Origin of the sequence: Asticcacaulis sp. AC466, from assembly GCF_000495815.1 — a bacterium.
Lineage (GTDB): Bacteria > Pseudomonadota > Alphaproteobacteria > Caulobacterales > Caulobacteraceae > Asticcacaulis.
This window is the reverse complement of record NZ_AWGE01000023.1, coordinates 1-57132: the sequence shown is the minus strand read 5'-3', so window position 1 is coordinate 57132 and position 57132 is coordinate 1. Positions and strand designations below refer to the sequence as shown.

The window sequence follows — 57132 nt, the reverse complement described above, 5'->3', positions numbered from 1 at the left end:
GAAGGATGTCGTGGCTCTGATCACCCCGGACATTGCCCTGTCGCGCCGCGTGGCCGCCCGCCTGTCGCGCTGGGGCCTGCAACCGGACAACTCGGCCGGTGAGCCGCTGCCCAACACCCTGACCGGCCGGTTCCTGCTCGATATTATGGGCTTGATGGAGACGCCGCACGATCCGGTTTTGCTGCTGTCCCTGTTCAATCACCCCTATTGCCGTTTGGCGGGTCGTCCCGGCCTGTTCGCCCTGGAGACGCGGGCCTTGCGCGGCGCCACGCCTACGGGGCTGGACATGATTTCCACCGCAATTGCGTCGGAGCCATCGGCGGTTGATCTGTGGACGGATTATCTGGACGTCATCAGGCCGGCCCTAGCCACGCCTGTAACCGACCTGGGTCAGGCGATTGCCGGAATCGTCGGCCTGGCTGAGAGCCTGGCGCTGGAAGACGGCGCCGTTCTGTGGCAAGGGGCGCCGGGCGCGCAGGCCTCGGAAATGCTGGCAGAGCTGATCCGCGAAAGCGCCGGTTTCCCGGTGTCGGGTGCGCGGGAGGTGCGTGACATTCTGTCCCATCTCATCGCCCTGTCCAAGGTCCGGACCGGCGGCAACACGCACCCGCGCCTGCTTATTCTCGGTGCCATCGAAGCGCGTCTTGTCAAGGCAGACAGGCTGATCCTCGCGGGCCTTGAAGAAGGCGTATGGCCCCAGGCGCCTGATCTCGACCCGTTCCTGTCCCGTCCGATGCGTGAGCGTCTGGGCCTGCCCAGCCCGGAGCGGCGCACCGGCTTGTCGGCCCATGATTTCGTTCAGGCAGCCGCGGCGCCGGAAGTGTATCTTGTCACCCGCCACCGTCGCGAAGGTGAACCACAGGTGCAGTCGCGCTGGCTGTGGCGGTTGCAGACCCTGTGCGATGGCGCCGAGGTCAAAATTCCGGAGCGCCCGCAGGTGCTGGATTGGGCACGCGCCATAGACTGCGGCCTGAAGGCCAAGCCGCCCACCCTGAAGCCTGCCACCCGTCCCGCGCCCAAACCGCCCGTAGCGGTTCGCCCGATGCAGATGCCGGTGACCCAGGTAGAGGTCTTCGTGCGCGACCCCTATGCCATCTATGCGCGCCGTATCCTGAACCTGCGGCCCATGGACCGGCCGAATGAGCCGGTCGAGGCGCGTCAGCGCGGGACGGCGATCCACAAGAGCCTGGAACGGTTCGGCAAGCAGGACCTGTTGGGCGAAGCTGGCGTGAAGCTGCTGACAACCCTGCTTGAAGATGAACTGCTGGCCACGAATCTCTCCCCGGCCCAGATGGCCTTGCAAAGGCCGCTGCTGGAGGGCATGGCGCGGGAGTTTGTCACGTTCGAGACCGAGCGCAGGGCCGGGCGGCCGAGCCTGCTGATCGAACAGTCCGGTGAGCTGAGGCTGGATACATCGCGCGGCGATTTTATCCTGACCGCCAAGTCCGACCGCATAGAGGTGCGCGACGACGCGGTCGACATTCTCGATTTCAAGACCGGCTTGCCTCCGTCGGCAAAGCAGGTTGCCGCCGGCTTTTATCCGCAATTGACCCTCACGGCGGCCATACTGAGGCACGGCGGCTTTTCCGGCATCGGCGACAAGCTGATCGGCGACTTGATCTATGTCCGGGTCGCGCCCGACGGCACAACGCAACGGTCGGCTATCCAGAAGGGCGAAACGGCGTTTGACCTGGCGGAAAAGGCTCTGGCCGGGTTTCGCCGCCGCCTGGATGACTATGCCGATCCCGACAAGCCCTATCTGTCGTGGACCGCGCCGCAATTCCTCAAGATTCGCGGCGGTGACTACGATCAACTGGCGCGCCTGTATGAATGGAATGTTCTGGGTGACGACGAAGCGGCCGAAGAGGAGGTCGAGGCATGACTGCGCAAAATATCGCCGCCGATCCGCGCGCCTCGTCCTTTCTGACCGCCAATGCCGGGTCGGGCAAGACCTCGACCCTCGTCAACCGGGTGGCGCGACTGTTGCTCAACGGCGCCAAGCCGGAACGCATTCTGTGTGTCACCTATACCAAGGCGGCGGCGGCGGAAATGCAGGGGCGGTTGTTCGAACGGCTGGGCGGATGGGCCATCGCGCCCGATGACGACCTGCGCCGCGATCTGGCCAGTATCGACGAGGCCGTCCACGACCTGCCGCAGGCCCGCGCCCTGTTCGCCAAGGCGCTGGAAACGCCCGGCGGCCTCAAAATCCAGACCCTGCATGCCTTTTGCGAAAAACTGCTGCGTCGCTTTCCGCTCGAAGCCGGCCTGTCACCGGCTTTTCAGGTGCTGGATGATTTAATTGGCGGCGATCTGGCCGAAACGGCACGGACCGGTTTGCTTACGCTCGACGCGCCCGAATTGGCGGGTCTGACCCAGGCGCGCGATCGCTTGATCCGTAAACTGAAGGTTGGCGGCTTCGAACGCTTGCTGGCGCAGTTTATTCACCAGCATGACGACATAAAGGCGGCGTTCGAACGATTGGAAGTACGCGGTGATTGGCAGACCGCGCTGTTCCACAGCCTCGGTCTGGACGGCATCTGCACAAGCGTGGAATGCCTGGACGCTTACGAGGCGCGGCTGGAATGGGAAATCATACGCGATCTCGCCGCCGTATTGAGTACCGGTGCGTCAAAGACCAACCAGGAAGCGGGGCAAGCCTTCCTGACGCTTTACGAAGGCTATCAGGCCGGTCAGGGTCTGGATTTCGACCGCCTGAAATCCATCTTCATCACCAAGACGGGAACGCCACGCAAGGCGACCTACACCAAAGAAACCCCGCCGGGTGACGCCGTCGTCATGGACCGCCTCGGGCGTGAAGTCGGCCGGCTGGTTGAGCAACTGAAGGCGGCAGAGATCGCGGAAAACACGCTGGACGCCCTGCGCCTGTTTGCCATCTTTAGCACGATTTATCAGACCGAGAAACGTCAGCACGGCGCACTGGATTTCCAGGACCTGATCAACAAGACCAAATCCCTGCTGTCCGACCGCATGATGTCGATTTGGGTGTTGTTCAAACTCGATGGCGGGCTGGAACATGTTCTGGTCGATGAAGCGCAGGATACGTCCGGGGACCAGTGGGCCATCGTCAAGGCGCTGACCGAAGAATTCTTTGCCGGCGCCAGCCAGACGTCGGTACAACGCACCGTCTTTGCCGTCGGCGATGAAAAACAGTCCATCTACGGCTTTCAGGGCGCCAAGCCCGACCTGTTTCTCGGCAATGGCGCCTATTTCGAAGCGCGGGCGCGTGAGGCGTCCTTGCGCTTTGTCGCCCCCGATCTGGTCGAAAGCTGGCGTACCCTGCCCGAACTGTTGGGCTTTGTTGACGCTGTCTTTGCGGAATCGGACCTGTCTCGCGCGCTCAACTTCACCGGCCATCCCATTGTTCACATGCCGCAACGCCGGCGTCATAATGGGCTGGTCGAACTATGGCCTCTGGTTCAGCCGATAGAGGTGCCAGAGGCGACAGCGGATGATGACGATATCGCACCCGTCGATGCGCCGTCGCGGGAACCGCCGTCAAAACGCCTCGCCAAGCAACTGGCCATGACGATCCGGGCGGAAATCGACACCGGTCGCGCTGTGTATATCAAGGGCAAGGAAGAACCGCGCCCCATGCACGCCGGCGATGTGCTGATCCTGGTGCGTAAACGCGATCATCTGTTCGAACATATCATCCGTGAACTGAAGATTGCCGGTGTCCCGGTGTCCGGCGCAGATCGGCTCAAGCTCGGCGACCATATCGCCTTCCAGGATCTGCGCGCCCTGATGCGCTTTTGCTTGCAACCCAATGACAGCCTGTCCCTGGCCTGTGTGTTGCGAAGCCCCCTGTGCGATCTGAGCGAAAACGATCTCTACAGGTTGGCGCAGGGGCGCGAAGGCGCGCTGTGGGGGCGCCTGCTTGACTACGAGGGCGTCGAGGACCGGTTTGTCGAAGCCCGCGTCTTTCTGTTGTGGGCGCACCGCACAGCGCATCACCTGACGGCATTCGACTTCCTGGCGCGTGTGCTCAATCGCCGGGATGGCGCGGGTCGGTCGACCAAGCAGCGTTTCCTGACACGGCTCGGTGATGAGTGTGAGGACGTGCTGGATGAAACCCTGGCGCTGGCGCTGAAAGGCGAGGGGGTCGGCGATACCGGCCTGGCGGCCTGTCTCGACCTGTTTGAATTTCGCGCGGCGCAGATCAAGCGTGAGCAGGAGGAAGGCGGCCGCAGCGTCCGCGTTATGACGGTCCACGGGTCCAAGGGGCTGGAAGCGCCATGGGTCATCCTGCCTATCGGGCCGCAGCATAGCTCCGCGACCAAGGACGACCTTTTGATGCGCAGCGATGACGGTGATCTGTACCTGTGCGCGACCGGTCGCAAGGGGGATACGGACCGCATCACCGCGATCCGTGACGCCAAGGCCCTGAAGGACGAGCAGGAGGGGTTGCGCCTCCTTTATGTTGCCCTGACCCGGGCACGCGATCGCCTTACCCTGTGCGGCTATGCTGGCCGGAAGGCGACCGGCAAAAACAATGCCTTCGCGCCCTGGTATGATTTGCTGAAGGACGCGTTCGACCGGCTTCCGGCGACACTGGAGCCGATGCCCCTGAAGGCGCCGTTCGACGATATGGAACAGGCGAAGGAGGTCATTGTGCAACTCCACGGCGTCCGGTCACCAGCCCTGACCGCCGAAGCGGCAATCCTGGCGCCGCAGGTAAAATTACCGGACTTCGTCACCACCATCGTGGCGCAGGCCGATGTCGATCTGGAACGTGGCGCCGAACGCTGGGCGGCGATTTCGCAAATGGGTGATGAAGATCGTGAGGCGGAGGAGCGCGCGCCGTCGCCTCTGGAATCGCAAAACGGTTTGGGCCGCTATCGCAGGGGCATATTGATCCATAAGCTGTTTGAAATCCTGCCCGATATCCCCGCCGCCAAGCGCGAAGAGGTGGCGATACGCTATCTCGGCCGTCAGGCGGACCTTACGGACAGCCAGCGAATCGAAATGGCCGGTGCCGTGCTGGCCGTTTTGACCGATGACCGTTTTGCCGAGGCGTTCGGGCCGCAAAGCCGTCCGGAAGTGGCGCTGGCCGGCGGCATCGGCCGTACCGCCCGCGGCGAAGACATCATGTTGTCCGGGCGGATCGACCGTCTGGTCGTTACCGACGACCGGGTGGTGATTATCGACTATAAATCCAATCGGCCGGCCCCTGACACGGCGGAGGGCGCATCGGTTACCTATCAGCGCCAGATGGCAGGCTATGTGGCGTTGCTGCGGCAGATCTATCCGCAAAAGACGGTTGAGGCGGCGCTATTGTGGACGGACGGTCCGAAACTGACCCCCTTAAGCGAGACTTTAGTAAATCTCCGCCTGGCGGAAATTCTGGCGCGTTGATTTCCGTCACCAATGCTCTTACATATTGGCCAACAGTTGAAAGGAGCCGATTATGGCTACGCATAAGATCACCGACGAATCCTTTGAAAACGATGTCCTGAAGTCCGACACCCCTGTGCTGGTTGACTTCTGGGCGGAGTGGTGCGGCCCGTGCAAGCAGATCGCGCCGATTCTGGAAGAACTGGCTGATGGCCTCGGCGACAAGGTCAAGATCGCCAAGCTCAACATCGAAGACAGCCCGATGACGCCATCGCGCTTTGGCGTGCGCGGTATCCCGACCATGATGTTGTTCAAGAATGGCCAGATGACCTCGATGAAGGTCGGCGCCATGCCGAAGGCGAAGCTGCTGGAATGGTTGGGCGAGAATTCAATCGCTTGAAATTGGCGATAGGCGTCGCAGTCGTCGCTTGCGGGTATTGAAAGATACCCGCGTCGCTAGCCGGCTAGCCTCTCATCCTATTTGAAGCGATTGCCGCCTGAGAATTAGGTCTGGGAATTAGGTTGGCCATGTTTCTTGCGACAGGGCCAGGCAGTCACCGACGAGATACAGCGATCCGCAGATGAGGACCCGCAAGGGGGTTTGAGGCAGACCTTTAATCGCATCCAGAGGGCTTGAAGCAACATCCGCTTCAAGCCCTTTGCTTTGGGCGGCGGCGGCCAGGTCGGCTGGGGGAATGGCGGCGTCGCTGCTGAACGTGACGCAATGGACATGGGCTTCCAATCCGGCAAAATGCGCAAAGAACTCTGCCGCATCCTTGGTGTTGATCAGGCCGCAGATCAGATGCAGCGGCTTTGCATCCCGCGCCTGCTGCCGGTCGATAAAGTCACGCAAGGCCCGGGCGGCATGCGGATTGTGACCGCCGTCGAGCCACAGTTCCGAGGCGCGGTCTTTCAGGGCGGTATACAGGGGCCCGCTCCTGAGTGCCTGTAGACGGCCGGGCCATTGGGCGGTGAGCAGCCCTTTTTCGATGGCCTCGACGCTCAGGCCGAGCATCAGGCCCGCCTTGACGGCGAGACCCGCATTTTCAATCTGATGTTCACCGGCCAACCGCGGCAGCGGCAGGTCGTAAAGTGCATCTTCATCCTGGAAGATCAGCCGGTCGCCTTCGCGCCACGCGTCTATGCCCTGGCCCATGCTGGTCAGGGTGACGTTCAGCTTAAGCGCCTGACGCTCCAGCGCCTGGGCGGCCTCGTCTGGCTGGCGGGCGCTGAGCGCGGGAACGCCGGATTTGAAAATCCCGGCTTTTTGGCGGGCAATAGTGCTGAGATCGTTACCGAGAAAGGACTGGTGATCATAGTCGATGGGCGTGATGACGGTCGCATAAGGCTTGGCGATGATATTGGTGGCGTCGAGCAGTCCGCCCAAACCCGTTTCCAGCAGCAACAGATCGGCGGGTGTTTCGCTGAAGGCAACAAAGGCCGCCGCCGTGGTCGATTCGAAAAAGGTCAGGGGCGCCCCGGCATTGGCGGCTTCGACCCGGCTGAGGACGTCTGCCAGATAGGTTTCGTCGATAAGCGTGCCGGCCAGACGGATGCGTTCGGCGAACCGGACCAGATGCGGCGAGGTATAGACATGGACCTTAAGCCCTTGCGCCTCGGCCATGGCCCGCAGCAGGGCGATGGTCGATCCCTTGCCATTGGTGCCCGCCACATGCACGATTCGTGGCAGGTGGTCCTGCGGGCGGCCCAGCGCTTCGCAGACGCGCAACATCCGGTCGAGGTTGAGGTCGATCAGCTTGGGGTGCAGGGCTTTCAGCCGTTCAAGCGGCGCATCAAAAGGCAACAGGCGGTCGGTCATGCCCGTATTTATCGCGTTTCACCACGGCCTGTCTATCCTCGCAGAGGTGCAGGAAAGCAAAGTCTTCCCAGCCGTACCTGCGCGTTTGTTTAGGCCGCCTTGCGCTTACCGCCCATCAGCATGGACATCAGGGCGCCAAGCACTTCCGGCAATTCTGAGCGTGACACGACGCGATCGACCATGCCCTTTTCGACCAGATATTCCGCACGTTGGAAGCCTTCCGGCAGCTTTTCGCGGATGGTGCTTTCGATAACGCGCGGGCCGGCAAAGCCGATGAGCGCGCCCGGCTCGGCCAGATGAATGTCGCCCAGCATGGCGTAGGACGCCGTAACGCCGCCGGTCGTCGGGTCGGTCAGGACGACGATATAGGGCAGTTGCACCTTTTTCAGTTCCTGAATGGCCAGAGTGGTGCGCGCCATCTGCATCAATGACAAAGCGCCTTCCTGCATCCGCGCGCCGCCGGCGGCGGTGAAGACGACCATGGGACACTTGCGAGCGACGGCGGCCTCTGCGGCGGCGATGAAGCCTTCGCCGGCGGCCATGCCGAGCGATCCGCCCATAAAAGCGAAGTCCTGAACCAGCACGACGCAATTCACGCCCTGGACCTGACCATAGCCGATCGCCATGACGTCACGTGCACCTGTCGCGGCGCGGGCGGCCTTCAGGCGCTCCTTGTAGGGCTTGCCATCGGAAAAGTGCAGCGGGTCTTCGACCACTTCGGGTGTGGGCAGAGACTCGTATTGACCATCGTCGAAGGTAAATTTCAGGCGCAGTGTGGCGCCGATACGCATGTGGCGGCCGGACGGCGTCACCCACAGCGCGGCTTCCAGGTCCGAGCGATAGATCATATCGCCGGTGTCCGGGTCCTTGACCCAGAGATTTTCGGGCGTTTCGCGCTTGTTACCGACAAAGTTGGAAATGCCTGGCGCGATCTTGCTCAGCCATCCGCCGCGCTCACGGCGCGGGGCAGGGGTCGGGGCTTGCGGCAATTTAGGGCCTTTGTTGGACTTGTCAGGTGTCGCCATAGGTTAAGATACTCCGATTAGCCCTTGGCCGCCAAACGTGCAGAATGAACAGCCTGTGCCAAAACTGTGGCCTTTTCCAGCACTTTCGCGCTGGCCGTGCCATTTTCCAGTAAACTTTCTGTTTGCTCTGTCGCGTCGCGGTTTGAGAGCCAGTGTTTGATTTCATCCACCAGCGCCGATCCCACGACCGCCGCATCGGCGATGCGGGCAATACTGGCCGCGCTGTCCGCGCTGCGGATTCCGAAACCAACCGCCACGGGCAGGTTGGCGGCTTCGCGAACCCGTGCGACCGCTTCGGCGATCGCATCGGCATTGGCTTCCTTTACCCCGGTGACGCCTGCCACCGAGACATAGTAGATAAAGCCGCGAGTCCGTTTCACAACCGTTAACAGGCGATCGGCGTCGGTGGTGGGCGTCGCCAGCCGGATCAGGGCGATATCGTTGGCGTCGAGTGCGTCGCTCAGCGCGTCGGCTTCTTCCGGCGGGCAATCGACCACGATCAGACCGTCAGCGCCCGCTTCGGAGGCGGTTTGTGCAAAGCGGTCGTAGCCGAGATATTCGACAGGGTTCATGTAGCCCATCAGGATGATGGGCGTGTCCTGATCGATTTCGCGGAAGCGCTTCACCAGGGCGAAGACATCGCGCAGCTTTGTTCCGGCGGCCAGCGACCGTTCAGCGGCGCGCTGAATGGTCGGCCCTTCGGCCATCGGGTCGGAGAAGGGGAAGCCCAGTTCGATGATGTCGGCTCCGGCGGCGGGCAGGCCTTTGAGGATGTCAAAGGTCGTTTCCAGATCAGGATCACCGGCCATAACATAGGCGATGAAGGCTGATTTGTTCTCGGCCTTCAACTCGGCGAAGCGCTTGTCTATACGGGCGACACTCACGACAGGGCACTCCCATTTTGTTCGCCCATATGCTTGGCGACGGTGGCGATGTCCTTGTCGCCGCGACCCGACAGGTTCAGCACCACGATGCCACCCTTGCCGACTTCGCGCGCCAGATCGCCGACCTTGGCGATGGCGTGCGACGATTCCAGCGCCGGAATGATGCCTTCCAGCTTGCAGGTCAGTTGGAAGGCTTCGAGGGCTTCCAAGTCGGTGCAGGTGACGTATTTCGCACGGCCGGTATCGAACAGGTGGGCGTGTTCGGGCCCGATGCCGGGATAGTCGAGGCCGGCGGAAATCGAATGGCCTTCCAGAATTTGGCCGTCCTCGTCCTGGAGCAGATAGGTGCGGTTACCGTGCAGCACGCCCGGCCGTCCGCCATTCAGCGACGAGGCGTGGCCGTTATAGACATCCAGCCCATGTCCGGAGGCTTCGACGCCGACCAACTTGACCGTATCGTAGTCGATAAAGGGGTGGAACATGCCGATGGCATTTGAGCCGCCGCCGACGCAAGCGATGAGGGCGTCAGGCAAGCGGCCTTCCATCTCCAGGATCTGTTCGCGCGTTTCCTTGCCGATGACGGATTGGAAATCACGCACCATTTCGGGATAAGGGTGCATGCCGGCAGCGGTGCCGATCATGTAGTAAGTGTCGTGAACATTGGTGACCCAGTCGCGCAGGGCCTCGTTCATGGCGTCTTTCAACGTGCCCTGACCATTGGTCACCGGCGAAACCTTGGCGCCGAGCAGGCCCATGCGGAAGACGTTGGGCTTTTGGCGTTCCACGTCGGTGGCGCCCATATAGACGATGCAGGGCAGGTCGAAACGCGCACACACCGTGGCCGAGGCGACGCCGTGCTGGCCTGCGCCGGTTTCGGCGATAATGCGCTTGCGGCCCATGCGTTTGGCTAGAAGGATCTGACCGATGCAGTTATTGATCTTGTGCGCGCCGGTGTGGTTCAGCTCCTCGCGCTTGAAATAGATCTTCGCGCCGCCGTGGTGCGCCGTCAGGCGCTCAGCGAAATAGAGCGGGCTCGGCCGACCGACGAAATGGGTCATCAGGCTGTTGAACTCGGCCCAGAAGGCGGGATCGTTTTTGGCGTCATGCCACGCGGCGTTCAGTTCCAGAACCAGCGGCATCAGGGTTTCGGGGACATACTGGCCACCGAACTGACCAAACCGGCCCTTGGCGTCCGGTTGGTTATAGCTGTTTCGCAGAACGGGATCGCTCACCGTGGGTATTCCTTTGTGTAAAGAGAAGGAGAAGGGGCTTATATAGCTTTTGCCGTGCGAAGAAAGCCCGAAATGAGTCCTGCGTCCTTCTCGCCCGGCGTCGATTCCACGCCGGACGAGACATCGAGCAGGGCGGCACCCGACAATTCAATCGCTTCACGCGCATTGGTGGCATCGAGACCGCCGGCCAGGAACCAGGGCTTCGTTCCCAGGTATCCCTGCATGAGTGTCCAGTCGAACCGCAGGCCCAATCCGCCGGGCAAGGCCGCGTCCTTGGGCGGTTTGGCATCGAACATCAGGTAGCTGATATACGGTTCATAGGCCTCGGCGGCATAAAGATCGGCAGCCTCACCAACACTTAAGGCCTTGATCAGGGGCAGGCCGGTCAGGGCGGCAATCTCGGCTACCCGCTCCGGCGTTTCCTTGCCGTGCAGCTGAATGAAGTCTGGTCTTACCCGATCTCTGAGAGCGTCCAATAAAGTATCGTCCGGATCGACAACCACAGAGACCAGGGGAAGCTGGGCGCCGGTGCCACGAATCACTTTCATAAGCGCCGCCATGTCATCGAGGGAGAGGTGACGCGGGCTTTTGGCGAAATGGATGAAGCCCAAAAAGTCAGCGCTGTCATTTATAGCCGCCTGAGCGGCCGCTAAAGTCCGAATTCCGCATATTTTTATCTTGGGACGCATAAAACACCTCGACTTCATGTGTCTTTGGGGAGAGCTTTAGCAAAAATCAAGATTTGAGATTTAAATTTCAAATTAAATAAATCGGCGCGTCACAAATAAGAAACTGCCGAAACTATATTAGGGTACGGAAAAACATGGCTGAATATGTGTTGTTATGCGACATAAGCAACGGAACTTATCTGAAACTGGCGCTTGCGCGCCGTGGGGGCCGTCCCCACGAAAATACACATTATGCTTGCAATAGTCTTGATGAATTCAAGACAGCGATTACCGATTTTCTGGAAGCTCAGGGTCAACCGACATTGGCCGGTGCCGCGATTTCGGCGGCCGGCTGGGAGCGCGGTGGCATTATTCACTTACCCAATCACGGCTTTTCCATTGATCGTGCCGACATGCGGCAATTTCTCGGTATTCAGCGTATCAATTTGGTGAACGATTTCGTCGCCAAGGCATTGGCTATACCCCGACTGGAGGCGAACGAACGCGAACAGATCTGCGGCGGAGAGGCCATGGACGAGCAGGTCATTGCCGTGATCGGCCCGCATAACGGGCTGGGCATGTCTGCCCTGGCACCCGACGGCATGGGCAACTGGACAGCTATGCCGACCGAAGGGGGCCATTCCGATCTGGCGGCCACCAGCGATCTCGAAGACGCGGTCCTGAGCATTCTTATTGAAAAGTACGGTCACGTATCCCGCGAGCGGGTCATTTCTATTCCGGGCATTAGCGACCTGTGGTCCGCGCTGGCTCATCTCGAAGGCGATACAGCAATGGCGCCTGGCATCGAAGAAGTGATTGCCATGGCATCGACAGGCGACGCGCGGTCTAAACAGGCGATCGACCTCAGCATGGGCTGGTTCGCTGCCATGGCGTCCGATGTCGCACTCATTCTGGGCGCACGTGGCGGGGTATATCTGGCTGGCGATCTGCTTGATATGATCGGCGATCTTTTCGACGTGCCGGCCTTCGTCAAGCGCTACGGAAATAAGGGACGCCTCAGCACTTACGTCAATGAGGTTCCGGTATTCAAGGCGACGGCGCGCGATATGGAGCTTATCGGCCTGGCAACACTGTTTGACTAAGCGGAATACACCCTAGAATCTATATACCTGAATCAAAAAACCCCCAGCGTAAACCGGGGGTTTTTCGATAGTCCGAGCCGGAACCCCGTGGAGAGGTGCCGACTCTTGATTACCTGCTCGGGCTAGGCCCGAGTAGTGGATTACGAGCCTTGCTTATCGCGCAGGGCGGCGCCGAGGATATCACCGAGCGAAGCGCCCGAATCCTGCGAACCGTACTGTTCGATGGCTTGCTTTTCGTCGGCCATTTCCAGGGCCTTGATCGAGACGGAGACCTTGCGGGCTGCCTTATCGATGTTAGTGACCTGGGCGTCGATGCGGTCGCCGACGGCGAAACGCTCAACGCGTTGTTCGTTGCGGTCGCGCGACAGGTCGGACTTGCGCACGAAAGCCGTCATCGGGGCGTCGTCTTCACCGAACTTGACTTCGATGCCACCGGAGGTGACTTCGGTGACGGTCACGGTGATCGTCTGACCCTTCTTGTAGGTGTCGCCGGTCATCGGATCGTTGCCGAGTTGCTTGATACCCAGCGAGATACGTTCCTTTTCGACGTCGACGTCCAGAACCTTGGTCTTGACGACATCGCCCTTCTTGTACTTGGCGATGGCTTCTTCGCCCGGAAGGTTCCAGTCGAGGTCGGACAGGTGAACCATGCCGTCGATGTCGTTTTCGAAGCCGATGAACAGACCGAATTCGGTCGCGTTCTTGACTTCGCCTTCGATGGTCGAACCGACCGGATGCTCACGCAGGAACTGATCCCACGGATTTTCCTGGGCTTGCTTCAGGCCGAGCGAGACGCGGCGCTTGGAGGCGTCGACTTCCAGCACGACAACTTCGACTTCTTGCGAGGTCGAAACGATCTTGCCCGGATGGACGTTCTTCTTGGTCCACGACATTTCCGAAACGTGCACCAGGCCTTCGACGCCCGATTCCAGCTCCACGAAGGCGCCGTAGTCAGTGATGTTGGTGATGCGACCGGAGAACTTGCCGCCGACCGGATACTTCTGGTCGACACCGTCCCACGGATCGGATTGCAGTTGCTTCATGCCGAGGCTGATGCGTTGCGTGTCCGGATTGATCTTGATGATCTGGACGCGGACGGCGTCGCCGACGTTGAGAACTTGCGACGGATGCGATACACGCTTCCACGACATGTCGGTAACGTGCAGCAGGCCATCGATGCCGCCGAGGTCAACGAACGCACCATAATCGGTGATGTTCTTGACGACGCCGTCACGGATTTCGCCTTCGGCCAACTGGCCAACCAGCTCGGTACGTTGTTCGGCGCGGGCTTCTTCCAGGATGGCGCGGCGCGAAACGACGATGTTGCCGCGCGGGCGGTCCATCTTCAGAATGGCGAACGGCTGTTCCTTGTTCATCAGCGGAGCGACGTCGCGGACCGGACGGATATCGACCTGGCTGCCCGGCAGGAAGCCCGAAGCGCCGTCCATATCGACGGTGAAGCCACCCTTGACGCGGCCGACGATGGTGCCCATGACAGGCTCGCCCTTGTTGAAGATAACTTCCAGGCGGGTCCAGGCTTCTTCGCGACGGGCCTTCTCGCGGCTGATGACCGCTTCGCCCATGGCGTTTTCAACACGTTCCAGATAGACTTCGACTGTGTCGCCAACCTTCAGGTTGCCGCCTTCGGCGCCAAATTCCTTCAGGGAGATACGGCCTTCGGTCTTCAGACCGACGTCGACCATGACGTATTCTTTTTCGACGCCGACGACGAGGCCGTGAATGACCTGGCCTTCCAGCATGTCGCGACCGTGCATCGATTCATCAAGCAGGGCGGCGAAATCGTCGCGCGACGGATTGTAATCGCTCATTTAGACTCTTTGTTTGTGGGCGCGTGTCCCGGTCTTCCGGATCCCGAAAACGACATGAGGCCGTAACGCTGACGGGGAAAGGGCGCGGGGGTGCGGCTTTGGATTGACTGATATTATGAGGTTTGGGAGGCAGCCTGGCGGCGGGCCCCAAGACATGAACCGCAGGCCTTTCGGCCCCGTGGCGTCCCTAAATGTATCCTCAAACGGCCTCTGGTGGATTTAACACGGCGGGCGTGTCACAGACGGCTTTTCACAAGGGATCGCGCAGTCGCGATGGCCGTGTCTATACCTAAGTCGGAGGTATCTAGCAAGAGCGCATCTTTCGCCATTTCCAGCGGCGCATCGGACCGGCCGGAATCGCGGGCATCACGGATGCGGATATCCGACAGAACCTCTTCCAGAGTCAGGGCCGGATTGATCTGGACAAGCTGTTTCCAGCGACGCTCTGCGCGCACCTCCGGCCGGGCGGTGACGAACAGTTTCACCCGTGCGTTCGGCGCGATCACCGTGCCGATATCGCGGCCGTCGAGCACGGCGCCAGCGGATTGATTGGCGAAATCCTGCTGATACTTGAACAGGGCGGCGCGCACCTCAGGAAGGGCGGCGACCTGCGAGGCGCGCTCACCGGCTTCGCGGCCGCGCAGCGCCTCATCGGCCAGAACCTGCGCATCTATCAAGGTGGCGGCGATGGCGGGGTCGATATCGCGCGCATGGGCGAGATGACCGGCGGCGCGGTACAGCAGGCCGGTATCGAGAAAAGGCAGGCCGTAATCGGCGGCGAGCAGCGAGGCGAGCGTGCCCTTGCCAGAGGCAGCGGGGCCGTCGACGGCGATCAGAATAGGAGTCGTCATAGTGTTAATAATGGTTAATATGCCACGGCTATAAGCAAATACGCTGCCGGTTCGGCGAGGTTGTTTGAAAAGCGCTGTAAGTTGCGTAATGTCAAGTCAGGGACCACTAGGGGCGGGCATGAATTTCTGGACGTGGATCACAGGGCTGTTCGCCGGCGACTTGCCTGCCCGCAAGTCGGCGGAAGCCAACCGGGCTGCCTTATTGAAAGCCATAGCCGCCGCCAATGGCGAGCTAAACGGCTTTTATCTTCAGCTTGAAGCCGTTGTGGATGCTTTTGCGCATGAACACATCTTCTTCGGGGACCGCTATTTCCGTCTGCGCTTCGCCATGAAGGCGGTCGTGCCGCCGGCCGATTTCAAACTGATGTGCCAAAAGTTGAAGGCGGATGCCGGGTTGTATACGCCCCGCGCGAAGGCTTTGGAACTGGGTCTGGCCGCCGACGGTTTTTATGATTTTCTGCGCCATCACAACCACGATGTGATCATCAACTTTCTGATGTATGACAACAGCGTGCGCAAGCTGCTCAACACCATAGAAGAAGTCCATCTGCGCCAGTTGGCCACCCTGGCGGCCGGCGCCGGCCAGCCGGGCGGATCGCCGCTCGGGATCAATGCCCTTATCGAAGCTTTCGACTCCGAGGTCCGGCGCTATGTCGCGGCGAAGGCGGGCTTCGCCGAATTACAAGCAGGTCTGGCGGGTCTGAAACTGGACAGGCCCATTTAATCGGCTATTCGAAATCCATCTCGACGCCGACGCTTTGCAGGTCGCGCCAGTAGCCCGGATAGGTCTTGGCCGTACAACCAGGGTCGAGAATGCGCAGGCCGTGGATTACGAGGGCGGCCTGGGAAAACGCCATGGCGATGCGGTGGTCGTGATAGGTTTCGATGTCGGCGGCGATCGTGCGGCCGATAAGCGTCCGGTCGGGCGTGACCAGCAGATCGTCACCGATTTCCTGCGCCAGGCCCGCCTGGATACGGTTGAGCTCCGTTGCGACGGCGTTGATGCGGTCGCATTCCTTCACGCGCAGATTGGCAATGCCTACGAAACGGACGGGGTGCATGTTGAATGCGGCCAAGACGGCTATGGTCGGAATCGCGTCCTGCATCTGGCTGCCATCGACGACGGCCGGAAGGTGCGGAAACTGCGCGATCACGTCATAGGCCTTGGCATCGGGCTGCATCATGTCCCGCGGCGCGATGCCGATGTCGATATCTGTGTTCAGGAGCGCATTTATGCCCCAGACGTAGGTCGCGGCGCTGGCGTCGGGTTCCACCCGGTACTCGCGCGCCCGATAGGGACGGCTATCAATGTCCCAGCTCAGCGGGCCGGTCTGGGTGATTTCCGCACCGAAGGCGCGCATGCAGGCGATTGTAATGTCGATATAGCCGCGTGCGCCGATATCGCCGTCCTTCACGCGAAGGCTGAACGGCCCCGTGCCCTTGGTGCCCGCCATCATGAGGGCCGAAACATACTGGCTGGACAGGCTGGCATCGACATCGATGGAGCGGGTGGCGAAGCCGCCATCGCTTGTCACCGTGACGGGTGGGCAGCCGGTTGGGGCGCTGGCTGTGACGCCGGTGGCATTAAGGGCTTCGACCAGCGGCGCGATCGGGCGCTTTTGCATATGCGCGTCGCCGGTCAGGACCGTCGTGCCGGCGATATTGGCGGCGGCGGCGGTCAGAAAGCGCACGGCGGTTCCGGCATTGCCGAGGAACAATGGCGTTTGCGATGGCGCCAATGTGCCGCTGCTTTCGACCACAAAATCCGTATCGCCCGTTTCGGTGATCGTGACACCCAGCTGCGTCAGCGCCCGCGCCATATAGGTCGTATCATCGCTTTTGAGCGCGCCGCTGATGTGGCTTTTGCCCTTCGCCAGGGCCGCGATCAGCAGGATGCGGTTGGTGATGGACTTTGATCCGGGCAGGGCAATATGTCCGGATAGGGTAGCGCGGGGAGGCACAAGTCTTATAGCCGTCATCGGGCTGGTCACGGGCGGGCTGGGCACGGGAAAGTCTCGGTTTAAACGAAAAAATGAACATTACGCCCAAAAGGGGCTTTGACAGGAGGCTTATCTAGTGGCAAGGGGGCCGACGCAATCGAATTTTTCTAAAGACTGAAAAGAAGGACGTCTCGTGGCTGATCCTGCCTTAGGTACCAAACAAGTTTGCCCGAACTGCACGGCAAAGTTCTACGACCTGAACAAACATCCTGCGCATTGCCCGCGCTGCGACTTCGAGTTTGATCAGGAAGAAGTCGTCCGTACACGCCGTTCGCGTGTCCGGACCACCGCCCCCGACTACGAGGATGCGGACGAAGAAGCCGAAGATCAGGTCAAGGGCAAGACCGCCAGCGAAGACGAAGACGAAGAAGAGCCGGAAGTCACCGCGCCCGAAATCGATGAAGTCGTCGCCGATGACACTCTGCTGGTCGATGAAGACGAAGACCTCGACCCGGCCGATCCGGCGCGTGTTGGCGCCGGCGCCGATGCGGTCGATATGGACATCGAAGACGCCGATCTGGTCGATGACGATGCCGATGACGTGCCCTTCCTCGAAGACGACGAAGACGCCGATTTCGATGAAGAAATCGACGGCTTGCCCGACGACCAGGATCGCGACGACATCTAAGTCCTGTCCAAGGGACGCAAAACAGATCCAAGATAAAGCTGCCGGAGCGATCCGGCAGCTTTTTTCGTATTGTCTGCCGCTGAAATATGCGCTACATGCTGAACCAAATGGTTCAGTATTTACACCCCCGCCTGGATGTCTCGTTCGCCGCGCTCTCTGATCCCACTCGACGCGGGGTTCTGGAGCAGCTCGGGCGTGCGGATGCATCCATCACCGACCTGGCCGACAGGTTTCACATGACGCTCACCGGCATGAAGAAACATGTCGGCGTCCTTGAGCAGGCGGGTTTCGTTATCACCGAGAAGATTGGGCGCGTGCGAACCTGCAAGTTGGGCCTGCGCCGACTGGAGGAAGAAGCCGCCTGGATCGAGCGTTACCGCACGGTCTGGGAGGCGCGCTTCGACGCGTTGGATGAGATTGTCGAGGAATTGAAAAGCCAGGAGAAGATCGATGGATGAAGCAAAGGGTGATGAGGTCGCGTCCGTCCGAAATAGTACCGAGATAGAGCGGACGTCTGAACGTGAGCTTGTTGTGACGCGAACCGTCAACGGTCCCGCTCGTATCGTGTTCCAGGCTTGGGGATGGACAGAGTGACGGTATGAACATAGGCCAACTTGACGTAGCGATACGGGCTGGTGCTGCCGTCACGATCCTCCTGCTGGCGGTCCTCCTGTTCGGCCAACGTCGGCAGGTTGGCTTGCCCGCTATTCTGTTCGCACCCCTGGCGCTGTGTCTCGCCGGGTTTGTAATCGGCAACACACCGATATCGTCGACGGTCCCGACAGGACTCGTCGGCGCCGTAGCCCATACCGTAAGCGGCTTCGCCGTTGTTTTTATATGGTGGTTCTGCCTGTCTTGCTTCGATAGCCGGTTCAGGTTGAAAGGTGGTGTGCTGGGCGTCGGATTGGTTTGGGCAGCTATTGCCGCACTGGATCGAGGGGTGCTCGGAGAAGCGTACGCGGACAAAGGGCTCTCGTTCCTGCTCGTACCGCTGGGCTTCGCGATCGTCGGCCACCTGCTCTGGCGCCTTCTAGCCGAACGCCAAGGCGACCTGATCCAGCAACGCCATGACGCCCGGATCATGGTCGCGGTCCTGCTCGGCGGGATGCTCTTCGTCGACCTCGCGGCTGACGCACTGCTCGGCTTTGCATGGCGTCCGCTCGCTTTTGCCATGACCCAGAACGCGATGCTTCTCGCATTCGATCTGTGGCTGGCGAGCAGGCTGCTGACCGTCCGTGCCGACCTACTCCGCTTCGGCGTAGAGGGCGGGGAATCGCTACCGGTCGAAATAGCTTCGCAGGCGCGTCTTCGGCATGACGACGAGCTGCATCGCCGGCTGTCCGTCTTGATGGAGATTGAGCGGGTGTTCCTCAGTCCCGAACTGACCTTCGCTGTGTTCGTTGAGCGCATGAAGGCGCCGGAACGCGCCGTGCGGATGCTCATCAATCACGAGCTCGGATACGATCATTTCCGCACCTTTCTGAACCACTACCGGGTCGCAGAGGCGCGTCGGTTGCTCGGCCAGCGCGATGGCGATGACAAACTCATCGCCATCGCGCTGGACAGCGGTTTCGCCTCACTCCCCAGCTTCAACAGGGCATTTCGCGCTATCGAGGGCTGCTCGCCCACAGACTACCGGACGGCTCTCCGGCAAGGCGAATTAGGTGACATAATTGGTAAAAGCCGGGTTTTGATAAGCGAAATGCCGTCTTCTGATAAGACCAATTAGCCTTCCGAAGGTATCACCCCTCCGTAGAATAATATGAAGGTGAGCGCATGAACGGACTGATTGGCCTGGGGGGAACGCTGGCGGTCCTCCTCTTTTTGGGAACGGCGGTGGGATGCACGGATCGCCATCATTTCTCCCCCCGCTGGCTACTGGTCGCGGCGCTGCTGGTGGCTGTTAACGATGCCCTTCTCACCCGCGTCTACGGATCGCTTCCCGACCTGATCGGCGGAGCGTGGAACTGGCAAGGCAAGCTCCTAGCGCTGGCCATTACACTCGCGATCGCTTTATCGCCGGCGTTCGGCTTTCGCCGCGTGGGCCTCACAATCGCGCAGGAGCCGGGCAGCCTGAAGGCCGCATTGCCGGTCGCTGCGATCTACTGTGCCTTCTTCGTCGTCATCGCCGTGGCCTTTCCGGGAGGCAGATCCAACGGTGAGGAGGTCGCCTTTCAGTTGACAATGCCGGGCTTGGAGGAGGAACCCTTCTACCGGGGCATCCTGCTGTTTGCGCTCGATAAGGCGTTCACCGGCAGGAAGAGGCTACTAGGTGTCGATTGGGGGTGGGGTGCAGTGCTGTCATGCTTCTTGTTCGGGATGGCGCACGCCTTCGGCTTCTCGCACGGTAGCTTTTCGTTCGATCCTATCACTATGGCGCTAACGGCAATCCCTTCATTCATTGCCGTCTGGCTGCGCCTGCGCACGGGAAGTCTGCTTCTACCGATCCTGCTCCACAACTTCGGCAACTCGTTCTCATTGCTTGCTTAGCAGCGGCTTCCCGATTGGGAACGATGATCGGTACAGGAAACTCCGTGATTCGAACGGACGGAGCGGACAAACCCGCTCTTTCCAAAAATGGCCCAATATCCCTGACGACGGACAATCGCTATGTCGGTCCAGACGGTGCGCCGAGAAAGCATTTTCTAAAAGCGTTGGAGTTCTGAAACGGTGGACATTTCCGAAGACGAATTGGAGTCTATTCAGGAGGAGTTTGACACATATTCCCTGCTCAATGCCGTCGATCAAATCGGTAAAATCTGTGGACACCCAAACCCATCTGAGCTGCGCGAGAACATCCGTAAACTTCATAGCCTGGGCGATGGAGGTCATAAATGGAGGATTTGTCGGCAGCGCGTCTGAGATATTCGACCTTGCCCGCGAGATTGACGATCAGCTCGTCGACGTCAGTGAGGCACTGGAAATTCTCCAGAACGCAATCTCTAAGTTGCCGGGATTTACCCAGATGCCCGGAGGTCACGCCGCCCACCCGAATTGTCTGGACGAACGAGGAAGGTGATGACGATGGCGCCGTCACGACGGTGACGTTCGAAGAAAAAGACGGCCAGACGCTGCTGGTCTTACGCGATCTCTTTCCGTCTAAGGCAGCGCTCGATGAGGCCAGCGCCTCCGGCAGCACCAGCGGATTTGCCGCGCAGTTCGAGCAACCGGACGAACTTCTCTTTGCTATGGATATAGGCACCTGACGAGTGACGTCATTCATGATCCGGCCATTAAAAAACCCCACCACAGGGGCGGGGTTTTTTAATGGTGGAGCTTAGCGGAGTCGAACCGCTGACCTCTTGCATGCCATGCAAGCGCTCTACCAGCTGAGCTAAAGCCCCATCCTTTAACGATGGCCGAGGACGTTGCCGTCTCCGAGGCGGCGACTTCTAGCCAAGCCGTAACGGAGACGCAAGCTCTTTTTTCAACTTTTTTTTACCTCGACAATGTTCTTCTTTTGTTCCATTGCGCCTAACATGGACATGCTGTTCGACCTAGGCCTGGAAAACGATGTAACTGAAATGCTGCGACGCTTAACTTCAGCACCCTGCACCGTCCCGCCCTGGTTATCGATACGCATATTCAGCGTGTGTTCCAGCGGACGGGACTTGTGGCCGCAAAGGCCAGCATAGACGCCGCGTATGATCGCATCATGCCCGACCTAGCGCAGTGGACAGCAGCAGACCTGTCGCAACTGCATGTTTTGGTCAAGCGTCTGGGCCAGGTCCATTGCCATGCGCCAGCACCCGATTGCCGCGGCTGTCCCCTGGCGGAGGTCTGCAAGTCCTACAGGTCACGGTATGGCTCGAATCGCGGCTCGCCTTCTCGGCAAACCAGGTTATAATCTCGCCATGTCGACTATAACCCTGTGGCGGCCGGTGGGCCCAAAAGAGCTGGCTCTGATCGAATCGTCCGGTATGACGGCATTTCCACCCCGATTGCCGGAACAGCCGATTTTTTACCCCGTGACGACTCGCGCCTATGCCATCAAGATTGCGCGGGACTGGAATGTCCCCGAAAGCGGGGCTGGATTCGTTACACAATTTGAGGTCGATGCCACTTATTTGGCGCGATATGCGGTTGAAACCGCCGGTGGGCGGGAACATCAGGAATACTGGATACCTGCGGAAGACATGGACGCCTTCAACGCAGCCATTGTTGGCCTAATACAAATCGTGGATAGCTTCACCGCGCCTTGACGCCAATCGGATGGGTGCGTCATTGACGGTGTTCGTCACTCTTCATACTCTTGCGCCATGATCACCACCCTGGCCATTTCCGGTTACCGTTCCTTGCGCGACGTGCGCCTGGAACTCGATATGCTCAATGTCGTTACTGGCGCCAATGGATCTGGGAAGTCGAGCCTTTATCGGGCATTGCGCCTGCTGGCTGAGATCGCCCACGGGGGCATAATCCGAGCCATTGCTTCGGAAGGCGGCCTGGACTCGACCTTGTGGGCAGGTCCCGAACGATTTTCGCGCACTATGAAATCGGGCGAACACGCAATTCAGGGCACAGTCCGCAAGCAGCCCGTGGCTTTGAGGTTGGGTTTTGTCTCCGAAGACTATGGCTACGGCATTGATCTGGGATTGCCGCCGCCCTTGACATCGGTGTTCCCGCACGATCCGCAAATCAAGGCCGAAAGCCTGTGGATCGGTCAGGTTCTCAATCGCCGCAATGAAATTGCCAGGCGAAAAGGGCCGCTTATCCAGGTGCGTGACAAGGCAAACCTGTGGCAGGAGGTTTTGACCAACCTGTCTCCCTTCGACAGCATGATGACGCACGGCAGTGACCCGCGTGAGGGCGCCGAATTGCTTCTGGTACGCGAAAGCATGCGAAACTGGCGCTTTTACGATCATTTCCGAACGGACCGTGATGCGCCCCTGCGCAAGCCGCAAATCGGCACCCACTCGCCGGTCCTGTCGAGCGATGGCCATGATCTGGCGGCGGCGATCGAGACAATTCGCGCCGTCGGGGCGGCGGAGGATCTGGATGCGGCCGTGGATGACGCCTTTCCCGGGGCAGCCATTCACGTTGAATTTTCGGGCGCCTATGTCGAATTGCTCATGCAGCAAAAGGGCCTGCTGCGGCCATTACAGACGACGGAATTGTCAGATGGCACCTTGCGGTATCTGCTGCTGATCGCGGCACTTTTGTCACCGCGCCCGCCGTCTCTTATGGTGCTGAACGAACCGGAAATGAGCCTGCATCCGGATTTGCTGGCGCCCTTGGGGCGTCTGATCGCCGCCGCTTCCCGGCGTTCGCAGGTGATTGTCGTGTCGCATGCGCCAGAACTGGTGACCGCCCTGGAAGCAGCCGCCCCGGTCCGGCGCATCTTGCTGGAAAAGGAATTGGGCGAAACCCTCATCCGAGATCAGGACAAACCGGACTGGGAATGGCCGGACAGATAAGAGCCCACTCGGTTTGGTTAAGCCCTGATTCAGATCTTCCTCATCGAATCTTGATATTTATCGCGTATAGTCGACTCATGTTCATATGATGAGGCCGGCGCAGACCGGTTGGTAGGGTTCGAAACGATGCAAAAGATCGACGCTGTAAACTGGATTTCCGCCGCCCGCGCCTGCGCCCCCGCGCAATGCGCCGCCGCCTTTGTCTCCGCGATGGCGGCGCCGCGCAACCGTTCCAATACGGAAGCGCAGCGCCAGCCGGGCGCTCGCTAATCTACCATTTGACGGGTTTCGGATTGCGTTCGTCGAAATCCATCTGATGCCAGTAGGGATAGGCCGGATGCCGGTGTGACGCCGCATCCAGCGTAGCGACCTGTTCCGATGTCAATGACCACCCGATGGCACCCAGATTGGCCGTCAGCTGGTCTTCGTTGCGCGCGCCGATAACGATATTGGCCACGCCGGGCCGACCCGCCAGCCAGTTCAGCGCCACCTGCGGCACCGTTTTGCCGGTTTCGGCCGCCACCGCCTCAAGCGCGTCAATAACCCCATACAGATAGTCATCCTCGACCTGCGGGCCACCGCCTGCCCCGCCCTGGGCGATACGGCCCTCGCCCAGATGTCCGCGCTTGATTTTTCCAGTCAGGCGGCCCCAGCCCAGCGGCGACCACACCATGGTGCCGACACCCTGGTCGAGGCCTAGCGGCATCAATTCCCATTCGTAATCGCGACCGATCAGCGAGTAATAGCCCTGGTAGGCCACGAATCGCGCCAGTCCGTATTTTTCCGACGTCGCCAGATCCTTCATCAGGTGCCAGCCGGAATAGTTGGACGCGCCGATATAGCGGACCTTGCCCGACTGAACGAGGTGATCGAGCGCGGAGAGCTTTTCTTCCGGCGGCGTCAGTGCGTCGTAGCCATGCATGAAATAGACATCGATATGGTCGGTGCCGAGGCGTTTCAGGCTGGCTTCGGCCGCCTTGATGATGTGATAGCGCGATGACCCCTTGTCGTTCGGGCCAGAGCCCATGGTGAAGGTCGCCTTGGTCGATATCAGCACCTCATCGCGCCGCCCTTTTATCGCTGCGCCCAGGATCTCTTCCGACGCACCGCCGGAATAGACATCGGCCGTGTCGAAAAAGTTGACGCCGTGCGCCAGGCACAGGTCGACCAGGCGGCTCGCCTCGGCAACATCGACATTGCCCCACTTGCTGAACATGTTGCCCTTGCCGCCGAACGTGCCGGTGCCAAAGCTTAAAACGGGGACTTTCAGGCCGGACCGGCCAAGCTGACGGTATTCCATGGGGAGGCTCCTCTCAAAAAGCCCCCTTCATCTGGGGGTGTCGGTCGGCCATTTCAAACCGCGGCGGCAAAAAAGACGGCGTTAAATTCAGTCGTCGTTTCGCAATGCCGCGTGATATGGAAGATAGATGACCCTGCAAGACCGTTGGCATGATCTGGCCCGCGCGCTCGGCGTGAGCGAGGCGAAAGCGGCTGCCGTTTGGCAGCGCTTGTCAGGCGCGTACAGCGAACCGCATCGCCATTACCACACCCTCACACACATCGACGCCGTGATCCGCGATCTGGATCGTCTGAAGCCTGGATTCGTCGCGCCGGACGAAGCGGCTCTGGCTCTGTTTTTTCATGATGTCGTCTATGATCCCGCCCGTTCCGACAACGAAGATCGCAGTGCCGAATATCTCCGTGATACCTTGCCGGAAGTGGACACCATCCACGCCCAGTCGATGATCCGTGCCACCCGGCATCACCGACATGATGCTGACGCGGATACGAATCTCCTGCTCGACATCGACATGGCCATCCTGGCGGCGGACTGGCCGGACTATCTGGCCTATGCGCGCGGGGTATATCGCGAATACCTGCCGGTCTACGGTCATGACGCCTACGCCGCCGGTCGGGTGGCCCTGTTCCTGGAACCCACCTTGGCTCGGACACATCTGTTCCTGACCGACGCATTTGCCGCTGGTGAAAATGCTGCGCGCGAGAATTTGAACAGGGAAATCGCCCTGTGGCGCGATGGCGGGTTTGCGGCGCATTCGAACGGGGCTATAACACCGGCTCCCTGACATATGGAGAGACATATGGGCCGCATGATCACCCTCACTCGCCCGGATGGCGGTTCGTTCGACGGCTATCTGGCGGAGGCCGGCAAGGACAAGCCGTGCGTCATCGTCATCCAGGAGTGGTGGGGTCTCAATGACCATATAAAGTCGATCGCCGACCGGTTTGAATTCGAAGGCTTCAACGCGCTTGCACCCGACCTGTACCACGGGCGCATTACCCAGGACGCCGACGAGGCCAGCCATATGATGAACGGTCTCGATTTTCCGGGAGCGGTGCATCAGGATATCGCCGCCGCGCGCGACTATCTGGCGGCCATCAACCCCGCCGTCGCCGTCATGGGCTTCTGCATGGGCGGCGCCCTGACCATCGGCGCGGCGGTTCGCCTTGCCGGTTTCAAGGCGGCGATCTGCTTTTATGGCGTGCCGCCGAAAGCATTTGCCGATCCAGCCGATATCAAGATTCCGTTCCAGGGACATTACGGCACCCGCGACGACTGGGTCACACCGGAGGTGGTCGCAGGCCTGCAGGCCGATATGGAAAAAGCCGGAAATTCGCCGGAAATTTATAGCTACGACGCCGATCATGCCTTCTTCAATAAGACCCGTCCGGAGGTCTACGACGCGGACGCCGCCGAACAGGCCTGGATGCGCATGATGGCGTTTTTGCGCGCCAACCTCTAGCTTAGATTGACCTTTTCGGCGTTTGGGATTAGGCCAGTGCCAACGGGGACACCTGCGGTATTGGCCCAGCGAAAAGGCGTTTGTTTTGACTGTATTCTATCACGAAGGCGACCTGCCGGACGGGCTTGATCTCGGACGCATCGTCGCCATCGATTCCGAAACCATGGGCCTGCGCTTCCGCCGCGACGACCTGTGTGTGGTGCAATTGTCGAGCGGTGACGGCCATGCCCATGTGGTGCGCATGGACCGTCCGGGCTATAACTGCCCGAACCTGAAGGCGCTGCTGGCCGATCCGGCGGTGCTGAAGCTGTTCCACTATGGCCGCTTCGACATCGGTATGTTCGAACTGCACCTCGGTGTGACAACGGCACCTGTCTATTGCACCAAGATCGCCTCTAAGCTGGCGCGCACCTACACCGACCGCCATGGCCTGAAGGATCTGGTCCGCGAATTGCTGGCGGTCGATCTGTCCAAGGCGCAGCAAAGCTCCGACTGGGGCGCGGCCACGCTGTCCGCCGAACAACTGGCCTATGCGGCCTCGGATGTGCTGCACCTGCACGCCCTTAGGGACAAGCTCGATACCATGTTGGCCCGCGAAGGTCGGCTCGAACTGGCCCAGGCTGCCATGGCGTTTTTACCGCACCGCGTCAAACTGGATTTGGCAGGATGGGAAGATTGCGATATCTTCGCCCATAGCTGGGCCTGAACCAGAGCCCAAACCGAAAGCCAGACATGTCGGATATTCACGCACCGCTTGAGCCCTTAGGCGTCGCCACGCGCATGGACGCGGCGACGGAGGCGGCCGAGCGCCGCGTCCGCCTGTCGCAACAGGTGGCCGCCGTCCGTCGCCGGTCGCGGCTGATCAAGTCATTGCGCAAGCTGTTTCCGGCGGCGATGATTGGCCTGGGGGTTCTCAACCTGGGCTGGATCGCGGTCCAGACCGTGCTCAATTCGATGAATCTGTACGGCGGCAATTCCAACGAAATCCGCATGACCAATCCCCGCTACTATGGTCAGGGCGACAATGGTGACCACTATACGATCAGTGGGTTGGAACTCATCCGAAAGGGTAACAACGCCACGACGGTCACCCTGCGTGCGCCGAATATCGAGTTCAAGGGGGCCGATACCGACAACCCGACGCGGGTGACCGCGGCAAACGGGGTTTACGATCAGAACACCAACCGCATGACCCTGACGGGAAATGTGGTCCTCCAGGCGGGGGAATCGGATTTCGTGCTTAAGACCGAAGAAGCCGTAGCCGATCTGGCGAATTCCACGATCTACGGTAACAAACACGTTGATGGAACGAGTTCGGTGGGTCATATAGAAGGGGAATCCTTTATCATTTCGGATAACGGTAAGCAGCTGACCATGCGGGGTAAGGGCCCCATACAGGTTCATGCGAAAGAGAATCCGGTGCAGAAATGAAAAGGCGCGAAAAGGGACATGCTGCGATGAAAAAGCTTTTGATTTCGGCCGCCGTTCTTGGCCTGAGCCTGGGTGCGGGGATTGTCCTGACCGGCTCGGCCGGCGCGCAGGTGTCGTCTAAGGGCGGGCCGATCATGGCCAGCGGAAATACCATGGCCATCGACCAGAATGCCCGCACCCAGACCTTCGAAGGTCAGGTCGAGGTCTTGCAGGATGACGCCCGCCTGCGCGCCGACAAGGTTGTCGTGACCCGGGCACCCGGTCCCAATGGCGAAGGCATGGGTGAGGTGGTCAACATCGTCGCCACCGGAAATGTTTATTACGTCACGCCCGAAAACACCATGAAGGGCGACCTGGCGGTCTACACCAAGTCGACTGACGAGATGGTCGTGACCGGCGACGTTATCCTGACCCAGGGCCAGAACGTTCTGACCGGCAATCGTGTGGTCAGTGGTGTGTCCAGCGGGGTCACCACCATGGACGCGCATCCGACGGCGGGCAATGCCAAGGGCCGCGTCAAGGCGGTCATCTATCCGGATGACAAGAAGACACCCGCCAAGAAGCCCGCACAATAAGATGATTTCCTTCGAAGACCCCAAGTCGACCATTACGGACGCTGCCCTCAACGAAGGCATTGTCGTCGAAGGCATCGGCAAGACCTATAAGGAACGCGCCGTTGTCAAATCGGTCAGCCTACAGCTGCGACGGGGCGAAGTCGTGGGGTTGCTGGGTCCGAACGGCGCCGGCAAGACGACCTGCTTTTACATGATTACTGGATTGATCGAGGCCGATTACGGCACGATCAAGCTTGACGGACAGGACATCACCCACCAGCCGATGTATCAGCGCGCCCGCATGGGCTTGGGCTATCTGCCGCAGGAAGCCTCGATCTTTCGCGGTATGTCGGTCGAACAGAATATATTGGCGGTTCTGGAACTGAACGAAAAAAATCCGGCGGTGATCAAGGAGGACGCGACGCGTCTGCTTGAAGAGCTGCGTATCACCCATATCCGCCATAGCCCGGCCACCGCCTTGTCCGGTGGGGAGCGCCGCCGCGTCGAAATCGCTCGCGCCCTGGCTGGCAAACCGTCCTTCATGCTGCTCGACGAACCCTTTGCCGGTATCGACCCGCTCGCCATTTCGGATATCCGTGAGGTGGTCAACTACCTGAAGGGTCGCGGCATCGGTATTCTCATCACGGACCACAATGTCCGCGAAACCCTGGACCTGGTTGACCGCGCGTCGATCATCCACTCCGGCGAAGTCCTGTTTGAAGGTACGGCGGAACAGATCACCCATGACCCGGAAGTCAAGCGGGTCTATCTGGGCGAATCTTTTGCCTAAAACGGATGCTTGACCAAAATGGTTAAAGCCAAATTTTAACGATTTCATGCCAGAACTAAGCGCTGAAATTCGTTGGATAAAATATGGCGCTCGGTCAAAGATTAGAACTCAAGCAGGGTCAGGGGCTGGTTATCACGCCCCAGCTGCAGCAGGCGATCAAGCTGCTGCAGCTGTCGAACCTTGAGCTCGAGGCGGTCATTGAAACCGAGCTTGAGCGCAATCCGCTTTTGCAACGTGACGACAGCGACCCCGCACCGGACGGTGCCGCACCGGATGGCGCCGAATCGGAGGCGCCGGTCAAGGACGATTCAGGCGAATCACGCGAACTCGATCTGGGCGACCGCGATGCTATGGCCGCCAATTCCGACCTAGACGCTTCGGCATCCGACGTCTATGGCGACGAAGCGCCGACGGTGCGTGAACGCGAAAGCGTCGTGTCCGATTCGGGCGAAGGCCCTATTGTCGATTGGTCGAAGGCCGGCAAGGGCGGTGGCAGTTTCGATGGCGACGACGAAGGCCTGGAACGCGCGCTCACGCGCGAAAAGACGCTACATGAACACCTGACCGACCAAGCCCTGATTGCCCACTTCAGCGCGCCGGAAATGGCCATTGCCCAGATCCTGATCGATGCCGTTGACGATGCCGGCTATATGCGGGTGCCGTTGGCCGAAATCGCCGACCGTTTGGGCTGCGAACTGACGCTGGTCGAAAAGGTGCTGGCGACCTGCCAGGGTTTCGAGCCGACCGGCATCATGGCCCAAAGCGTGCCGGAATGCCTTAAACTGCAATTGATCGAACGCAATCGTTTCGATCCCGCCATGGCGGCTTTGATTGACAACCTTGAACTCCTCGCCCGCCGTGATCTCGGCGCCCTGCGCAAGGCGTGTGCGGTGGACGACGAAGATCTGTCGGAAATGATCGCCGAACTGAAGTCGCTCAATCCGCGTCCGGGCGCCGCCTTCGATGCCGAACCGAGCCAGACCGTTATTCCCGATGTTTTCGTCCGTGCCGACGCCCAGGGCGGCTGGCGCATCGATCTCAACTCTGACACCTTGCCGCGAGTACTGGTTGATCAAAAGTACCACGCCAAGGTGGCGACATCGGCCCGGTCGGATTCGGAAAAGACCTACCTGAACGAATGCCTGACCCAGGCGAACTGGCTGATCAAGAGCCTGGACCAACGGGCCCGGACCATACTCAAGGTATCTGCGGAAATCGTGCGCCAGCAGGACGCCTTTTTTGTCTATGGTGTGGAATATTTACGTCCGCTGAACCTGAAGACGGTTGCCGACGCGGTCGGTATGCACGAGTCGACGATCAGCCGAGTGACGTCCAACAAATATGTCGCCACACCGCGTGGGGTGTTTGAGCTGAAATTCTTCTTCACCTCGTCGATCGCTTCGAGCGACGGCACATCGGCGCATTCCGCCGAAGCTGTACGCCATAAGATCAAGCATCTGATAGACGGCGAAAAAACGTCGGGCGAAATCTTGTCTGATGACCGTATTGTTGAAATTCTGAAAGAAGCAGGCGTCGATATTGCCCGCCGCACGGTCGCCAAATATCGTGAAGCCCTGCGCATCCCCTCTTCTGTCGAACGCAAGCGCGCGATCAAGTAGCGCGTGTAAAAGCAATCACGGTGTTCTTCGGTTCTTCGCTTCCTATTGAATACAGTCTTTCAGTATGATGGGGTTTGCATAAGGCCGGAAACAGGCATAGAGTTACGAATTATAATTTACATTTATAAAAACAACTAATCTGACTATTGAAATTATATTAAATAACGCCACGATTGCGCACAGTAGATATCCTTTCATATGCCGTATTTGACATGTACAGCCATCTAGGCCGGCCTTTGCAATGATCCGGCACAGGTAGGGCCTGGGCCGCCGTTCAGCGATCAGCCTCATAGTCGGAAATCAGCCGCCAAACTCCGTCGTCACCGTTCTTTACGGGCGGCTGTAAGCTCGTTTTTTTGCCATCATGGCCCGTCGCTTCCGTGACAGACAAACTGTAATTAATCGATATTAATCAAGGGCGCTGCGACATTTCGCCCAACACAATTTCTTGACTGGCCATCGCGGCCAAGAGGCGTACAGTTGGACTGTGCTTACGAGCACCGAGTGCCGCCGACCGCTCCAGGCCGGCGACGGTTCTTTAGTCATTAAGAACGGAGCGACATATCGCTATGCAAATTCAAGTCAGTGGAAAACAAGTTGAAGTCGGTGAAGCGCTGCGTGCGCGTATAGAAACCGAATTGACCTCCGGTATTGCCAAGTATTTCGAACGTGGCGGCGACGCCGAGGTAACGATTTCTAAGCAAGGTCACTTATTCAAGGCGGATTGTTGGGTAAGGTTGGCGTCGGGCCAGACCCTAATTTCCCATGCCTTTGGCGGCGACGCCCACTCGGCTTTCGACGGAACCCTCGACCATATGGAAAAGCGCGTGCGCCGCTATAAGCGCAGGCTGAAACAGCATCACAATGGTACGCCGGTTAAGGAAGAAACGGCGAACGTCACCGTGCTTCGGGCGTTTGATGGTGACGACTCGGCTGAAGTCGAGCTGGACGATGGCATGGACCATGACAGCCCGCCGCATTCGATGATTATCGCCGAGACGGAGCAGGCGCTACGTACCATGACGGTCTCCACCGCGGTGGCTGAAATGGAACTCAGCAACTATCCCGCCATCATGTTTCGCAACGCGGCGCATGGCGGGCTGTCGGTAATATATCGCCGCCCGGACGGTAATATCGGCTGGATCGACCCAGAACGGACCGGCTCAAAAGCTGTGACGCAATAAACCAACACGATTATTGCCAGTGGGAGAGGTGGGTTGACCTTGTCGGCCCACTTCTCTATGGCATCGGGGCACGGACGGCGCAGGCCGGACGGCACAGGGTGCGGATGCGGCCGCAGTGACGACCACGGATCTAATATGTTTCTAACCACCGTGCTTGACCGGCATGCCATTCTCGGCAATGTCAGCGTCAATTCCAAACGCCAGGCGCTCCAGATGGTCGCCGACGTGGCTGCGCGTCAGCTTGGCGTCGATGCGGTTGACGTGCATCAAAAGCTGATTGACCGCGAAAAGCTGGGGTCGACCGGAGTGGGCATGGGCGTGGCCGTGCCGCATGCTGAAATAAAGGGCCTGGACCGGATGCATGGTGTGTTCGTGCGTCTGGAAACGCCGGTGAATTACGATTCGATCGATGATGCGCCGGTCGATCTGATCTTCGCCCTGCTGGCGCCCGAAAACGCCGGCACCGAGCATCTGCGTGCGCTGGCAAAGGTATCCCGGGTTCTGCGTCAAAAGGATTTGCGCGAACAACTGCGCAAGATGGAAAATCCCGACGCCATATATGCCGTTTTGACGGGTATTGCCGATTCGAACGCGGCCTAACCGGTAACCGTGATCGGTATAGTCCTGACATCGTCGATCGGCGTCGGTCGGACAAGATCTATGTGCAGCAGGCCGTAAGCCAGGCTGGCACCACTTACATCCAAACCATCACTCAGTACGAAGGCGCGCGTGAACCCGCGTAACGCTATGCCGCGATGGAGATATTCGCGCTCTGGGGTCTCACCGACCCTATCCTTGATCGCCGAAACGGTCAGGTGTGCACCCTTGACCTCAATGCGCAACTGATCCGCGGTGAAACCCGCAACCGCAATGCTGATACGCAGGTAGTCCGGGCCCAGGTTTTCGACATTGTAGGGTGGATAATTGTCATGGCTTCGCCCTATGCGTTCGATCAGTGATCGCATATCGTCGAAACCCAGCAAATATGGGCTGTCAAAAACCACTGTCCGTGTCATATCACCTGTCCTGAAGCCAAATCAGGATATGGGAGCAAGGCGCCCGTGCTCAAGCCATGAAATGCCCAGGCGGCGAAAAAACAAGCGCTTTCCGAAACCTGTGATGCCCTTTTCGGATAAAAAAGCGCGTAGAGGCAAACACGTAGAGCGCCGATCTGGTTCAGTCAGATCGGGACACGCTCTAAACCTGGCTTTCTAGGAAGGCCATCAGGGCGGCGCGGGCCTGCGGTTCCGTCAGATCCGGCGCATGGCCGACATGGGCGATATCGACGCGAGTGAAATCGTTGCATTGCGAGGCCATTTTTTTGGCTTCCGTGCTGTCGAGGACGTCGGAAGCGCTGCCGCGTATCAGCATCAGCTTGCGATTAGCCGCCAGAGACGCATAGCACGGCGCCAGGTCGTAATGATTGACCGAAAGGGTCATGTCCTTGAAAGCGTCAATAAGGCGCGGATCATAAGCCAGATGCAGAAAACCGTCACGCCCCTTGCGGAACAGGCGATGCGCCATCTTAAGCCAGTCGGCTTGGCTACGGTTAGGAAAGGCCGCTTTGTAGCGTTCCGCGGTGAAAACAGCCGCATTTTGCCAGTCGCGCATCGGCCTGTGCGGTTCGGCGACAAAGGCGGCGATGCGGGCCAGCCCTTTTGGCGACAGTACCGGGCCGACATCGTTGAGCACCGCCGATTTGATCAGGTTTGGACGCAGAGTGGACAAGACCATGGTGACCAGCCCGCCCATCGACGTACCGATGAAGATGGCCTGGCCGATGCCGAAGGCGTCGCATAGCGCCAATACGTCCTTGGCATAGGTCCACAGGTGGTAATTGGTCGCGTCGGGATCGTTTTCCGACAGGCCGCGCCCGCGAAAATCCGGGACGATGACGCGCCGGTCGGCCTGGGCAATCCAGGTGGCGACCTCTTCGAAATCGGCTGAATTGCGCGTCAGGCCGTGCAGGCAGATGACGGGCAGGCGGACCCTGCCCGATGCGGCCGGATAATCGCGCGCGTAATGGCGCAGGCCGTCTTCGCTCATCCACCAGCGATCATGATAGGCCGGCGCCTTGTGGCTTACGATGGTCAGGGCATCGTCCGCCAATCCGGGCACTGTCTTTCTCAGATTGAGCACGCGTCATTTCCGAACAATGGTTTTACAGACGCTAACCCGGATATGTTAACACTCCGTCACGGCCTTGGTCGGTTGAATTTGCGCATGGTCAGGCATCGAGGCTAACCATCGGTAGCCCATGCCGGGCGATAACCAGCTATCCGTCCGGGTGCTGAAGCCAGAGACCCTGCCAGAGACCGGATCGTCATAATGCCGGGCGTAACCGTTGGATCAGGGGCAATTATCACCGCCAACGGTATTCGCCGTTGGCGGTCTTTATGTCTTCGTCCGCTTCTAAATGCGTCGCCGCTTGCCTACTTTGCCGGTGCCGTTTGTTCCGAGCAGAGCCCCTTGTCACAAAGACCCTTTTGAATATCTTTCATCATGTCCGGCATGAGGCTCGACATGGCCGGCATGAATTCCTGCATGACTTGCGGCAGCTTTTTGAGAACAGCCTGACCGTTCGGGCTTTCGTAGAAGACGACCATGCTGTTGAGTTCTTCCTCCGTGAATACCTTCGCATAGGCCTTGAACATCTCATCCTTCATACGCGGCGTATATTTAGCCGTGACGCTGACGGTGACCTGGGTCACATCCTGCACCTGCTGATCCGTAATTTTGGGGTTGGACTGACGCAGGGATTGAAACATTGCCGGCATCATCTGCTCATACATCTTCTTCATCATGCCGTCGAAATCCATCGCTTGATCGAGGCGCTTTAGAAGCGCCAGCTTCGCCGGGGAAATGTCGGAAGACGCCGCAGCCGCTGTTACGGGCTCGGCATTGGATGTTGCGACACCGGTAAATGCCAAGGTCAAGGCTATGACGGAAGAACAGAATAGTTTGCGCAATGGAGGCCCCTATTTAAGTGCGTGACTGGTTTTTCAGCGGGGACAACGTAAACCCATTTGGCAGGGATATCCAGACTCGCCTTAAAGCTGTTGTGTCAAAGTTCGAACGCGCACGAAAAGCTTATCTTACCTGCGGGTGATCAGGGTATGCATACGGCGTGGCGTAGCGCCTGGCACGCGGTTGAGCTTGATCAGCCCTTCCGGCTCGCCCCACAGATCATAGGCGTCGGCACGGGTGACCTTGGCGCGGGCGAAGTCGCCGGCTTTCAGGCCGGTGAAGCCTTTCAGGAAGATATGACCGTCGATCTCCGGCGCATCGCCCCTGGTCCGGGCTATGGCTGTGCCGTCGTTGCGGATATCGTCGACCAGCACGTCCTGAACTGTACCGACCTTGCTGGCCAGCTTCTGGGCGGAGATACGCGAGGCCACGGCCATGAACCGCGCCAACCGGTCCTGCTTGACCTCTTCTGGCACGTGATCGGGCAAGAGGGCGGCGGCCGCGCCTTCGACGTTTTCGTAGGCGAAGGCGCCGACGCGATCGATCTGTGCGGCTTCCAGCCAGTCCAGCAACAGGTTGAAATCGGCCTCGGTTTCGCCGGGGAAGCCGACCACGAAGGTTGAGCGCAAGGTCAGGTCGGGGCAGATTTCGCGCCAGCTTTCGATGCGCTGCAAGGTCTTGTCCTGATTGCCGGGACGCTTCATCGCCTTGAGGATTTTCGGGCTGGCGTGCTGGAAGGGTATATCCAAGTAAGGCAGGATCTTGCCTTCGGCCATGAGCGGTATGACCGCATTCACATGGGGATACGGGTAGACATAGTGCATGCGTACCCAGATGCCGAGTTCCCCCAGGCCGCGCGACAGGTCTTCGAACGAAGCATCCCACATCTGGCCGCGCCATTCCGATTGGGCATAGCGGATATCAAGGCCATAGGCGGAGGTGTCCTGGCTGACGACCAGCAATTCCTTCACACCGGACTTGGCCAGGATTTCGGCTTCACGCAGCACCTCGGTGACCGGCCGCGAGGCCAGATCCCCGCGTAAGGAAGGAATGATGCAGAATGAGCAGCGATGGTCGCAGCCTTCGGAAATCTTCAGATAGGCATAGTGTTTTGGTGTCAGGCGCACACCGGCGCTGTCCTCGGGCACCAGGGCGCGGAACGGATCGGGCTTGGGCGGCACGATATTGTGCACGGCGTCCATGACCGCCTCGTATTGATGCGCGCCCGTGACGGCGGCGACATTGGGAAAGCGCGAGCGGATCAACGCCTCTTCGCCGCCCATGCAACCGGTGACCACCACCTTGCCATTTTCCGCCAGGGCCTCACCGATGGCGTTGAGGCTCTCTTCCTTGGCGGAATCCAGGAAGCCACAGGTATTGACGACGATGACGTCAGCGCCGGCATAGGAGGCGGAGGTGTCGTAACCTTCGCCTTTCAGCCGGGTCAGGATACGTTCGGAATCGACCAGCGCCTTGGGACAGCCCAGCGACACGAAACCCACCTTCGGGGCTTCCGATTTCAAGACAGCATCACTCATATGGACAAACTTGGGCTGGAGCGCCGCCCGACATAGGGTGAACCCATTTCGGATAAGACGCGTAAAAAACAGTATATGGCAAAATCTCGGGGGTTACTTCGCGACGTTTTTGCTATATGCGCTCCCCATACAGAATTATCCCGCCGGTTGGAAGCCTATTCCCGACATTACGACAGTCGGGCACAGTCGGGAAATCCCAACCCGCAAGCCCTGAAAGACCTCTCCATGCTGCTTTTTGCCGATACCGCCGACACCAAGATCCTTGCCGAACTGCTGGAAACCGGCCTGATTGACGGCGTTACCACCAACCCTACGCTGATCGCGAAGTCGGGCCGCAACATCCTCGAAGTCATCAAGGAAATCTGTGACATGTGCGAAGGTCCGATCTCGGCCGAGGTCGCCGCCACGGATGCCGCCACGATGATCAAGGAAGGCGAAAAGCTGGCCAAGATTGCTACCAACGTGGTCATCAAGGTGCCGTTGACCATTGACGGTCTGAAGGCGACCAAGGAGTTTTCGTCGCAGGGCCTGATGACCAACGTCACCCTGTGCTTCTCGGCCACCCAGGCCCTGTTGGCCGCCAAGGCGGGCGCCACCTACATCTCGCCGTTTGTCGGCCGTCTTGACGATCAGGGCGCCGATGGTATGCAACTGATCCACGACATTCGCGCTGTCTACGACAACTACGATTTCGATACCGAAATCCTGGCGGCCTCCCTGCGCAACAATACCCATGTGGCGCAAGCTGCCATCGCCGGTGCCGACTGCGCCACCCTGCCGCCGCAAACCTTCCGCGACATGTTCAAGCACCCCCTGACCGACAAGGGCCTGGAAACCTTCCTGTCCGACTGGAAGAGCACCGGCCAAAGCATCCTGTAAGGCGAGGCCACGCAAGCGTGGCATAAAAATTAAGGCCGGAGACCCTCGCGTCTCCGGCCTTTTTGTCGCGGTCTTTAAGCGGCGTTAACCGCCTTTTGTCATCTGGCGGTAAGGCTGTCTCGCTATGTTTGCGATGTGAAGGCGGAACCCATCCACATATCGTTTCATACGCCCGGCGTTGTTCGCTGGGGTTTGTCCGCCTTTGGGCTTGTCTTGATTGGCTTTGCGGGCAAGGATTTGCTGCGCGCCCTATGGCCGATGTCCGCTTTTACACCTGTGTTTGCCTTGCTGATGGGAACCGGCGTTGCGGCGGGCGTGGGCCTTATCGTTGCATCGCAGTGCGGCCCCGATGAGCGATGGCGGATTGCCGACGGCCGCCTGACAATCGTGCGGTCCTTGGGTCAGTTTCGCTCTGAGGTCGCCTATACGACGCGCGCCATTTTCGCCATTCACATCGACATCGTCGATAAGGACAGCGGGCCCGACGCCTATCGTCTGGTCGTCGTGCTCAACAGCGGGAAGCGCCTGAATTCTCCTAATTTCGTGACCTTGGCGCGCGCGGAGGCGGCACGCGATCGTCTTCTTGCCAACAGCCCGCAATAGGATAAGCTGACGCCGTTATCCTGTGGGGGAGGCGTGAGATGGCCGAAGAGTCCGATGCCGAAGGAACCACTGACGGTCCGCTGACAGAGGCGGAGCGTCCGCACCGGCTGGAGATGATCGACCTGTTGCGCGGGGCGGTGATCATGCTCATGGTCCTCGATCACACCCGCGATTTCTTCCATCGCGATAGTTTCCTTTTCGATCCCCTCGACCTTGAAAATACGACGCCGGTCCTGTTCTTCACCCGCTGGATCACCCATTTGTGCGCGCCGACCTTTACGTTTTTGGCGGGTGTATCGATTTGCCTGCAAAAGGCCAGGGGTAAGACCGGATGGGCCCTGTCGCGCTTCCTTTTTACACGCGGCCTATGGCTGGTTGTCCTGGAACTGACGGTCGTCAGTTTTGGCTTTAATTTCGGCTATCCGTTCTTTTTTCTGCAGATCATCTTCGCCATCGGAATCGGCATGATGCTGATGTCCGTCCTGCACTTCCTGCCCGGGCACTCCGTGCTGACCTTGGGTATCGCCATCATTGCCGGTCACGACCTTTTTGCGGGCGTGGATGTGAAAGGGCTTCCGCTGGGCGGTCAGCTTTTCTGGCATCTGACGATGCAACCGGGCGGGCTGGGCGCGTTCCCTGGCTTTATCGCCTATCCCGTCATTCCATGGCTGGGCATCCTGTGCCTCGGTTACGGTCTTGGCCCCGTTTTCAATCAGGAAGAACTGGCGCGCCGCCGGGCGGTGACCTTGCTGGCGGCCGGTATGCTTGCCCTCTTTCTTATTCTGCGGCTGCCAAACCTCTATGGCGATTCCAATCTATGGGAATGGCAGAAGAGTCCGGTTCTGATGGCCTTGGATATTCTCGACCTGTCCAAATATCCGCCGTCCTTGGATTACACGCTGGTTACGCTCGGCGTGGCCATGTGCCTGATGCTGGCCCTGACTCATTTGCCGAAGGTTTTGCAGGCACCCTTCCTGGCCTTCGGGCGGACCCCTTTGTTGACCTATCTCATCCACGTCTATCTGGTGCATGGGGGCGCGTTGCTGCTGGGGCTGACCATGGGCATTCCGGCGGCGGATTTCGCCGACTTCCTGTCTAATCCCGGCAAATTGGCACAAGCGGGTTGGGGCCTAAGCCTGCCCGAGGTATATGGCATCTGGCTGATGATCCTGGTCGCGCTTTATCCTGTCTCGCGCGCCTTCGCCACCTATCGGGCCAAACATCGCCGGTGGTGGACCAGCTATCTATAAGCCCTGGTAAGTCGAAGCTTAGCTGCCCGACATGGCTTCGACGATCTGGTTGACCACGGTCTCGACCTGGGCGGCGTCATCTCCTTCGGCCATCACGCGGATCAGCGGTTCCGTGCCTGAGGGGCGCACCAGAAGACGGCCGGAGCCCTTCAGGGCCTCTTCGCCGTCGCGGATCGCCTGTTGTACGGCGGGGCGGTTGAGTGGACTTTCGCCTGTATATTTCACATTCTTGAGCAGTTGCGGCACAGTATCGAACTGTTTGCCCAGAATGCTCATGGGTTTGCCGGACTCGACCAGCACGGCCAGAACCTGTAGCGCGGCCATAAGGCCGTCGCCGGTGGTGGCATGATCGTGCAGGATGACGTGGCCAGACTGTTCGCCCCCGAGGTTGAAGCCGCCTTCCTTCATCTTTTCCATGACGTAGCGGTCGCCGACCTTGGCGCGTTCCAAGGTCAGGCCTTGTTGCGCCATGAAGCGTTCCAGCCCGAGATTGGACATGACGGTGGCGACCAGGCCGCCACCCTTCAGCAGGCCGCGCCGCGCCCAGTTGGCGGCGATGATGGCCATGATCTGGTCCCCATCGACGATAACGCCATGCTCATCGCAGATCACGACACGATCAGCGTCGCCGTCCAGCGCAATGCCGATATCGGCGCGCAGTTCCTTGACCTTCTGCGCCATGGCCTGAGGCTGGGTAGAGCCGCATTTTTCGTTGATATTGACGCCATCGGGAGTGACGCCGATCGGAAAAACTTCCGCGCCCAGTTCGTACAGAGCCAGCGGCGCCACCTTGTAGGCGGCGCCGTTGGCGCAATCGAGCACGATCCGCAAGCCATTGAGCGTCAGGTTGCGCGGGAAGGTGGCCTTGGCAATTTCGACATAGCGCCATTGGGCATCGTCAACGCGTTGAACCCGGCCGAGCTTCTGCGGCTCTGCCACGCCGAGCAGGATGTTGCCATCCATGCGGGCTTCGATGGCCAGTTCGACCTCATCGGACAATTTGTACCCGTCCGGGCCGAACAGCTTTATGCCGTTGTCGGAAAACGCATTGTGCGAAGCGGAAATCATGACGCCCAGGTCGGCGCGCATCGATCGCGTCATCATGGCGACGCCAGGGGTGGGCAGGGGACCGAACAAGCGCACATCCATGCCGACGCTGGTGAAGCCGGCCACCAGGGCGGGTTCAATCATGTAGCCCGACAGGCGGGTGTCTTTGCCGATAACCACCAGATGGCGGCGGTCGGTATCGGACATGAACATCTTTCCCGCCGCCATGCCGACACGGTAGGCGACTTCGGCGGTCATGGGGAAGGAGTTGGCGCGGCCGCGTATGCCGTCCGTGCCGAAATATTTGCGAGTCTGGCTCATGGCGGTCATATGAGTGGCCATTTCTTCGTTTCTGTTGCGGATAGGATTGTAGCCATACAGCGACATTGCTTGTCGGTAGCTGGCGATTTTTTGGGTGACGAGGGCAATGAAGGCGGCCTCAAGCTTATCAACCGTTTCGGCGCGCGGCGCCTTGGTGGAGCCGTTTAAGGCGCGGAAGACGCTACTTTGGGCGATGGACGCTGCTTCGGCAACGTCCTTTATCGAAATGCCAGACGTGGCGACCGCGTCTTGCAGCTTTTCCCACTTGCCTTCACTCATGCTCATTTCCTCAATTACGGGGTGTAAGGTAGGTGAGGACGGTAAAAAATGCAATAATTTAATTGCAATAATGTTCACACCTAGGCTTACCGGACGATTTTAAGCGCCGATTGAGGCTTTAGCGCAAATTTGGCGCAATTTTGGGGGCGATTGCCATAATTTTGACAGCCTAAAGCCTCACCGTTATCGGTAGTAATTAGTAGCAATTTAAAAACAGTCGTGCTATTTAAAAATTGCACTTCTCAGGTGCCAGACAAAAGGACATGTTGGCTTATGTGCGGAATTATTGGGATTATCGGCAATTCACCCGTGGCGCCGCGCTTGCTGGAAAGCCTGCGCCGTCTGGAATATCGCGGCTATGATTCGGCCGGTATCGCCGTTGAGACGCTGACGGGTGCGCAGCGCCGCCGGGCGGCCGGCAAGATTCGCAACCTGGAAGCCGTCATTGCCGAGGCGCCGATCGCCGGAACCACCGGCATAGGCCATACCCGTTGGGCGACCCATGGCGCGCCGACGGTCGCCAACGCGCACCCTCACCACTATGGCAAGGTTACCCTGGTCCATAACGGCATCATCGAAAACTACGCGGAACTGAAAGCGGCGATGATCGCAGACGGCGAAATTTTCGAATCCGACACCGATACCGAAGTCATCGCCCACCTGCTCGATGGTGCGCTGAAGTCCGGCTTGAAAATGCAAGACGCGTTCAAATCCGTTCTCGATCGCCTCAATGGCGCCTACGCCCTGGCGATTCTGGTGGATGGTGAGCACGACACCTTGCTTGGCGCCCGTCGCGGATCGCCGTTGGTGATCGGTTGGAGCGACGACGAAATGTATCTGGGATCGGACGCGCTGGCTGTCGGCCCCTTCACGCAGCGCGTCACCTATCTGGAAGAGGGCGACTGGGTCGTGCTCAAAAAAGATTCGGCCGAGGTTCGCGACTTCAAAGGCTTCCTGGTCAATCGTCCGATAACCCTCGTTTCCGCCTCTGCCGCCATCGTTGAAAAGGGCAGCTACCGTCACTTCATGGAAAAGGAAGTGCATGAACAGCCGGAAAGCTGCCAACGCACATTGAGCGCCTATCTCGACCCGGTGGCGGGCGGCGTGCGCGAAGATATCAAGGCTGGCGTCGATTTCGCCGCCGTGACGCGTCTCCAGATCATCGCCTGCGGTACGGCCTATTATGCCGGCTCCATCGCCAGGTACGCGTTCGAGAAATTGGCGGGACTACCGGTCGATGTCGAGGTGGCTTCCGAATTCCGCTATCGCACGCCCGCCGTTACGCCGGGAACACTGGCCATCGCCGTTTCGCAATCGGGTGAAACCGCCGATACCCTGGCGGCGCTACGCTGGTGCAAGGATCAGGGTTTGAAAACCGCCGCCCTGGTCAATGTCCATTCGTCCACCATGGCGCGCGAGGCCGACATCCTGTGGCCGACCCATGCCGGTCCGGAAATCGGCGTTGCCTCGACCAAGGCCTTCACCGCGCAACTGTCCGCCCTGTTGTCTCTGGTTGTCTGCGCCGCCCGCCAGCGCGGCCGTATCACCACGCATGACGAGGCTCACCTGGTCCAAACCCTCCTGGGTGCGCCCGGCCTGATCGCCGAAGCGCTCGGTATGGATAGCGAGATCACGCGGATCGCCTACGATCTCAGCAAGGCGCGCGATGTCATCTATCTGGGCCGGGGAGAAATGTATCCGCTGGCATTGGAAGGTGCGCTAAAACTTAAGGAAATCAGCTATATCCACGCCGAAGGCTATGCCGCCGGAGAATTGAAGCATGGTCCGATCGCGCTGATTGATGAAAAGACGCCGGTGGTGGTAATCGCGCCGGACGACGATCTGTTCGAAAAGACAGCGTCGAATGTTCAGGAAGTCGCGGCGCGCGGTGGGCGGGTGATCATGATAACCGATGCGCCGGGCAAGGTACCGACGCTGTCGGGTGACGCTGCCAAGTCGCTGAAGGTCATTCAGGCGCCGGTCTGTGATCCCTTCATCGCCGCCCTGGTCTATTCGGTGCCGATTCAACTGCTGGCCTACCACACCGCGGTTCAAAAAGGCACCGACGTCGATCAGCCGCGCAACCTCGCCAAATCGGTCACCGTCGAATAGGTCCAATCGGGCGGATGCAGGCTTGCCATATTTTATGGCGGCCTGTATCCCGCCGCTATGAATTCCCGATATGTAAAAGGCTGCGGCCTCGCCCTGATGTCCGCCCTGTTGTGGGGCGTGTCGGGCGTGTGCGGTCAGTTCCTGTTTGCCCAGCGCGGCGTCAACACGGAATGGCTGGTGACGACCCGCATGTTGGCGGCGGCGGTACTGATGCTGGGCTTTGTCGCGGTTCGGGCGCCGGGTGAGCTTTTTGCTGTGTGGAAAGACCGTAAGGATGCCTTGCGCATGCTGGTGTTCGGCGTTTTCGGCATGCTGGCGGTCCAATACACCTATTTTGCTGCCATTAATGCCTCAAATGCCGCGACGGCGACCATCCTGCAATATACCGGTCCGGCGCTGATTGTCGGCTGGTTCGCGTTGAAAGAACGGCGCTTGCCGCGACTGGCCGAATGGCTGGGGGTGGCGATGGCGGTGGCCGGCACGGTTTTCCTGGTGACGCATGGCCGTTTCGGCAGCCTGTCCATATCGCAGATGGCGCTGGTCTGGGGTCTTGGGTCCGCTGTGGCGCTCGCCTTTTATTCCATCCAACCGCTGAGCCTGATGCACCGTTACGCCCCGCCCGTTGTCATCGGATGGGGGATGCTGATCGGGGGCGTATTGCTCAGCCTTGTTCGGCCGCCCTGGGCGATTGCCGGCACATGGGATGTGGCGACAATCGGCGCCTATGCCTTTGTCATCGTTTTTGGCACGCTGGTGCCCTTCTATGCCTACCTGACCGCGGTAAAGATCATCGGGCCGCAAACGGGCAGTCTCCTGGCCTGTGCCGAACCGCTGTCGGCCGCTATCATTTCGGTCCTGTGGTTAGGCACGCGCTTTGGGCCGTTCGACTGGTTGGGCACGGCGCTGATCCTGGGCACAGTCGTCATGCTTACCCTGGGCAAACCTGCGGAGACGTCGCCGAAAATCGAGTAGCTATTTCCGCGTGGCCGTCATGTCCGGACCGCCTTGGTGCAGGATGAATCTCTTCGGGTGATACCATAGCGAAACCGGCACCGGTTCATAGTTGCCGACATCACGGTCGCTGCGCTGCAACAAAAAGTGAGCGTCCGTGTCTCGTAACTATCAAGAAATACCTATAAGCGGCCACGCTCACGTGTGTTTTGCGGTATGTCGGTTCAGGGCTTGCCGCCTGTTCGGAGACCTGAACATGGAAAGCTGCCTTCCCGTCACGATTATCGATGAGGCGCAAAAGCCTGCCCAAAGACCGGGTGTCGTCCTGTTTGCCCTGGCCATGGGCAGTTTCGCCATCGGCACGACCGAATTCGCCACCATGAGCCTTCTGCCCTATTTCTCGAAGGACCTGCGCGTCGACGAAGCCACAGCGAGCCATGTCATCAGCGCCTATGCCCTGGGGGTGGTGGTTGGCGCGCCGGCTATTGCCGTTTTGGCGGCGCGCCTGTCGCGTAAATTCCTCTTGATCGCCCTGATGCTGGTCTTCGGCATCGCCAACGGCCTGAGCGCCCTGGCGCCCGACTATCACTGGATGCTGTTTTTCCGCTTTCTGAGCGGCCTGCCGCACGGCGCCTATTTCGGTGTAGCGGCCCTTGTCGGCGCGTCCCTGGTGCCGGTCGATAAACGCGCCTCCGCCGTAGCGCGGATCATGCTGGGCCTGACCATCGCCACGGTGATCGGCGTGCCCGCCGCCAACTGGATGGGACAGGTCCTGGGCTGGCGTGCCGGTTTCGCTCTGGTGGCGGCGCTGGCCGCCCTGACCATGGCGCTGGTCTGGACCTTTACCCCAAAGCAGGCGCGCGACCCGGACGCCAGCCCGCTGCGTGAACTCGGCGCGTTGAAACGCGGCCAGGTGTGGTTGACCTTGGGTATCGGCGCGATCGGCTTTGGCGGTATGTTTGCCGTCTATACCTATGTTGCCTCGACTCTTTTGACCGTAACGCAGGTTTCTCCGGGCTTCGTTCCGGTGATCCTGTGTATCTTTGGCCTTGGCATGACCGCTGGCACCCTGTTTTGTGGCTGGGCTGCGGACAAGGCGCAGATGCCGGCCATAGGTCTATGCCTTGTGTGGAGCGCCCTGTGGCTGGCTGTCTACCCCCTTGCCGCCCACAACATATGGGCCGTCAGCGCGGTGGTGTTCATGATCGGTGGCGGAGGCGGCCTGGGCATCATGTTGCAGACCCGCCTGATGGACGTGGCAGGCGATGCCCAGACCCTGGCCGCGGCGCTCAATCACTCGGCGTTCAATTTCGCCAATGCGCTGGGGCCGTTCCTGGCGGGACTGGTCATCGCCCGTGGCGCGGCGTTCAATGATACGGGATTTGTCGGCGTGCTGCTGGCGCTCGGCGGCTTGCTGATCTGGTTCGTGGCGGTCCTGGACAATCGCCGCCGCGCCCCGCGTTAGGAAATTTTCCGACATTTGAGCAAAAAATTCCGAAAAAAATGGCCGTGATGGGATGACAAACGAATAGGGATGGGCCATATGGGCGGCTCCTAACATCCCCTTCAGAAGGACCTATCTTCCGTCATGCGTGACTTTTATCGTATCCGTCGCCTGCCTCCCTATGTCTTCGAAGAAGTCAACAAGGTGAAGGCACGTCTGCGCGCGGCAGGTACGGATGTCATCGACTTCGGCATGGGTAATCCTGATATGCCGACTGCACAGCATATCGTCGATAAGCTGGTCGAGACGGCCCAGAAGCCGAAGACTCATGGCTACAGCGTGTCCAAGGGCGTTCATGGCCTGCGTAAAGCCATGGCTGGCTATTACGACCGCCGCTACGGTGTGAAGCTCAACCCCGATACCGAGGTTGTGGCGACGCTGGGTTCCAAGGAAGGGTTCGCCAACCTGGCCATGGCCATCACGGCGCCCGGCGACACGGTCATCTGCCCCAATCCGGCCTATCCCATCCACGCCTTCGGCTTTCTTATGGCGGGCGGCGTCATTCGCCATGTCCCGGCCCTGTCGCCTGAACAATACCTGTCGGGCATCGAGCGCGCGGTGAAACATTCGGTGCCGACGCCATCGGTGATGATCGTCTCCTATCCATCGAACCCGACGGCGCAATGGGTCGATCTTGATTTCTACAAGGAGGTCATTCGTATCGCCCGCAAACACGACCTGATCGTATTGTCGGACATCGCCTATTCGGAAATCTATTTCGAAGACAATCCTCCCCCCTCGATCCTTCAGGTCGAAGGCGCCATCGAACGCTCGGTTGAAATCAATTCCTTGTCCAAGACCTATGCCATGGCCGGCTGGCGCGTTGGCATGGTGGTCGGTAATTCGGAAATCTGCGCGGCGCTCGCCCGTGTGAAGTCCTACCTCGACTATGGCGGCTTTGCGCCGATCCAGGTCGCCGCCGCCGCGGCCCTGAATGGGCCACAGGACAATGTCGCTGAAATCCGCGCCACCTATAAATCGCGCCGTGATGTGCTGGTCGAATCGATGAAGCGTGCCGGCTGGGACATTCCGCCGCCGCCGGCATCGATGTTCGCCTGGGCCAAGATTCCACCGAAGTTCGAGCATCTCGGCTCGATCGAATTCGCCAAGCTTCTGATCGAAGAGGCCCATGTCGCCGTGGCGCCTGGTCTTGGTTTCGGTGAGTATGGCGAAGGCTATGTGCGTATCGGCCTCGTTGAAAACGAGCACCGCATCCGCCAGGCGGCGCGCAACATCAAGAAGTTGCTGCAACCGAATACCAAAACCGCCGCCGCAGCTGAATAGCTGCAAGGGCCGGTTGTCGCTTATAAAAATGTGATCTGAAGGGATGACACCCGTGTCATCCCTTATATTAAGCGTCTTTACGGCCACAGGCACACGGCTATCGTCATTAAGGGTTCATTATTGTTTTTGACTCGCGCTCCGTTTTAGGTTTCACTTGTTATTGTGCAGCGCACATATGTTTTTGCAGAAAACTGACATTTTCCGGTCGGTTTCCGCATCGAACAGACCGTGCGCAAGGCCTTAGCTGTGGGCCGATAACCAAGAGGTGTGCGCGTGGTAAGTCTAGAGTTCGATCTGAATACCGATTCCGAACAGGATGCTTTCTTTGGCGCCTTCTTCAAGTTCGTCGAAGCGGCCGCCATTACCGATGCCGATTCGATCTCCGTGCGTTCCGATCCCATGGGCGATCATCAGGTCAAGGTCGTGACATTCGAAGACGACAGCCAGGCTGATCAGTTCCAGACATACTGGACGCAGCGCCGCAAATGGCTTGGCTTGTGAGCCTATAAGGCTGTAGGCTTGGGTGTATGCTGGGCCTGAGACATCTTCCCCTCAAATATCGTTTGCCCCTGATCCACGGCGGATTGGGTGTTTTGGCGCGCCTGAAGTCGGGTGGGTGGACGAAAGCGGACGACGTGACGCTCAGGCGCGGTGATTTCATCGTATCGGGTTTTTTCACTGAAACGACGGGAATCGCCCAGGGCGGCCGCTTATCGGCACAAGGCTTGAAGGCAGCGGGCTACGACATCGTCGAACACGACCTGCGCCCGGCTTTCAAAAAGCTGTTCAGCAAAAACCTGTTCCACGGCATGCCTCTGCCGGGTCGGGGTGGCGTGTGGTACATCCACGCCAATGCGCCGGAAGTTCTTGTTGCGTTGCTGGCACACGACCCGAAATCGTGGGCGAACCGCTATCGCATTGCCTATTGGGCATGGGAAACGCCTAAGGCCCCGGCGGATTGGGTGTTCGCCGCCGACTACCTCCACGAAATCTGGGTGCCGAGCCTGTTTGTCCGCGATGCCTTGGCCGCTACCTTCAATGCCGCCTTGCGCGCCGATCTGATCTCGCGCCTGCGCGTCATGCCGCATCCCGTGCCGGTGCCGCCGTCCGTCCGTCATGACTCGGCGCGCCAGCGTTTCGATCTGAGCGATACAATCTGCGAGGTTTTAAGCCTGTTCGACACCAAATCCTCGGCGGCGCGTAAAAATCCATGGGGCGTGTTGGACGCCTGGTGTCAGGCCTTTCCGCAATCGAGCGATACGGCGCGCCTGACGCTCAAGGTCAGCGACCTGTCGGGCGATCCGGCGACGGCCCAGCGCCTGCTGGCCATAACCGCCGATCGTTACGATATCCGCCTGATGAGTGAACGCCTGAGCGAGCGTGACATGGAAGCCTTTACAGGCGCGTTCGATGTTCTGATTTCGCTGCATCGTTCCGAAGGGTTTGGCCTGTCTTTGGCCGAGGCCATGGCCGCCGGCGTGGCGGTGATTGCCACTGGCTGGTCGGGCAATGTCGACTTCATGACGACCGAAAACGCCCGCCTGGTGTCATCGACCCTTATTCCGGTTGACGACTCGGAAGGGGGATATGCCCACCTGCGCCGCGATCCAGCACAGGTCTGGGCAGATCCCAACCTCGCTGAGGCGGCATCCGATATTCGCGACTTGACCTATTCGCCGGCATTGCGGCAACGCTTCGCGCATAATGCCGTGCAGGCAATCCGGGCCCTGCATGTCCCTTGGCAGCGCGAAGCGCTTGTCGAGCTACCATTTAACACCGGTTTGTGAGCGCAGACGGCCGCTTTCACCGTCTATGCTTGACTCTGCATGGCTTTTCCGTCAAAGAACCGCCCATATCCGCGCATTCGCATGCGCTTCAGGCACAAACCCTTTACCAACACGGGGATCCGGCGTCAGCCGGCGGAGGTTGGGAAGGCTCCCCGACAGCGCGTTGCGCCCTCGGGGATTTTGTTTTTGTCCGAAATGCTGCGGCAGGCGGACCCAGACTTAAAGGTTTTTGGCAATGTTCGACAGTTTGAACGACCGTCTTTCCGGTTTGTTTGACCGCCTCAGCGGCCGCGGCGTCCTTTCGGAAAAGGATGTCGAAGAGGCCCTGCGCGAGGTTCGCGTTGCCCTTCTGGAAGCCGATGTCGCCTTGCCGGTCGTGCGTCAGTTCATGGTGCGCGCCAAGGAGCTGGCGACCGGCGAAGCCATCATCAAGGCGGTCAAGCCCGCCGACCAGGTGGTCAAGATCGTCTATGACGGCCTGATCGACATGCTGGGCGGCGAAGAGCCTGTGCCGGTAAACCTGAACGCTGTGCCGCCGGTCGTCATTTTGATGGCGGGTCTGCAAGGTTCCGGTAAGACCACCACCTCGGCCAAGCTGGCTTTGCGACTGACCAAGTTCGACCGCAAGAAGGTCATGATGGCCTCGCTCGACACCCGCCGTCCGGCCGCCATGGAGCAGTTGAAGCTGCTTGGCGAACAGACCGGCGTTGACGTGTTGCCGATCGTCGCCGGTCAGGGCGCCACCGACATCACCCGCCGCGCCCTGACCTCCGCCAAGCTCCAGGGCTATGACGTTCTGATCCTGGATACCGCCGGCCGCACCACGCTGGATGAGGCGCTGATGGCCGAAGCGGCCGAAATCGCCAGGATCGCCAATCCGACCGAAACCTTCCTGGTTGCCGACTCGCTCACCGGCCAGGACGCCGTGCGCACCGCCACCGCCTTCCATGAGCGCCTGCCGTTGACTGGCCTGATCCTGACCCGCGCCGACGGCGACGGCCGGGGCGGGGCCATGCTGTCGATGCGTGCCGTCACGGGGCTGCCGATCAAATATCTCGGTGCCGGTGAAAAGGTCGATGCGCTCGATGTCTTCGATGCCCGCCGTATCGCCGGTCGTATTCTGGGCCAGGGCGACGTTGTCGCCCTCGTCGAAAAAGCCGCTCAGGAACTGGATGCCGTCAAGGCCGAGGCCATGGCGAAGAAGATGGCCAAGGGCCAGTTCGACCTCGATGACCTTGGGGCTCAACTTCAGCAGATGAAGAAGATGGGCGGCATGAGCGGCATTATGGGCCTGTTGCCCGGCGTGCAGAAGGTCAAGAAGCAGATCGAGGAATCGAATTTCACCGACAAGGTGTTCGATCGCCAGGTCGCCATCATTTCTTCCATGACCAAGGTCGAGCGCAAGAAGCCTGACCTGCTCAACGCCTCGCGCAAGCGTCGGATCGCGGCGGGCGCCGGTGTCGAGGTTCAGGAAATCAATCGCCTCCTCAAGCAACATCGCCAGATGGCCGACACGTTCAAGATGATGTCGCGGTCCAACGGACGCGGCGCCATGGGTCAGATGGCCAAGATGTTCGGTATGGGGGCTGGCGCAGCCCCGCCCAACATGGCCGAACTGGCCAAGCAGATGGGGGCCAATCCGCAGGGCGGCCCCGGCGCGAACCCGCTTCAGGGCCTCAATCCGGCTCTCGATCTCGACAAACTCAAGGCGCTCGGTGGCGGAAAGCTGCCAGGCGCCACTCCTCCTTCGGGCCTGTTCGGTGGCCTGCCGGGCTTGCCCGGCGCAAAGCCGTTCGACCCAACCAAAAAATAGCACCTTACTAGTTAGGATACTGAAATGCTGAAGATTCGTCTCTCGCGCGGTGGCTCCAAGAAGCGCCCGTACTACACCATCGTCATCGCCGACGCCGCTGCGCCGCGCGACGGCAAGTTCATTGAAAAGGTTGGCACCTATAACCCGATGCTGCCGAAGGACGCGCAACGCGTGACCCTGAAGGTTGAGCGCATCGCCGAATGGCTCAAGAAGGGTGCTCAGCCGACCGACCGCGTCGCCCGTTTCCTGTCGCAGGAAGGCCTCGTGAAGTGGGAAGCCAGCAACAACCCGAAGAAGGGTACGCCGGGCAAGAAGGCGCAAGAGCGCACCGCTGAACGCGCCCAGCGCGAGCAGGACCGTCTGGATGCCGAAGCCGCCGCCCGTGAAGAAGCGGCTGCCGCGGCTGCCGCTCCGGTGGAAGAAGCTCCCGCTGAGGAAGCCGCTGCCGAAGAGCAACCCGCTTCGGAATAATGGCGGTTGGCGCTGCGTCTTCTCCGAACATGTGTGTCGGAATGAAGCGGGCGTAAACACAAATCTAAAGGGCCGGGATTTGCCTCCCGGCCCTTTTTCTATATAGGAACCCTCATGAGCAAACCTGACCTTATCTTTGTGGCGCAAGTCAGTGCCGCTGTCGGCCTGCAGGGCGAATTCAAGCTGCTGAGCTTCATGGACGATCCGTTCAGCGTCCTGGAATATAGTCCCCTGCTGAACGAAAAGGGTGAACCGGCCCTGGTCATCACCAAGGCGCGCGAGCACAAGGGAACCTTGGTCGTAAAGGCCGAAGGCGTTCCGGACCGTACCGCCGTCGACCGGATCAAGGGGCTGAAGCTGTACATTGACCGGGCGGATTTGCCTGAAATCGACGAAGACGAATACTACATCACGGATTTAATCGGCATGAAGGTCTTCGATACGGCGGGCGCCGAGATCGGACGCGTCATGAATGTCGATAATTTCGGCGCCGGCGATCTGCTCGATATCCAGCCTTTGGAAGGGCCTACCTACTACCTTCTGTTCACGGCGGAAAACGTGCCCGAGGTGAATCTGGCCGAACGGCGTATCGTCGTCGATCTAAGCGGAGTCTAGAGCGCCGATCCCACTGGCTCGGCCCTCTAGTCCCTTGCCTTTACGCGTGAATACCGCCTGAGACTTCGATACGCTGGCCATTGAGCCAGCCGGCTTCGTCCGAAAGCAAAACACTGACAATGCCGCCGATATCGTCCGGCAAGCCAACACGGCCCAACGGCGTACGGCTGGCGATGGCCGCATTCAGTTCCGCATCGTCGCGCACCCGTCCGCCGCCGAAATCGGTAGCGATGGCACCCGGCGCTATAGAATTGACGCGGATACGGCGCGGGCCCAGTTCGACGGCCAAATAGCGAGACAGAACATCTATCGCGCCCTTCATCGCGCCATAGGCCGATGATCCGGGATAGCTGAATCGAGCCAGGCCTGAGGACAGGTTGAGGATCGCCCCGCCGTCCTTCATCAATGGCAACAACTTTTGGGTCAGGAAGAAGACGCCTTTGAGATGTATGTTCGTGACGTCGTCGAATTGGGCTTCCGTCGTTTCGGCGAAGGGCGCGTACAGGGCCGTGCCCGCATTGTTGATCAGGAAATCGAAACGGTCCTGACCCCAGTTGGCCCGCAAGGCATCGCGGACCTGTCCGGCGAAGGCGTCGAACCCTGAGCTCACGCCGGTATCGAGCGGCAGGGCCACGGCCTTGCGCCCCATCTGTTTTAACTCTTCGACCAAGCTGTCGGCCTCATCCTGGCGTGAGCGATAGGTGAAGACAATATCGATGCCCTTGGCCGCCAGATGATGGGCCATGTTGCGGCCAAGGCCGCGGCTGCCGCCGGTAATAAGTGCGATTTTCATGAGGGTAGCTCCTTTGTGGTGCAGGCAATTTACTATCTCTAATTTTAGGGATAAATATCGATGAATAGACATCACTGTTCAGAAATTGAGAACAATGAACCGCCTCGAAGCCATGACTACTTTTGTTCGGATAGCTGAACTGCAAAGCTTCACGGCGGCGGCGATCTCTCTGGGCCTGCCGAAATCGCGCGCCTCGGCGGCCGTGAGTCAATTGGAAGCGCATCTGAAGACACAGCTTCTGTATCGCACCACACGCCGCGTTCAGCTGACACACGACGGTCAGGCCTATTACGAACGCTGTCGCGAATTACTGGCGGAACTGGATGAGCTTGATGCCCTGTTCGAACGTACCCCCTCGGCCCTGACCGGCAGTTTGCGCGTCGATATGCCGGTAAGCATGGCGCGGAACTTCCTGATCCCGCGCCTGCCGGAATTCCTCGGTCGGCACCCGGCGCTGGACATTGAGCTGTCATGTACGGACCGGCGCGTCGACGTCATCGCCGAAGGGTTCGATTGCGTCATCCGTGTCGGGGCCCTGGCCGATTCCGGACTGGTGGCGCGGCCTTTGGGCGTGCTGAAAATGGGTAATTACGCCAGTCCCGCCTATCTGGCGCGTCACGGTGAACCGAAGACGCTGGACGATCTAAGCGACCATTACCTCATTCATTACGCCCTGACCCTGGGCAGCCGGCCGTTCGGCTTCGAGTACCGCGACGCGGAAGGCTATAGGACGGTGGATATGGCCGGGCGCATAACGGTCAACAATACGGAGGCGTTTCAGGCCTCGGCCCTGGCCGGACTGGGCCTATTTCAGGCGCCCCGCACCGGCAACCGGCGAAATGTCGAAACGGGTGCGCTGGTGGAAATCCTTCCCGCGTTCGAAGCCGAGCCCTTGCCGGTGTCGGTCATCTATCCGCGCCGCCGTCACCAGGCCCGGCGCGTGCGTGCCTTTATCGACTGGGTCGCCGGGATCATGAGCGATTATCTGGACTAAACCGCCGCGAGGTGTAATGGTCCGGCCAACAACCAACAGAGCACAGATGAAGCGCCCCACCTCTTTCGATATCGCCGCCCTGGCCGGTGTGTCCCAGGCCACCGTCTCGCGCGCCTTGTCCGGCTCGACCTCGGTGAGCGAAGCCGTGCGCCAGCGCGTGTTCGATGCGGCGGCGCAGCTCAACTACACGGTCGATATCAATGCGCGAAAGCTGCGCTCAAAGAAGATCAATACCATCGCTGTGCTGGTATCCGAAGACCTTGATCATTCCGATAACCGGATCAATCCGTTCTTTCTGCCCCTGATCGGTTCCATCCTCGATTACGCCAATACGCGTGGTGTCGATGTTTTGATGTCGCTGCAAAAGGCGGATGCCGACTGGGGCGCCGACTATGGCTTTTCCCGCCGCGCGGACGGTATTATATTCTTAGGATACCGCGATTTCGAATCCTATCTGCGCCGGGTTGCCGTCCTGCGCCAGGTGGGTGAGCCGTGGGTAGTGTTCGGCCCGGTGATGCCGGAGACACCAAACCTGTTCATCGGCTCCCAGAACGAGGAAGGCGCCCATTCAGCCGTTGAGCACCTGATAAAAACAGGCCGCAAACGGATCGTGTTTCTGGGTGAGGCATCCGAGCAGCATTCCGAATTTTTCGAACGCTATAAGGGTTATCAGCGGGCGCATACCGAAGCCGGCCTGACGCCCGATCCGCGATTGGCCGTGGACTGCTTTATTTCACGGGAGGAAGGGGCCGCGGCCATCGATCGCCTGTTGGCGGACAGGGTGCCGTTTGACGGCGTGTTTGCCGTGACCGATCTGCTCGCCATCGGGGCCATCCAGTCCTTGCAGAAAAGCGGGTTGGCCGTGCCGGCTGATGTGTCCGTCATGGGGTTCGATGATCTTTGGGCTTGTACCTGCATAAACCCGACTCTTTCGACCGTGCGTCAGGATACAACCACGGCGGCGAAGGTGCTGGTCGATACGCTGGCGGCGCTCATTGATGGCGAACCGGTCGAAATGACGCGCATCCCGACGCAGCTTGTTCTGCGGGAATCGGCGTAACAAAAAAAAGCCCCCGGCGCCGTGGCGCCGAGGGCAAGTTTGGTCAAAGGGGTTGAGACTAATCTTTGACCTTGGAAGAAGACGAGAAGTGGTCGAAGGTGGCGGGGTTGCGGTCCCAGACCTGGCGATCGCGTAAGGACCGCAAGAGCTTGACATATTCGGCGTGCGACCAGGCCAGCGGTGTAGCGCTGTCGGTGCCTTCGCCGATGGTGTAGTCGTGGGCCGTCTTAAATCCGACGCCGTCGAACACCTGTTCGGGGATCATCAGGCCTTCATTGGCGAACAATTCCATGCCCTTGACATAGGTGGCGCGGATGGCGTCGATATCGGCCGCCGTTGCCCCGCCGGCTTTCAAGGCGTCGCGCGCCAGTTCGTAGTGACCACGTTCGCCGGTAAAGATCGGCCAGACCCGGCCGCGCTGATCGGCTGACATCGTGCCGTAATTGCCGCCGTCCGTACCTTCGCCATAGCCGTCATTGCCATAGCGGCGGAAGCCGGGAACGGTCACAGTACTGCCGGGAAAATGGAAATCGTACCGGACCCGCAAGTTTTCCGGCAGGGTCTGGTCGTCGATGACGGCCAGAGACTGCGTGATGGCCTGATCGTTCGCCGGGCGCACACCATAGCGGACCAGTTCCAGGAAACCGGCATCGATCATCAGGTCCGACCGCAGGCCCTTGCGGCCGTTTCGGTCGTCCAATACGCCCGGCGCATTGGCGTCTTCGGAGCGCGAGATGCGCAGATAATAGCTGGCAGGCCTGTCATCGCCGCGCACCTTGCCCGACGTCGTGAACAGGCGCTGCTCCAGCTTGCGGGAATAGTCTTCGGCAGTGGTTGCGTACAGTTTGGCGTCCTGCGCGTCGCCCGCCTGGGTGGCGATGTCGGCGGCGGCGACCAGTCCGGCGATAACTGCCGCCGTCGTTGACGGCGAATGGCCTTCCTGTTCTTCCCAGCGCTCTTGCTGGCTATAGGGCGGGGTGATGGTGGCGTGGTTCCAGTCGAGCCCGACCGTGCCGCCATGGCTCAGGAAATCGGCGGCGGGCTTGAGCATGGTCTTGTAGGACGACATCAACTCGTCCGTCTTGATCAGGCCGAGGTGTTCCAGGCGTGCGCCAAGCAGGATCGGCATGGCCGTCTGATCGAGCTGGACGCCAACCCATTCAGGCGTGCCATCGACATGGGCTTTTTGCATGAACCAGCCGGTAGCGCCGCTATTGCCCGGCGTTGAGGCCTTGACCTGAACCGTCGGCAGGTAGCGGAAGGCGGCAACGGGCGTTTGTCGGTCGCCCAGGGCGGCCAGGGCCATCGAGACCTGATAGAAGTCGCGCGGCCACACCGCCTTGTAACCCGTCGATGACACGTCGGTCGTGACGGTGTCGCCCCATGGATTGCTGAGAGAAGCGATCAGCGCACCGGCTGAGGTGTGGTCTTCCTGGGTCTTGAGCATCAGGGCCGAAGCGTAGAGCAGTTTGCCATTGTCTTCGGACAGGGGGATCAGGCTTTTCAGTTCGGTCAGGGAGGCCAGATAGTCTTCCCACCCGACGGCCTTGCCCTCACCGTTGAAATTGGCGAGTACGCGGGCATAGCCGGTTTTGAGCGTGGCGGTGGATTCGGTCGTCGCGACGGCGGTTGTGGCGCCGAAACCGACAGCCAGATCGACGGTCAGGGTCTTCGTAACCGTCGGTAACTGACCGACCAGAACGATATTGCCCTTGACCGTCGTGGCACTATGCCGCGCGCCCAGTGTCTGACTGGCCACCAAGTCCTTGATGCCATCGGTCGTGCCGGTATAGCCGACATTCGCCGCTTTGAAGGGCACGCTGGCCGACAGGTTGAGCGCGACACGGCCTTGCCAGGCCTGAAGATGGGTGAGGTCAACGCGGCCTTCGTCATCGCCCGACGTATTGGCCATGGACGGGTCGAGAATGACATAGGGCGTCACCGGTCCCTTCAATGCCTTGACCGTGACGCGGACCATCAGGGTCTGGTGGTCCGGATCGGTAAAGACGTCCTTGATGATGACGAAGCGGCCCTGCTTGTCCGTGTTGGTCAGGCGATAGGCGGGCGACAAAGGCCGGCCGGCGGAATCGGTATGCAGGTAGGCGACATGCGACGTGGTGTCGGTGCGTTCGAAGGCCGTCCAGCCCTTGCCGGTCACGGCAATCTGCATTTCGCGGATCTGGGCTTCGTGAATGCGCCCGTACATGGTTTCGGTGATGACGCCTTCGGCCAGCGAGAACCACACCTTCGATACCTTGCCGGTGACGGCGCTGTCGGAAAACTGATAGTTTTTATAGGCTTCATAGGCCGTGCCGATGCCCTGCTTGCCGGAATAGGACCAGGGCGAGGCTATGCCGGGACCATCGCTTGCCTTCGCATCGGCGATGACGGTCGGATTGTGGTCCGGCATTTCATCCTTTGCCGATACCGGCGACACAGCTGACAGGCAGGCGCAAAGGGCGATTGCACTGACCCAGGCGGGCGAATTTCGCTTGCGGTGTTCCATACGTCCTCACTGCCTCCGCGCGGCGTCCAAACGCATATCGGCGGATCTTGTTGTTTGACCGTTTCGACGGCCGTTTTGCCCATTATGACAAAGCACCCACGCTTCGTCGCGTTGCATACGTATTCACGGCGGCAAAAGGCGCATGAATACGAATACAGGGCCTGCGGCAGGGGTTTCGGGCACAAAAAAACCCTTTGGCCGGTAAGGGCCAAAGGGAGTTTATGTTGAGATACCAGTATTTTTTTACATTTTATTTAAGTAATAGCCAGCGGAGACGCGGTGAATCCTTACAAAGGTTTGGACACGCAGCGCGGTATTTCCCGCTATTGTGGGCAGTCAGGCAAGCTGAGCAAGTTATTAGCGGGGTAGCTATCTGGCTCTGTAGCGAGATAGTCTCTGCCGGACGTCGGATGGCGCTTAATTGCAATCCAAACACTCACATTATTTACACTAGTCCAAAAGCGATGTCCGCTCCTGATCCAGGCTATTACTTGATCGATTGAACCGCCATCCCAACCGGGACCACCTAAGCGGTCAATTCTGCGGTCCATGTCGTTTCCATCGCGACGTATCCAAGTTACTCGGTAGTCAGCCATGGATTTTTCCTTTCCATATGGCTGCTGGTGCGGTTGATGTTATGAGTTGAGTCAGGTACGTCTGTTACATATTGAAATAACCCGCCCAGCGTGGGTTAAAGTGGGCGGGTAGTGAGTTTAGTTTCCACACGCGACTCGCTACCCGTCTTTAACATAACGTAATTCTCAGATTCGTAAAATGTCGTTGTTGCCATCTGTTGACTCGTCCACAGATAGCTACTTTGGATGTTCTATTGCTTTTGTTGGTGTGCAAAACGCAACCAATGTCATTTTCTGTTAGCGGCACACTTATTGCTGCTTTAGATTGTTTGGGCTGCGAATTGCGTACCGGTTAGGCATTAGACGGGCGAGCGTCTATAGAGCTTAATAAACGACATGGTTTAACCCATGTATGCCGCGCAACACTCTGTGTAAGCTATTTCTGCCGATCCTTCCAAGTTGCAACTAGGAAGGCTGACATGCTGCCCGCGAGGTTAACGACAAGTTCAGCGTGGCGGGGCTTTGGTTTAACTGGCAAGCGGCCTTGGCCGTGGGCATCACCAATCTTGTTTCTGATCGCCCCTAGGTAATTTACTATCGATTGGCAATTGCCGAGGATGGATTTGAAGACCACT

Annotated in this window: 55 protein-coding genes and 1 tRNA gene (1 of these 56 only partly in view); 37 read left to right on the top strand and 19 right to left on the bottom strand. The window is 59.6% G+C overall.

Annotated elements, in window-relative coordinates; translation table 11 throughout:
• The 3 genes in view from AEAC466_RS41595 to trxA are tightly spaced (at most 52 nt apart) and all read left to right on the top strand, a layout consistent with a single transcriptional unit that may run on beyond the window.
• Positions 1 to 1882, top strand: the 3' portion of a protein-coding gene (locus AEAC466_RS41595; protein ID WP_369794547.1) for a PD-(D/E)XK nuclease family protein. Its footprint begins 956 nt before the window's first position; 1882 of the gene's 2838 nt are visible here — the last part of the coding sequence; its start codon lies off the left edge, out of view; the stop codon is at positions 1880 to 1882.
• On the top strand, positions 1879 to 5376 hold the full coding sequence (gene addA, locus AEAC466_RS41590) for a double-strand break repair helicase AddA (RefSeq protein ID WP_023459917.1): 3498 nt from the start codon (positions 1879 to 1881) through the stop codon (positions 5374 to 5376). The genes AEAC466_RS41595 and addA overlap by 4 nt, the downstream gene beginning before the upstream one ends.
• A gap of 52 nt (positions 5377 to 5428) precedes the next feature.
• Positions 5429 to 5755, top strand: a complete 327-nt coding sequence (trxA, locus tag AEAC466_RS41585; RefSeq protein WP_023459916.1) for a thioredoxin — start codon at positions 5429 to 5431, stop codon at positions 5753 to 5755.
• A 117-nt stretch (positions 5756 to 5872) separates the two neighbouring features.
• Here trxA and AEAC466_RS41580 read toward each other — a convergent pair whose 3' ends face one another.
• The 5 genes from AEAC466_RS41580 to AEAC466_RS41560 form a co-directional block, all read right to left on the bottom strand.
• Complete coding sequence (locus tag AEAC466_RS41580) at positions 5873 to 7174, bottom strand: bifunctional folylpolyglutamate synthase/dihydrofolate synthase (RefSeq protein ID WP_023459915.1); 1302 nt, start codon at positions 7172 to 7174, stop codon at positions 5873 to 5875.
• An 89-nt stretch (positions 7175 to 7263) separates the two neighbouring features.
• Entirely contained in the window at positions 7264 to 8199 is a 936-nt protein-coding gene (locus AEAC466_RS41575; protein ID WP_023459914.1) for an acetyl-CoA carboxylase carboxyltransferase subunit beta, read from the bottom strand.
• A 17-nt stretch (positions 8200 to 8216) separates the two neighbouring features.
• Positions 8217 to 9083 carry a tryptophan synthase subunit alpha gene (gene trpA / locus AEAC466_RS41570; RefSeq protein ID WP_023459913.1) on the bottom strand — a complete coding sequence of 289 codons (867 nt, stop codon included), beginning with the start codon at positions 9081 to 9083 and terminating at the stop codon, positions 8217 to 8219.
• Positions 9080 to 10315 carry a tryptophan synthase subunit beta gene (gene trpB, locus AEAC466_RS41565; RefSeq protein WP_023459912.1) on the bottom strand — a complete coding sequence of 412 codons (1236 nt, stop codon included), beginning with the start codon at positions 10313 to 10315 and terminating at the stop codon, positions 9080 to 9082. The genes trpA and trpB overlap by 4 nt, the downstream gene beginning before the upstream one ends.
• 38 nt (positions 10316 to 10353) lie before the next feature.
• Positions 10354 to 11004, bottom strand: a complete 651-nt coding sequence (locus AEAC466_RS41560) for a phosphoribosylanthranilate isomerase (RefSeq protein WP_023459911.1) — start codon at positions 11002 to 11004, stop codon at positions 10354 to 10356.
• A 134-nt stretch (positions 11005 to 11138) separates the two neighbouring features.
• On the opposite strand from AEAC466_RS41560, the gene AEAC466_RS41555 reads away from it, so the two are divergent.
• Entirely contained in the window at positions 11139 to 12086 is a 948-nt protein-coding gene (locus AEAC466_RS41555) for a glucokinase (protein WP_023459910.1), read from the top strand.
• 140 nt (positions 12087 to 12226) lie between these two features.
• Here the strand turns inward: AEAC466_RS41555 and rpsA are convergent, their stop codons facing one another.
• Both rpsA and cmk read right to left on the bottom strand, forming a co-directional pair.
• Positions 12227 to 13915 carry a 30S ribosomal protein S1 gene (rpsA, locus tag AEAC466_RS41550; protein WP_023459909.1) on the bottom strand — a complete coding sequence of 563 codons (1689 nt, stop codon included), beginning with the start codon at positions 13913 to 13915 and terminating at the stop codon, positions 12227 to 12229.
• 236 nt (positions 13916 to 14151) lie between these two features.
• Positions 14152 to 14766: a (d)CMP kinase gene (cmk, locus tag AEAC466_RS41545; RefSeq protein ID WP_023459908.1), complete on the bottom strand. Its 615-nt coding sequence runs from the start codon at positions 14764 to 14766 to the stop codon at positions 14152 to 14154.
• Between the two features lie 118 nt (positions 14767 to 14884).
• On the opposite strand from cmk, the gene AEAC466_RS41540 reads away from it, so the two are divergent.
• A complete protein-coding gene (locus AEAC466_RS41540) occupies positions 14885 to 15490 on the top strand; it encodes a hypothetical protein (RefSeq protein ID WP_023459907.1) in 606 nt (201 codons plus the stop codon).
• Positions 15491 to 15494: 4 nt separating this feature from the next.
• Here the strand turns inward: AEAC466_RS41540 and AEAC466_RS41535 are convergent, their stop codons facing one another.
• Positions 15495 to 16772, bottom strand: a complete 1278-nt coding sequence (locus AEAC466_RS41535; protein WP_235074353.1) for a 3-phosphoshikimate 1-carboxyvinyltransferase — start codon at positions 16770 to 16772, stop codon at positions 15495 to 15497.
• A 127-nt stretch (positions 16773 to 16899) separates the two neighbouring features.
• Between AEAC466_RS41535 and AEAC466_RS41530 the strand changes: the two genes are divergently transcribed.
• From AEAC466_RS41530 to AEAC466_RS44280, 6 genes are all read left to right on the top strand, one after another.
• Complete coding sequence (locus tag AEAC466_RS41530; protein ID WP_023459905.1) at positions 16900 to 17394, top strand: TIGR02300 family protein; 495 nt, start codon at positions 16900 to 16902, stop codon at positions 17392 to 17394.
• 107 nt (positions 17395 to 17501) lie between these two features.
• Entirely contained in the window at positions 17502 to 17852 is a 351-nt protein-coding gene (locus AEAC466_RS41525; protein WP_031239498.1) for an ArsR/SmtB family transcription factor, read from the top strand.
• Positions 17845 to 17988, top strand: a complete 144-nt coding sequence (locus AEAC466_RS44285; protein ID WP_235074352.1) for a hypothetical protein — start codon at positions 17845 to 17847, stop codon at positions 17986 to 17988. Before AEAC466_RS41525 ends, AEAC466_RS44285 begins: the two co-directional genes overlap by 8 nt.
• A 4-nt stretch (positions 17989 to 17992) precedes the next feature.
• Positions 17993 to 19123 (top strand): helix-turn-helix domain-containing protein, encoded by a 1131-nt coding sequence (locus AEAC466_RS41520; RefSeq protein WP_023459903.1) that lies wholly within the window; start codon positions 17993 to 17995, stop codon positions 19121 to 19123.
• Positions 19124 to 19170: 47 nt separating this feature from the next.
• Complete coding sequence (locus AEAC466_RS41515) at positions 19171 to 19884, top strand: CPBP family intramembrane glutamic endopeptidase, BDIM_20840 family (RefSeq protein ID WP_023459902.1); 714 nt, start codon at positions 19171 to 19173, stop codon at positions 19882 to 19884.
• 344 nt (positions 19885 to 20228) lie between these two features.
• Positions 20229 to 20600: an SRPBCC domain-containing protein gene (locus tag AEAC466_RS44280; RefSeq protein WP_081714739.1), complete on the top strand. Its 372-nt coding sequence runs from the start codon at positions 20229 to 20231 to the stop codon at positions 20598 to 20600.
• Positions 20601 to 20662: 62 nt separating this feature from the next.
• On the opposite strand, the gene AEAC466_RS41510 is transcribed toward AEAC466_RS44280, so the two are convergent.
• Positions 20663 to 20738, bottom strand: a tRNA-Ala gene (locus AEAC466_RS41510).
• 510 nt (positions 20739 to 21248) lie between these two features.
• Here AEAC466_RS41510 and AEAC466_RS41505 point away from each other — a divergent pair.
• From AEAC466_RS41505 to AEAC466_RS44660, 3 genes are all read left to right on the top strand, one after another.
• Positions 21249 to 21596 (top strand): hypothetical protein, encoded by a 348-nt coding sequence (locus AEAC466_RS41505; RefSeq protein WP_031239490.1) that lies wholly within the window; start codon positions 21249 to 21251, stop codon positions 21594 to 21596.
• Positions 21597 to 21653: 57 nt separating this feature from the next.
• Entirely contained in the window at positions 21654 to 22808 is a 1155-nt protein-coding gene (locus tag AEAC466_RS41500; protein WP_023459898.1) for an AAA family ATPase, read from the top strand.
• A 126-nt stretch (positions 22809 to 22934) separates the two neighbouring features.
• Positions 22935 to 23078 (top strand): hypothetical protein, encoded by a 144-nt coding sequence (locus AEAC466_RS44660; RefSeq protein ID WP_023459897.1) that lies wholly within the window; start codon positions 22935 to 22937, stop codon positions 23076 to 23078.
• 1 nt (position 23079) lies between these two features.
• Here the strand turns inward: AEAC466_RS44660 and AEAC466_RS41495 are convergent, their stop codons facing one another.
• Positions 23080 to 24108, bottom strand: coding sequence for an aldo/keto reductase (locus tag AEAC466_RS41495; RefSeq protein WP_023459896.1), 1029 nt, complete (start codon positions 24106 to 24108; stop codon positions 23080 to 23082).
• 127 nt (positions 24109 to 24235) lie between these two features.
• Between AEAC466_RS41495 and AEAC466_RS41490 the strand changes: the two genes are divergently transcribed.
• From AEAC466_RS41490 to ptsN, 9 genes are all read left to right on the top strand, one after another.
• Positions 24236 to 24892, top strand: a complete 657-nt coding sequence (locus AEAC466_RS41490; protein WP_023459895.1) for an HD domain-containing protein — start codon at positions 24236 to 24238, stop codon at positions 24890 to 24892.
• A gap of 15 nt (positions 24893 to 24907) precedes the next feature.
• On the top strand, positions 24908 to 25570 hold the full coding sequence (locus AEAC466_RS41485) for a dienelactone hydrolase family protein (protein ID WP_023459894.1): 663 nt from the start codon (positions 24908 to 24910) through the stop codon (positions 25568 to 25570).
• Positions 25571 to 25655: 85 nt separating this feature from the next.
• Complete coding sequence (locus tag AEAC466_RS41480; RefSeq protein WP_023459893.1) at positions 25656 to 26276, top strand: ribonuclease D; 621 nt, start codon at positions 25656 to 25658, stop codon at positions 26274 to 26276.
• Between the two features lie 26 nt (positions 26277 to 26302).
• A complete protein-coding gene (lptC, locus tag AEAC466_RS41475; protein WP_023459892.1) occupies positions 26303 to 27001 on the top strand; it encodes an LPS export ABC transporter periplasmic protein LptC in 699 nt (232 codons plus the stop codon).
• Between the two features lie 26 nt (positions 27002 to 27027).
• Entirely contained in the window at positions 27028 to 27576 is a 549-nt protein-coding gene (locus AEAC466_RS41470) for an LptA/OstA family protein (protein WP_031239488.1), read from the top strand.
• 1 nt (position 27577) lies between these two features.
• Positions 27578 to 28345, top strand: coding sequence for an LPS export ABC transporter ATP-binding protein (gene lptB / locus AEAC466_RS41465; protein ID WP_023459890.1), 768 nt, complete (start codon positions 27578 to 27580; stop codon positions 28343 to 28345).
• 83 nt (positions 28346 to 28428) lie between these two features.
• Positions 28429 to 29964 (top strand): RNA polymerase factor sigma-54, encoded by a 1536-nt coding sequence (gene rpoN, locus AEAC466_RS41460; RefSeq protein ID WP_023459889.1) that lies wholly within the window; start codon positions 28429 to 28431, stop codon positions 29962 to 29964.
• 569 nt (positions 29965 to 30533) lie between these two features.
• Positions 30534 to 31148 carry a ribosome hibernation-promoting factor, HPF/YfiA family gene (gene hpf, locus AEAC466_RS41455; RefSeq protein WP_023459888.1) on the top strand — a complete coding sequence of 205 codons (615 nt, stop codon included), beginning with the start codon at positions 30534 to 30536 and terminating at the stop codon, positions 31146 to 31148.
• Positions 31149 to 31283: 135 nt separating this feature from the next.
• Complete coding sequence (gene ptsN / locus AEAC466_RS41450) at positions 31284 to 31748, top strand: PTS IIA-like nitrogen regulatory protein PtsN (RefSeq protein ID WP_023459887.1); 465 nt, start codon at positions 31284 to 31286, stop codon at positions 31746 to 31748.
• On the opposite strand, the gene AEAC466_RS41445 is transcribed toward ptsN, so the two are convergent.
• The 4 genes from AEAC466_RS41445 to rimO form a co-directional block, all read right to left on the bottom strand.
• Positions 31745 to 32164 (bottom strand): Hsp20 family protein, encoded by a 420-nt coding sequence (locus tag AEAC466_RS41445; RefSeq protein ID WP_023459886.1) that lies wholly within the window; start codon positions 32162 to 32164, stop codon positions 31745 to 31747. The genes ptsN and AEAC466_RS41445 overlap by 4 nt on opposite strands.
• Positions 32165 to 32345: 181 nt before the next feature.
• Positions 32346 to 33287 (bottom strand): alpha/beta fold hydrolase, encoded by a 942-nt coding sequence (locus AEAC466_RS41440; RefSeq protein ID WP_052025197.1) that lies wholly within the window; start codon positions 33285 to 33287, stop codon positions 32346 to 32348.
• A 293-nt stretch (positions 33288 to 33580) separates the two neighbouring features.
• Positions 33581 to 34117, bottom strand: coding sequence for a DUF2059 domain-containing protein (locus tag AEAC466_RS41435; RefSeq protein ID WP_023459884.1), 537 nt, complete (start codon positions 34115 to 34117; stop codon positions 33581 to 33583).
• A gap of 126 nt (positions 34118 to 34243) precedes the next feature.
• Complete coding sequence (rimO, locus tag AEAC466_RS41430) at positions 34244 to 35653, bottom strand: 30S ribosomal protein S12 methylthiotransferase RimO (RefSeq protein ID WP_023459883.1); 1410 nt, start codon at positions 35651 to 35653, stop codon at positions 34244 to 34246.
• Positions 35654 to 35878: 225 nt separating this feature from the next.
• Here rimO and fsa point away from each other — a divergent pair, with 225 nt between their 5' ends.
• From fsa to AEAC466_RS41415, 3 genes are all read left to right on the top strand, one after another.
• A complete protein-coding gene (gene fsa / locus AEAC466_RS41425; RefSeq protein ID WP_023459882.1) occupies positions 35879 to 36532 on the top strand; it encodes a fructose-6-phosphate aldolase in 654 nt (217 codons plus the stop codon).
• A gap of 135 nt (positions 36533 to 36667) precedes the next feature.
• On the top strand, positions 36668 to 37135 hold the full coding sequence (locus AEAC466_RS41420) for a hypothetical protein (protein ID WP_023459881.1): 468 nt from the start codon (positions 36668 to 36670) through the stop codon (positions 37133 to 37135).
• A gap of 38 nt (positions 37136 to 37173) precedes the next feature.
• Positions 37174 to 38385, top strand: a complete 1212-nt coding sequence (locus AEAC466_RS41415; RefSeq protein WP_023459880.1) for a DUF1624 domain-containing protein — start codon at positions 37174 to 37176, stop codon at positions 38383 to 38385.
• A gap of 18 nt (positions 38386 to 38403) precedes the next feature.
• Here AEAC466_RS41415 and glmM read toward each other — a convergent pair whose 3' ends face one another.
• Positions 38404 to 39753, bottom strand: a complete 1350-nt coding sequence (gene glmM, locus AEAC466_RS41410) for a phosphoglucosamine mutase (protein ID WP_031239482.1) — start codon at positions 39751 to 39753, stop codon at positions 38404 to 38406.
• Between the two features lie 552 nt (positions 39754 to 40305).
• Between glmM and glmS the strand changes: the two genes are divergently transcribed.
• The 9 genes from glmS to rimM all read left to right on the top strand — a co-directional run bounded on the left by glmS (position 40306) and on the right by rimM (position 50569).
• The gene (glmS, locus tag AEAC466_RS41405; protein WP_023459878.1) at positions 40306 to 42144 is read left to right on the top strand and encodes a glutamine--fructose-6-phosphate transaminase (isomerizing); all 1839 of its coding nucleotides are present in this window, start codon (positions 40306 to 40308) and stop codon (positions 42142 to 42144) included.
• Positions 42145 to 42201: 57 nt separating this feature from the next.
• Positions 42202 to 43116 (top strand): EamA family transporter, encoded by a 915-nt coding sequence (locus AEAC466_RS41400; RefSeq protein WP_023459877.1) that lies wholly within the window; start codon positions 42202 to 42204, stop codon positions 43114 to 43116.
• Between the two features lie 235 nt (positions 43117 to 43351).
• Positions 43352 to 44560 (top strand): MFS transporter, encoded by a 1209-nt coding sequence (locus AEAC466_RS41395; RefSeq protein WP_023459875.1) that lies wholly within the window; start codon positions 43352 to 43354, stop codon positions 44558 to 44560.
• Positions 44561 to 44683: 123 nt separating this feature from the next.
• The gene (locus AEAC466_RS41390) at positions 44684 to 45883 is read left to right on the top strand and encodes an LL-diaminopimelate aminotransferase (RefSeq protein WP_023459874.1); all 1200 of its coding nucleotides are present in this window, start codon (positions 44684 to 44686) and stop codon (positions 45881 to 45883) included.
• Between the two features lie 273 nt (positions 45884 to 46156).
• A complete protein-coding gene (locus tag AEAC466_RS41385; protein WP_023459873.1) occupies positions 46157 to 46384 on the top strand; it encodes a hypothetical protein in 228 nt (75 codons plus the stop codon).
• Between the two features lie 26 nt (positions 46385 to 46410).
• Positions 46411 to 47670, top strand: a complete 1260-nt coding sequence (locus AEAC466_RS41380; RefSeq protein WP_023459872.1) for a glycosyltransferase — start codon at positions 46411 to 46413, stop codon at positions 47668 to 47670.
• 235 nt (positions 47671 to 47905) lie between these two features.
• Positions 47906 to 49483, top strand: a complete 1578-nt coding sequence (gene ffh, locus AEAC466_RS41375) for a signal recognition particle protein (RefSeq protein ID WP_023459871.1) — start codon at positions 47906 to 47908, stop codon at positions 49481 to 49483.
• A 24-nt stretch (positions 49484 to 49507) separates the two neighbouring features.
• On the top strand, positions 49508 to 49954 hold the full coding sequence (gene rpsP, locus AEAC466_RS41370; protein WP_023459870.1) for a 30S ribosomal protein S16: 447 nt from the start codon (positions 49508 to 49510) through the stop codon (positions 49952 to 49954).
• Positions 49955 to 50068: 114 nt separating this feature from the next.
• Positions 50069 to 50569, top strand: coding sequence for a ribosome maturation factor RimM (rimM, locus tag AEAC466_RS41365; RefSeq protein WP_023459869.1), 501 nt, complete (start codon positions 50069 to 50071; stop codon positions 50567 to 50569).
• A 40-nt stretch (positions 50570 to 50609) separates the two neighbouring features.
• Here the strand turns inward: rimM and AEAC466_RS41360 are convergent, their stop codons facing one another.
• A complete protein-coding gene (locus AEAC466_RS41360; RefSeq protein WP_023459868.1) occupies positions 50610 to 51362 on the bottom strand; it encodes an SDR family NAD(P)-dependent oxidoreductase in 753 nt (250 codons plus the stop codon).
• A 112-nt stretch (positions 51363 to 51474) separates the two neighbouring features.
• On the opposite strand from AEAC466_RS41360, the gene AEAC466_RS41355 reads away from it, so the two are divergent.
• Together AEAC466_RS41355 and AEAC466_RS41350 are read left to right on the top strand one after the other, a co-directional pair.
• On the top strand, positions 51475 to 52356 hold the full coding sequence (locus AEAC466_RS41355; RefSeq protein WP_235074350.1) for a LysR family transcriptional regulator: 882 nt from the start codon (positions 51475 to 51477) through the stop codon (positions 52354 to 52356).
• 46 nt (positions 52357 to 52402) lie between these two features.
• Positions 52403 to 53416 carry a LacI family DNA-binding transcriptional regulator gene (locus tag AEAC466_RS41350; RefSeq protein WP_023459866.1) on the top strand — a complete coding sequence of 338 codons (1014 nt, stop codon included), beginning with the start codon at positions 52403 to 52405 and terminating at the stop codon, positions 53414 to 53416.
• 58 nt (positions 53417 to 53474) lie between these two features.
• Here AEAC466_RS41350 and AEAC466_RS41345 read toward each other — a convergent pair whose 3' ends face one another.
• From AEAC466_RS41345 to AEAC466_RS41340, 3 genes are all read right to left on the bottom strand, one after another.
• Positions 53475 to 55922, bottom strand: a complete 2448-nt coding sequence (locus tag AEAC466_RS41345; RefSeq protein WP_023459865.1) for a glucan 1,4-alpha-glucosidase — start codon at positions 55920 to 55922, stop codon at positions 53475 to 53477.
• A 323-nt stretch (positions 55923 to 56245) separates the two neighbouring features.
• Complete coding sequence (locus tag AEAC466_RS45265; RefSeq protein WP_081714738.1) at positions 56246 to 56518, bottom strand: DUF3892 domain-containing protein; 273 nt, start codon at positions 56516 to 56518, stop codon at positions 56246 to 56248.
• 415 nt (positions 56519 to 56933) lie between these two features.
• Positions 56934 to 57132, bottom strand: a 199-nt coding sequence (locus AEAC466_RS41340) for an abortive infection family protein (protein ID WP_023459864.1), incomplete at its 5' end; no start/stop codon positions are given.

Coding starts and splice junctions, on each gene's coding strand:
- ptsN (WP_023459887.1), top strand. CDS start 31,284: ATGTTTCTAACCACCGTGCTTGACCGGCATGCCATTCTCGGCAATGTC.
- AEAC466_RS41555 (WP_023459910.1), top strand. CDS start 11,139: ATGGCTGAATATGTGTTGTTATGCGACATAAGCAACGGAACTTATCTG.
- AEAC466_RS41395 (WP_023459875.1), top strand. CDS start 43,352: ATGGAAAGCTGCCTTCCCGTCACGATTATCGATGAGGCGCAAAAGCCT.
- AEAC466_RS41415 (WP_023459880.1), top strand. CDS start 37,174: ATGGCCGAAGAGTCCGATGCCGAAGGAACCACTGACGGTCCGCTGACA.
- cmk (WP_023459908.1), bottom strand. CDS start 14,766: ATGACGACTCCTATTCTGATCGCCGTCGACGGCCCCGCTGCCTCTGGC.
- AEAC466_RS41470 (WP_031239488.1), top strand. CDS start 27,028: ATGAAAAAGCTTTTGATTTCGGCCGCCGTTCTTGGCCTGAGCCTGGGT.
- AEAC466_RS45265 (WP_081714738.1), bottom strand. CDS start 56,518: ATGGCTGACTACCGAGTAACTTGGATACGTCGCGATGGAAACGACATG.
- AEAC466_RS41515 (WP_023459902.1), top strand. CDS start 19,171: ATGAACGGACTGATTGGCCTGGGGGGAACGCTGGCGGTCCTCCTCTTT.
- fsa (WP_023459882.1), top strand. CDS start 35,879: ATGCTGCTTTTTGCCGATACCGCCGACACCAAGATCCTTGCCGAACTG.
- AEAC466_RS41505 (WP_031239490.1), top strand. CDS start 21,249: ATGTCGACTATAACCCTGTGGCGGCCGGTGGGCCCAAAAGAGCTGGCT.
- AEAC466_RS41490 (WP_023459895.1), top strand. CDS start 24,236: ATGACCCTGCAAGACCGTTGGCATGATCTGGCCCGCGCGCTCGGCGTG.
- AEAC466_RS41355 (WP_235074350.1), top strand. CDS start 51,475: ATGACTACTTTTGTTCGGATAGCTGAACTGCAAAGCTTCACGGCGGCG.
- AEAC466_RS44280 (WP_081714739.1), top strand. CDS start 20,229: ATGGAGGATTTGTCGGCAGCGCGTCTGAGATATTCGACCTTGCCCGCG.
- AEAC466_RS41400 (WP_023459877.1), top strand. CDS start 42,202: ATGAATTCCCGATATGTAAAAGGCTGCGGCCTCGCCCTGATGTCCGCC.
- AEAC466_RS41500 (WP_023459898.1), top strand. CDS start 21,654: ATGATCACCACCCTGGCCATTTCCGGTTACCGTTCCTTGCGCGACGTG.
- AEAC466_RS41575 (WP_023459914.1), bottom strand. CDS start 8,199: ATGGCGACACCTGACAAGTCCAACAAAGGCCCTAAATTGCCGCAAGCC.
- AEAC466_RS41520 (WP_023459903.1), top strand. CDS start 17,993: ATGAACATAGGCCAACTTGACGTAGCGATACGGGCTGGTGCTGCCGTC.
- ffh (WP_023459871.1), top strand. CDS start 47,906: ATGTTCGACAGTTTGAACGACCGTCTTTCCGGTTTGTTTGACCGCCTC.
- AEAC466_RS44285 (WP_235074352.1), top strand. CDS start 17,845: ATGGATGAAGCAAAGGGTGATGAGGTCGCGTCCGTCCGAAATAGTACC.
- AEAC466_RS41485 (WP_023459894.1), top strand. CDS start 24,908: ATGGGCCGCATGATCACCCTCACTCGCCCGGATGGCGGTTCGTTCGAC.
- AEAC466_RS41525 (WP_031239498.1), top strand. CDS start 17,502: ATGGTTCAGTATTTACACCCCCGCCTGGATGTCTCGTTCGCCGCGCTC.
- AEAC466_RS41580 (WP_023459915.1), bottom strand. CDS start 7,174: ATGACCGACCGCCTGTTGCCTTTTGATGCGCCGCTTGAACGGCTGAAA.
- AEAC466_RS41345 (WP_023459865.1), bottom strand. CDS start 55,922: ATGGAACACCGCAAGCGAAATTCGCCCGCCTGGGTCAGTGCAATCGCC.
- rimO (WP_023459883.1), bottom strand. CDS start 35,653: ATGAGTGATGCTGTCTTGAAATCGGAAGCCCCGAAGGTGGGTTTCGTG.
- hpf (WP_023459888.1), top strand. CDS start 30,534: ATGCAAATTCAAGTCAGTGGAAAACAAGTTGAAGTCGGTGAAGCGCTG.
- AEAC466_RS44660 (WP_023459897.1), top strand. CDS start 22,935: ATGCAAAAGATCGACGCTGTAAACTGGATTTCCGCCGCCCGCGCCTGC.
- glmS (WP_023459878.1), top strand. CDS start 40,306: ATGTGCGGAATTATTGGGATTATCGGCAATTCACCCGTGGCGCCGCGC.
- AEAC466_RS41540 (WP_023459907.1), top strand. CDS start 14,885: ATGAATTTCTGGACGTGGATCACAGGGCTGTTCGCCGGCGACTTGCCT.
- AEAC466_RS41390 (WP_023459874.1), top strand. CDS start 44,684: ATGCGTGACTTTTATCGTATCCGTCGCCTGCCTCCCTATGTCTTCGAA.
- lptC (WP_023459892.1), top strand. CDS start 26,303: ATGTCGGATATTCACGCACCGCTTGAGCCCTTAGGCGTCGCCACGCGC.
- trxA (WP_023459916.1), top strand. CDS start 5,429: ATGGCTACGCATAAGATCACCGACGAATCCTTTGAAAACGATGTCCTG.
- AEAC466_RS41445 (WP_023459886.1), bottom strand. CDS start 32,164: ATGACACGGACAGTGGTTTTTGACAGCCCATATTTGCTGGGTTTCGAC.
- rpoN (WP_023459889.1), top strand. CDS start 28,429: ATGGCGCTCGGTCAAAGATTAGAACTCAAGCAGGGTCAGGGGCTGGTT.
- AEAC466_RS41360 (WP_023459868.1), bottom strand. CDS start 51,362: ATGAAAATCGCACTTATTACCGGCGGCAGCCGCGGCCTTGGCCGCAAC.
- rimM (WP_023459869.1), top strand. CDS start 50,069: ATGAGCAAACCTGACCTTATCTTTGTGGCGCAAGTCAGTGCCGCTGTC.
- glmM (WP_031239482.1), bottom strand. CDS start 39,753: ATGAGCCAGACTCGCAAATATTTCGGCACGGACGGCATACGCGGCCGC.
- AEAC466_RS41560 (WP_023459911.1), bottom strand. CDS start 11,004: ATGCGTCCCAAGATAAAAATATGCGGAATTCGGACTTTAGCGGCCGCT.
- AEAC466_RS41350 (WP_023459866.1), top strand. CDS start 52,403: ATGAAGCGCCCCACCTCTTTCGATATCGCCGCCCTGGCCGGTGTGTCC.
- rpsP (WP_023459870.1), top strand. CDS start 49,508: ATGCTGAAGATTCGTCTCTCGCGCGGTGGCTCCAAGAAGCGCCCGTAC.
- lptB (WP_023459890.1), top strand. CDS start 27,578: ATGATTTCCTTCGAAGACCCCAAGTCGACCATTACGGACGCTGCCCTC.
- AEAC466_RS41380 (WP_023459872.1), top strand. CDS start 46,411: ATGCTGGGCCTGAGACATCTTCCCCTCAAATATCGTTTGCCCCTGATC.
- rpsA (WP_023459909.1), bottom strand. CDS start 13,915: ATGAGCGATTACAATCCGTCGCGCGACGATTTCGCCGCCCTGCTTGAT.
- addA (WP_023459917.1), top strand. CDS start 1,879: ATGACTGCGCAAAATATCGCCGCCGATCCGCGCGCCTCGTCCTTTCTG.
- AEAC466_RS41495 (WP_023459896.1), bottom strand. CDS start 24,108: ATGGAATACCGTCAGCTTGGCCGGTCCGGCCTGAAAGTCCCCGTTTTA.